Origin of the sequence: Campylobacter sp. RM12642 (assembly GCF_020137635.1) — a bacterium.
Taxonomy (GTDB): Bacteria; Campylobacterota; Campylobacteria; order Campylobacterales; family Campylobacteraceae; genus Campylobacter_E.
The window spans coordinates 1-57,671 of the sequence record NZ_JACGAT010000005.1 but is presented as its reverse complement, the minus strand read 5'-3'; the positions used below and the strand labels follow the sequence as shown (position 1 = coordinate 57,671).

The window sequence follows — 57,671 nt, the reverse complement described above, 5'->3', positions numbered from 1 at the left end:
CATTGTTAATTACTTCATTAAAACTAGCTTTATTATCTATAAAAATATATGAATTATTTTCTAAAATTGATTTAAATGATAAATTATTTCCAGATATAAGCCCATCAGTATCATTTAAAACATCTCCATTAAAAGTATTGTTATCTCCAAAAATCCAGCCTTCTTGAAAGTTAATAAAATCATAAAAAATATTATCATCTCCATAAATTAAGCCATAATTTTGCATATTAAAAAAATTATTATGATTAGCTTCTATCATTCCATCATATAGATTAAAAAACTCTTGATTTGTAGTAGTATTGGTGCTTAAGAAATATCCATTATTAACAAACATTTGAATATTATGAAATGAGCCTTCAAAAAATCCACCATTATACACCTCGTTAAAAGTAGAAAAATTACCACTTAAAGTAGCACCAAAATTATTATTAAAAACACCAGAAAATTGATTTTTATCACTATTTATGACGCCTTCATTATCTATATCTTCATTTGTAATTATCTGATTTGAAATCACTTCATTTTCATTGATAATTAAAGCATTTAAAAAAGTTAAACTAAATAAAAATAACAAATATTTTTTAAACAATATAAACCTTTATATAAAAATAATTTTTAATTATATTTAAAAATTAGCTAATATTAAAATATCAAAATAATATTTTAAATTCTAATTTAATTTTTTATATAATATTTATAATTATTTTCAATTATTCTTAAGAAATGATTTTTATAATTAATATTTTTTAAGGAGAATGTATGAAAAAATTATTATTTGTGTCAATTTTATCAAGTTTAGCTTTTGCTGATGTAAGTTATTTATTAAATGTAAAAAATATGGGTTGCAATGGTTGTGCTAAAAAAATAATAGAAGCGTCTAAAAGTATTGCTGAAGTTAAAGATTACAAGGCTGATTTTAATTCTAAAGATTTAGTTATTACTTTTGCTAAAGATGTAGATATTAAAGCAATAGTAGAAAAAATCAACGAAATCGGCTATAAAGCAGTGCAACAATGAAGGCATTTTTTATAATGCTTTTAGCACTTAATCTTAATGCAAATGTTTATTTTATAAAAGATATGGCTTGTGAAGTTTGTGTTGATTTTATTAGTTTTTGTGCTAGTAAAGTTAGCAAAAATTATAAAGTAGATTTAAATTCTAAAACTCTAAAAATAAGTGATAAAACTTATGATGAAAAATCACTTTTAAAATGTTTAGCAAAAGATGGCTATGAAGCAATTTTGCAAAAATAAAATTAAGCTAAGCATATTTTTAGCTACATATATTTATGCAAATACCTTAGATGAAATCAATATTAATGCAGTGCAAAATATTGATTATTTAGAATTTTCTAACACTATTTACAATAAAGCCTATCTTAATACTCAAATAAAACAAAATCACACTTTAGATGAACTTATCAAAAATCATACAAATATAAGAATTACTACTAAAGATAGCGATAATTCAAATTCTTTAAAGCCAGATGATTTTTCAATCAATGGTGCTAAAACCTATCAAAATCAAATGTTTATAGATGGAATAAACATAACAAGCACCATTCAACCAGCTATGTCAAAAACGCTATATAAAAATGTCTGGTATAACCCATCTCTTGGTTCATATTCGCTTAATATAGATAGCGAAATTATAGATAATTTAAGCATTTATGATAGTTTTGTAAGTGCTAGTTATGGTGGATTTTTAGGTGGAGTAATTGATGCAAAAATCAAAAGTCCATCAAAAAATCCAATCGGTGGATTTAGTCTTGGATATAGCTTTCAAGATAATATTTTTATAGATGATAAAATAAGGCAAAAATATTCTAGTGGATATGGTTATCAAGATTTTAGTAATTATTATAAAAGATATTTCAGTGCTAATTTTAGCTCATACTTAAATGATACTTTTGGAATTTTATTTTTTGTAAGTAGTAATTATTCAAATACAAAAATAAAGCAAAAAGATATATACACAATAAATAAAATCAGCGATACAAATAACTTAATTTTGCTAAAAACTCAAAAAGATTATGATAACCATATTCTTAGCTCAACTTTTATTTATAATCCTTATTTAATAAATCAATTTCAAGAAGGCGTAATTGATTCTAATATGAAAGTAAATTATGGTGGATTTAGCCTAGCTTTTAATCTTGAAAGTGAATTAAAAAATATAAATCTTAATCAGCATTTATCATTTTTAAAATCAAATTCTTCAAGAATTTATGATAAAAAAGTTCAGTATCAATTCATTTTACCTTCAGGTATAAAGCAAAGTTATGGTGGGCTAGGAGATACCTTACAAACTGAAAAATCATATCAATATAAATTAGATGCTAAAACTAATGAATTTAAAAATAATGATTTAGAATATAGCTTTAATTTTGGTTTTGAACTTAGTAAAAATCAAGGCAAAATAAATAGAATTAATCCTTATACAAGATATGAAAAACCAATTGATATTCTAGCTTGTAAAGAAAATGATATTAGTTGCATAAATAATCAATATTTTTCATATTATGAAACACATTTTGCAAAAGCTAAAAAATCAATAAATAACTACGCTCAATTTATACAAAGCGATATTAAATATCATAATTTTAGATTTAGATTAGGTCTTAGAAATGATTATGATAGCCTTAGCAAAAGATTTAATATAGCCCCTAGAACAGGACTTGAGTATTATTTAAATGATAATCAATTTTTAGGATTTGGATTTAATAAATATTATGATAAAGGGCTTTTAGCTTATATTTTATATGATGATTATTTTAGTGGATATGAAGAGTATTCAAGAATTGATTATAATAGCCCTTGGATACAAGATACAAAATGGCAAAAAGATAGAGTTTTTATGGGATTAAAAAGCCCTTATGCTAATGAGTTTAGCCTATATTACAACGCAGAATTTAAATATTTTAAAATGTTATTAAAATACATTAAACGCAAAACTTATAATGAAATTTATTCAGCAAATCAAGAAGAATTAGGCTTAGAAAATATAAAAGATACTGATAATAATTATAAAGTTTATTATAATGGCAAAAAAACAGCTAATGATATTATAAGTCTTAATTTATCTAGCAATGAAATTAGTATATTTAATACTAAAAATTATTTTGATTTCAATCTTAGCTATTTACATAAAAAAGGTAGTGCGACTAATTATTTAAGCATAATTGGTAAAAACATAATCTATAATGGTAAAACTATAAAATCAAGTGAATTGCCATTTGTTTATGAGCCTTTTATAGCTAATTTTACTCATAATTTATTTTATGATAATTTTAACTTGATTAATGAAATCACTTATCATTCAGCGAAAAATGATCACAATACGATAAGAATTTAAATATGCAAATATTTAGCGATACTAAACTTAAGTCATATTTGAATTGGAATTTAGGATTTGGTTATACTAAAAATATTAAAAATACTAAATTAAAAATAAGTTTTAATATCTTAAATATTTTAAATAGCAAAAATAAAATCAGCGTATTTAATTGTAATAACGAATTATGTTATAAATACGCTAATTCAAGGCTATATACTTTTAATCTAAATTATAATTTTTAAATTAGTGCAATTAAGCACTAATTTTTAATGTAAGCTAAACTTAAGCGGCACACTAATATCTAAAACTCTTTCATAACGCTTAAATTTCGCTATCTCAACGCTTTTAATCCCTGCTTTATTTAGATTTTCATATTTTGATGGCTTAAGTATTTTTATATTTTTTGCCTTACCATAATCATAGGTAAATCCTACAACCACTACTCCTTGCTCACGCCTTTTTCTTGAACTCATAGGATAATTGCTCTTAGCAGTTTTATTTAAAACTGATTGAATATGAGAGATTAATTCATCTTGATTATTCCCACCTGCAGGAGTATTATTACTAATTGTAGTAGTTGGTTTAGCTTCATTTATCTTGCTTGCTAAAGGTTCGTTTTTAGGTGTGATTGGCTCATCTTGAGTTTTTTTGATTTCTTTTACTTCTTGCTTTGGTTTTGGTTTTTTATGGTGCTTTTTTTTAGGTTTTAAAGCAAATTTTTCTTCTTTTATCTCTTCTTTGATTATTTCTTCTTTTATTTCTTTTACTTCTTCAATTATTTCTTCTTTAACAGCATTTTGAGGTATGCTAGGAGCATAAAAAAGCACTGCTAAAGCTTTGTCATTTTTAATCTCACTTGTCTTTACATCAATTCTAAAAAAACACGCCAACAAAACCGCATGAACTAAAAAGGAGATGAAAAATGCGATTTTATTTTTCTGTTGCAATAGCAAAATTTTCATGCTTTAACTCTTTTAAAATATCCACTATTTTTACAAAATGTTTATAACTAGCGTTCTCATCAGAGCGTAAAATTACAATTTCATCTTTACTAATACTTGATAATTTTGTCTTTAATTCATCTACGCTAAGCAAACTCTCATTATAAAATATCTCGCCAGTTTCATTAATACTTATAAATACTTTTTGCTTATCATCAATGCTTACGCTATTTTCTGATTTTGGTAAGTTTATAGCGATTTTTTCTTCTGCTATAAAGGTGCTAACACTTAAAACAATGCAAAGTAAAACTAGCATAATATCAATAAATGGAACTAGATTTAAGCCTTCTTTATTTACTCTCATTATTTTCCTTAAATCTTGATAATACAACATCAACTTTTCTAATAAATGCGTTATATATCATAAGAGTTGGGATTGCTACAACAAGTCCAAGTGCTGTTGCTTTTAGTGCCAGCGAAAGCCCTAGCATAATACTTTTTGCGTCCATAGTAGCTGCATTTGCCATATCATAAAATGTAATCATTATGCCTATTACCGTGCCAAGCAAACCTATATAAGGAGCGTTTTGATAAACGATGTAAAGACAGGTGAGATTTTTACTAAGTGCTATTTCTAATTCATCTTTACATTTATAATTTTTAATATCAATATTTTTAAAAAATATTAGCCTTTCAATACTAAATGCCAAAACTAAAAAGCTCATAAAAAATAATATCGCAAACACAAAATAATCTAAATATTCTTTTAAAAATTCCACATTTTCTCCTAATAATTGATATTCTAAAAAAGGCTAAAAAGCCTTTTTTAGTTTAGAATTTGTAACTAAAGCCTAGTTTTATATTTCTTCCTGCTTCATAGTCGTTTGCAGTCTCAACCCCAAATCTTCTTTGAGAATGTGAAACATAAGTTTTATCAAATAGATTGCCAACGCTTAAGTTTATTTCAAGATTTTGAGTAGGCATATAACTTGCATATATTTCGCTTACTCCATAACCTGCTTTTTTAGTTCCATCTTCTAAAGTCTTACCAGCAAAAGCTATTAGGTTATAACCAAATAATGTATCAATTGGACTAGCAAAATATTCAGCATTAAATGTATATTTATCCCCACTATCACTATATGCCATTACGCCACCAACTTTACTTTTATCTTTATGTTTTGTTGTTTGATGAGTATAACTTGCACTAAATTTTAAATTCTCATAAGCATAAGAAGCATATAATTCAACCCCACGAACATTAGATTTACCCATATTCATACGATTGTAATTATTTGTAACATTTTGTCCGTTTTGAGTAGTTGTTACGCTTACATTTTCTTTAATTAAATTCTTATAATCAGTATAAAAATACTTAGCTACAAAATTAACATTATGTTCATTAAAGTTATTTTTATACCCAAATCCAGCTTCATAAGCATCACCTGTTTCAGGCTCTAAATTCTCATCAATATAATTTGTATTAAATGTATTTTCACTAAGCCTTAAAGATTCAATCGGATCAGGTCCTCTAAATACTTTTGAATACCCAGCAAATAAATTAATGCCGTTTTCTGCCTTATAATCAAGTGCTAATGCAGGGCTAAAATTATTAAATCCTTGAGTTTTCTTACCAAAATTATCTATAGTAAATCTATCAAATCTCACTCCAGGAATTATGCTAAATCCACCAATTTGAATAGTATCTTGTAAAAATACTGATAGGTTGTTTGCTACTTCTTTAGGATGATTTTTAGTAGGAGTTACCGAAATTGCTCCATTTGTTGCATCTTTTAAACTTGAATGATTTTTTCTAAAGCTTGTAGTTTGATACCACTCAAGTCCATAAAATACTTCTTGATTAAAGCTAGTATTTTCAAATCTTGATTTATTGTTTAAATAAGCACCTGTGGTTTTTACCCCATCATTTGATAAAAATGCTTTACCACCTGATTTTTTAAACTCTGCATAATTTGGAACTTCATCTTTTATAAGCCTATGCTCTGTATGATAAACTCTAAATTCGCTATCAATTAATTCATTTGGATTGTAATTGTAATTAAATGTATAGGTATCTCTTTGCATTTTTTGAGGCAAAATAGGTTGAGCTCTTTCTCCTGCTTTTAGCGTGCCTGTATCAAATGCCACCGAGCCACCAAACTCACCTCTAAATGGAAAATCACCATCATATTCAGTATGCTCATAGCTAAGACCTGCTTTATGCTCATCTTTTTCATAATTTACTTTAAATAAATAGCTTAAATCATGACCCTTACCACCAATATCATTGCCATTTCCATCTTTTCCGAAGCCATAATTTTTATGATTGATATATGCTAAAAGACCAAAATTATTATCAGTTTTACCATAAGCCATTATGCTTTTTTGCCATTCTTTATTATTAGTTGAATAGCCTGTCTTAAACTTACCACCAAAACTCTCATCACCTTCTAATAAATCAAATGCACTTGCAGTCTTAAACGCAACCGAACCACCTAAAGCACCTGAGTTATTAGCAACACTTAAAACACCCACGCCAACATCAATAGCTTTTAATAAATCAACATCTAAAACTAAATCAGCCGAGTGATGAAAAATATTTCCACGTTGTCTTGCACCATCAATAGTAATATTAATACCCCTATCATTTACGCCACGCATATAAAGTTTTTGATTAAACTGATTTGTCCCTGCTACATAAACACCTGGAATATCACGCATAACATCTCTTATTGCACCTGCGTTTTTGTTTGAGATTTTTAGCGAATCAACATTAGAATATCCAATTGAACTAGCATTTACTTCAATAGTATCAAGATTAGCATTCTCATTAGCCAATAAGCCAACACCACCAAATAAGCATAAAGCCAAAGAAAGTTTTAAAGATTTTCTCAAAATATCTCCTTAATTGATAATAAAAATGATATTCTATAATATTTTTAGTTAATAACAAAAATAATTATCATAATATTTATAAGTTTTAAATAAATGATAGTTATATTGATAATAAATTTTATTTAAAATTCAAATTCATTGTAATATTGTTTAAGATTTTTAAAATAAAGAATTTAATTTAGCTTTTGTAGTTTTATAATTTTTTAGAAAATACTTCGTATAATAAATCTATTTCACTATCTTCAAATATAGCTGAATTTTTATTTTTTAGATAATCTTTCATCTTAATTTTATTGATACTTACACTCACTTTACAACCCCTACAATACATTAAAAATCCTTCTCCTAAAGAAAAAAAATCATTTAATTCTTTATTGCATTCCGTGCAAGTTTCACTAAAATAAAGCCTACCTTCATACTCAATCATCAAAGCATAAGCATCTAAAAATACTCTTTTATAATGCTGAGTTTTTAATCTATTAATTATTCTTAAACTTAAATCATAATAAAAACTTCCGCACTCTTGATTATCTTTTAAATGCTCATATAAAAGCACACAAAAACTCTGCCAAGCTTTAATAATCTCATAATCATTCCAAGGTAAGGCTAATTGCATTGTTGAATGTAATTTTGGCAAAAATAAAGGCTGAATACTTAGCTCATAATCAATAATATTTCCGACTATTAAATGTGAGTGTCTAACTCCGTAAAATCTATAGCATTTTACTAATTCTTCGCTACTTAGGATAAAGACTATTAAATCTTTATCCCTAACGCTAAAGGTATTTAAAATTATTCCTTGCAATAATTAGCACCTTCGTTTGCAAAAAAAGTATCGTAATGAATGTTAAAAAAGGCATTTTCAAGGCTTTTAAATAATTTTGGATTTTGTGCTTCAAGACTTGCTAAAAGCTCTTTTGTTTCTGCTCTTGCGTGTGGCATTTTTACATCAAATCTCATAGCAGGGCAAGCTTCATCGCCTATTGTTTTAAGACCATTTTTAATAGCATTTTCTCTTAACATTCTTTCACGAACAAATATCAAAGGACGAATTACGGTAATTCCTTGTGCTGAAGTGAATTTCGCAGCAAGTGTTCTTAAAGCTCCATTATAAGTAAAGTTCATAAAAAAGCTCTCAATAGCATCATCTAAATGGTGTCCTAAAGCTAATTTATTAAAACCATTTTCCTTAGCATAAGTGTATAAATATCCCCTTCTCATACGAGAGAAAAACGAGCAAAAGCTTGAATTTTGACGGATTTTTTCACTAGAAATCTCATAAATATTACTTTCAATTATTGTATGCTTTATGCCTAAAATCTTGCAATAATTACTTAGATATTTATAATCTTCGCCCATTCCATAGCTAAGCGTTACTGCTTCAAATTCAAACTTAAACGGGACTGCTCTTTGCATATGTTTAAGTAGCATTAGTAAGCTTAAGCTATCTTTTCCACCGCTAAGTCCTACTAAAACCTTATCACCTTCTTCAATTAAATTAAACTTATCACAAGCTCTTGCTACTTCTTTAATAAGTCTTTTGCTAAGCTCATTTTTAAATAAATGTTCGCACATTTTTAAGACAAATCTAGCACTATTTTTAGCAGCTAGTTCTAAAAACTCATCAAAACTAACATCAGCATTTCCACCTGCATCATCGCTAATTGCTCTTAATATAAAACAAGGCACATTAAGGCTTTCGCAAACTAAAGCAACGCTTGCTCCTTCCATCTCAACCGCATCAGCATTAAAAGTATCTTTAATCCAATTTTTCTTAGTTTCATCGCAAATAAATTGGTCTGATGTTGCAATAATGCCGCTAACTACATTTAAATCAAGCTCTTTTGCTACTTTTTTAGCAATATTATTTAATTTTTCACTTGTTTTTATAAAAACGCTAGTTTCAGGGACATAGCCAGGTTTGTGTCCGAATGCTGTTATATCTATATCGTGCTGCACTAATTCTTCTGCAATTAATAAATCACCTATTTTTAAATTAGGATTAAGCGACCCTGCAACGCCTGTAAAAAGCAAACAATCAGCCTTATATTTTTCTATCATTACACTAGCACTTAGAGCTGAATTTACTTTGCCTATTTTTGAATAAGCAATAATTAGTTCATGACCTGCGTAATCAATGAAATAATAAGTATTATTTGCATATTTACTCTCTTTATAAGAATACTCATTTAAAATTGGCTCAATTTCTTCACGCATAGCACCTAAAATTGCTATTTTCATAGGTTTTCCTTAAATGTTTTTATAAAATTTTCAATATCTTCTAGGCTTTTTATACTAATACTTGGTTTGTTTGTTATTTTTTTATTAAGTCCGCATAAAACACTGCTTCCAAATTCTATAAAACCATCAACACTATTTTCTATACTTTTTATGCTTTGTTTATATAAAACAGGCTTAATAAGTTGCTCTTTTATAGCTAAAATAGCTTCATTTTTAGTGCTATAAGGCTTTGTAAAAGCATTTGAGATTACTGGTATGAAATCATCATTAAACAACAATTCTTTTTCTAATTTATTAGCTGCACTTTGCATTAAAGGGCAATGACTTGCTACGCTCATATTAAGCAGCATTGCTCTTTTTGCTCCAGCATTTTTAAAATCATCTATGCTATTTTCTAAATCCTTTTTAAGCCCAGCTACAACTATTTGACCATCGCAATTGTAATTTGCAGCATAGATTTGCTTATTTTCCTTATTTGCTTTAGCACAAATTTCTTCTACTAAATTATCATCTAAACCTAAAATAACCATCATAGAAGCAGGATTTTCGCTACTTGCACATTCTTGCATATATTTTCCACGCATATTTACTAGCTTTAAAGCATTTTTTAATTCAAGTGCATTATTTGCACATAAAGCCGAAAATTCTCCTAAAGAATGTCCTAAAGATGGAGTGCTTTCATAACTAATAAAAGGCTTTATATCATCTTTTTTTCTTAAAGAAATTCCATTTTCTTCTAATAATTTTTCAAATACTTTATAATACATAATGCTATTTAGTAATATTGCAGGTTGGGTAAATTCACTTATATCTAATCTATCATTTTTACTAAAAATTAATTCTTTAAAATCAATACCGCAAAAACTACTAACTTCATCATAAGTTTTTCTTACAAACTCAAAATTATCAAATAATTCTTGACCCATAAAAGCACTTTGAGAACCTTGACCTGGGTATAAAAATGCGTAATTCATATTTTTCCTTTTTAATTTATTTTATTATCAAATCTTATAATACAAGTATTAAAATCTTTTAATTACAGCTATTATAAATCTTTTTTACATTTTATATAATATTATAAAAATATAAATTCCATTATTAAAATAATAAACGAAGTTTAACTTGTAATACTAATACAATCTATATTTTTAATATCATAATTTTAGCACTTTTTTATGATTGAATTAAAAATCAAGTTAAAAATAATAAGTTTTGTATATTTATAACTTACGATTATATATTAAAGATTACTTGTAATTTATGAATTATGTATTTTAAAGATTTGACATAAAAAATAAAATTATAAAAATGATTAATTTTAAAAAACTGAATACTTTGAGTATATAATAAATATTAGTATAAGGCGAAATAAATCGCCTTACATTTTAGCTAAACCTTAGCTCTTAACCTCTGCAACAACCGCCGCCGTGGTGATGATGGTGATGATCATCTTCATCATCGTGATGATGACCGCAACTTCCATCGCCTTTGCAACCACTATGTCCGTGATTTCCACATCCACATCCACCAGCTTGTGCTACTGCACCACTTTCTAATTCTTCAGGAGTAGCATCTCTTACTTCTTTAATATTTACGGTAAATAATAAATCTCTTCCTGCATAAGGATGATTATAATCAATTACTACGCTACTATCTTTGATTTCTTTAACAACAACTCTAACTGTTGAGCCATCTTCGTTTTCTCCGAATAATTCTAAGCCAACATTTAAATCAATGCCTGCGAATTGTTCTTTTGGTAATTCTTGAACCAAATTCTCATTATATTCTTGCCAAGCTTTATCTTTAGTGATTAAAATATCACTTTCATCACCCTCATTTAGTTTAGCAATTTCATCTTCTAAAGCCTCTAATACTTGATTTCTACCTAATAAAAATGAAATAGGATGAAAATCAGTATTATTTTCTAATACTTCATTAGTTTTTGCATCACGCAATATAAAATTAAGTGATACTACGCTGTCTTTTTTTATAGCCATTTTTAATCCTTTCTATTAATTTATACTTTTAGCTTCACTTGAATCTGGAAATTGTTTTTTAAGTGCTGCATAAAAATTATTTGCTTTTTCTGTTTCATTAATTGCCTTCAACGAATTTGCGGTATTTAATAAAATTAAAGGCATATTAGGAGCTTTTACCCCTTGAATATTATATAAATCTGAACTTGTTTTATAATAATATATAGCATTTTTATAGTCTTTTTGTGCGTATGCAATTTGTCCTAAATAAAAATTACATTGTGCAGGTTTATGTTTTGCATTTGCTAATTCTTCAAAAATTTTTGCGGAATTTTCATAATCTTTACTATTATATAAACTTATAGCATTTGCCATTTTTTGAGCTGGAGTTTCATTTTTAGCTGCAACCTCATTTGCTACTACTTGCTGAGTTGTAGATTTTACAGCTTTATTCTCGCCCAAGCTACTAACTAAATTTGTTAATTCACTTAAAGCCTTTTTTAACTGATTAATGCTGTTTTTTTGATTTTTTAATTCTTGTTTTATTTCAGAAATATCTTTATCATAAATATCAAGTTTTTCTTTTGAAAACTTTTCTACTTCTAATAATTTACCTTCAAAATTATAAGTTTTGTTATTCAAATCATCAACTACACTTTGAATACCTTCAATTCTTTCTAAAGCCTTATTTGTTTTAAAATCAACACCAGTATAATCTTTACTAAGAGTTTCAACCTTTTTTTTGTTCTCTAATAAAACTTTTTCATTTTCTGTTAGCCCATAAGGCTCTTTAATATTTATATTACCTGCATTAAAGGCTGAAGTTTCTGCGTAAATAATAGGGGCTAAAGCCCCTATAAAAAGTATTTGTTTTAGCATAAATTAAAACTGAACTTTTGTTTCTGCTCTACGATTTTGAGCATCGCATTCTTTTGTTTTATCATTACATACTGGGTTGTTTTCGCCATAGCTTTTAATTGTAATTCTTGAGCTGCTAACTCCTTGAGATTCTAAACCATCTTTAACAGCTTTAGCTCTTTTTAAACCTAAAGCTTGGTTATATTCTTCACTACCCCACTCGTCGCAGTTACCTTCAACAACAATATTTAAATCTTTACCATCTTGATTTAATAAACTTGCGTTATTTGATACTACGCCATACATATCTGAACGAATATCATATTTGTCAAAGTCAAAATATACTTTACCTAAAGAATTATTAATTCTTTCTAGTTTAGTATTAATATCTTCCTTAACATCTACATTCATATCTGGAGCAACCTCCACTTTTTTTGGAGCCTCAACTGTAGCCTTTTGACTACAACCAACAACTAAAGCTGCTAAAGCAACTGCATAAGCTAATTTTTTCATTTTTTTCCTTTCATAAAAAGTAATTGAAATTATAATTTCCAAAACTAAAAATTTATTTAATTACCAATCCAAAGTTGAAATTTTACCAACTTTTAGTGGGAAATGATACACTTTATTCTCATCAAGTCTTAAAATTCCTAAAGAACTTTGCATTCCTAATAATTTTATAAACATAATCGTCTTACCATCGCTACTAAAATTAGGGAAAATATTTCTACCATTTAATGTCAATTGTCTTACATATTGCGAATCAGTTGCCATAACATATAAGTTAAAATCTCCTGATTTTTCACGACTTGAATAAACTATATAATTATTATAAACACTAAAGGCAGAATTGTTTTTACCATGATAAACTAATTGAGTTGCATTAGTTTTATCAAGACCTTGTAAATATAAATTAGGATAAGAACTTCTATCGCTAACAAAAGCAAAACTATCACTACCTACAAATCTTGCACTAACATCTATTCCTTTATACATAGTAAGTCTTTTTGTATTTTTAGTATTTAAATCTAATAAAAATATTTCTGGTTGATCTTCTATAGTTTTTGTAATTAACGCTTTAGTTCCATCTTTGCTAATATCACTAAGTGCTAACATACCAGAACCTTGAGTAATTAAAGTTTTTTGATTATTCAATAAATTATATTTATATATACTCAAAATATCTTTATTATAATCTGTATAATAAAATTCATTTTGATTGCTATTTGCCCATTTTGCAAATAAATTTAACCCACCTTGCATAATAATTTTTTGATAATTTAAAGTGTAATCTGCAATAAGAATTTGACTTTGCTTAGCAGCTATTTTTCTAGTAATTAAAATCTTTTTATTCATCCAATCTAAATCTGCTAATTTTAAGTCCTTAAACATTTGTGAAATTGCTTTGTGAGATAAAAACACATAAGCACTTTTTGGATAAGTAAAAGTATTGTTATACTTAATTTCATTATTCATACCCTTAAGAGTTATGCTTAACTCATAATTATTTCCTACAGGATTTAAATTATAATTTAATTCATAATTTGCATTATTTTCATTAGTAATTTCAAATTTAGAACTTACTAAAACATCATTTTTAATTACCTTATCAAAATCAAAATTAACCAAACTACTTGTAGTTATTCTAATCTTAGGCAACACCTCTTGCTCGCTAACCACATCCATAATAATATCAGCAGTTAAGCATACTAAACTAAAACATAATAAAAATATCTTTTTCATTTTATCTCCTTGATACTTAATATAACCGAAAGCCTTAAACTACCACTATAATCTTGTTGATTTGGTGGAATTCCTAAATTTTTGTTTTGTTGATTAATAGTTTGTATAAAAATTCTTGCCTTTTGTCTTAAAGCAGAGCTTTCATTAAAACCATTATCTTTGATTTTTATTATACCATTTTTTGATATTGTAAAAGCTACTTCAAAAATTTCCTTATCATTAATATCTGAACTATTAGCAGTTACTAAACTCCAAACATTTTTCAAATACGCATTCACTCTACCAAAATATTCATCATAAATTCCAGAAACCTTAGCAGATGTTTGTGTAGTCTCTGAATTATTATTTGACTTAATTGTTGTATTAGCTAATTGTGATTGTATTTTTTTTAAAGCATCTAATTGTGATTGATTTAATTTATTTTCTTCTTGCTTAGTTTCCTTTTTTGGATTTTTTCTTTCACTTTTGCTAACTTTTAAATCCCCAAACAAACTACTTAAATCACTATCACTATCTTTACTATCAGTTTGTTGTTCTACTTTTTCATTTTGTTCAATTACTTTATTTTGATTATCTTTTGTAGCATTATCATTGCTTGTATTTTCTGTACTTTTATTTATTTTTTTTGCTACTTCTTTAGTATAGTCTTGTTTAACCTCGGCTGGAGTTTCAACATTATCTTCTACGAACAATATATCCACTTCACTATTGCCATATTTAATAACTTCTTCATTTTTAGCAAAAATATTTATTAGCAAAATAAATATTAATATAGTAAGCACATATATTAAACAAGATAATAAAAAAGCTTTTGATTTACTCATTTTGTTTGAAGTGAAATTTTTACAAATCCTGCTTTTGAAAAAGTTGATAATACTTGCATTAGCTTATCGTAACTTATATCTTTATCTCCAGATATATAAACTATTTTATCTTTATCAAATTGATTTTTAATTAAACTAAAATTATCAAAAAAAGCAATATAAGGATATTTTTTCTTATTTAAAACTACTTCATCTTTTGTAATGCTTACGAAAATATCATCTTTTTTTGCTTTGCTAACACTTGATTTTGAGCCATTTGGTAAATTAATATTTTCATCATATTTTAAATTAGGAATTACTAGCATTAAAATTACCAATAACACTAACATAACATCAACTAAAGGAGTTATGTTTAACTCTGGGTCTTCGTGTAAAAAATCATTTTTCATCGCTAATAATCTTTATTTGACTCTCTAAAATATTTAAACATTCAAATACTTTTCGTTTCACAATTAAATGAAATGTATAAGCTAAAATAGCAGAAATAATCCCACTAGCAGTAGCTATTAAAGCATGACCAATTGGAGAAGCGATTTGAGTAATATCACCATTTCCATTTAAAGATATTAAAGTAAAGTATATTGAAACAACGGTTCCAAACAATCCTATAAAAGGCGAAGTAGTAGCAATAATACTAAGCCAAGTAAGGCCTTCGCTAAGATTTTTAGAAGCTTCATTATAATAAATCTCTAATTTTTTCATAGAACCTTCACAAGGTTTAAAATAAGCCTCAAAAGATAAATCTTGATTTTTTAATAACCTATCTAAAGTTCTTAATTCTTCTTGATAAAATTTAGAAATATTGCTTAAGCGATATAAAAAAATCGCTAAAGCAATAATAGAATAAAAACCTAAAATCCCAACTGCTAATAAAGTAGCTAAGTCAAAATCCGAAATCAAATTCATTTAGAATCCAGTCTTCCTAAAGTTGCGGCAAGGGTTGCTGAATTTGCACCTGCTGATTTTAATAATTCTTTAGCTTCTTCTAACTTTTTTTTGCTTATTGAATTATCATTACCACCTAGATAAACAGCACCTTGAGCTAAAATAACAACACTATTTTCATCAACTTTTACATGGCCTGAATCAATAGCTATAAGCTCCTTTGAACCATCATAATTTTCCACACTAATTACACCAGCTTGAAGCAAAGAAATTACAGAAGCGTGGTTTGGCAAAACACCAAACTCACCTTCACTTCCTGGCACTAACACTGATTTAACTTCTGAATTAAAGATTTCTCCGTGTGGAGTAACTATTTCTAAAGTTAATTTATCCATATTAAGCCTTTAATTTTTCTGCTTTCTTAATAGCCTCTTCAATATTTCCTACCATATAAAATGCGTTTTCAGGTAAGTCATCATATTTACCTTCTAATATACCTTTAAATCCAGCTATAGTTTCTTCAAGGCTAATGTATTTTCCAGGACTACCTGTGAAAACTTCAGCTACGAAGAATGGTTGTGATAGGAATTTCTCAATTTTTCTAGCTCTTTCAACAACTAATTTATCTTCTTCGCTAAGTTCATCCATACCTAAAATAGCTATGATATCTTGTAAATCTTTATATTTTTGAAGCACACTTTGAACTCCACGAGCTACCTTATAATGCTCTTCACCAATAATTTGCGGGTCAAGCATTCTTGAAGTTGAATCAAGTGGATCAACCGCAGGATAAATTCCTTTTTCAGCAATACTTCTATTTAAAACCGTTGTAGCATCTAGGTGAGCAAAAACGGTTGCAGGCGCTGGGTCTGTTAAGTCATCAGCAGGAACATAAACAGCTTGAACTGAAGTAATTGAACCTTTTTTAGTTGATGTAATTCTTTCTTGGAATTTACCCATTTCACTTGCTAAAGTTGGCTGATAACCAACAGCTGAAGGAATACGACCAAGTAAAGCTGACATTTCTGAACCTGATTGAGAAAATCTAAAGATATTATCAATAAACATTAAAACATCAAGTCCCATTTCATCTCTAAAATATTCAGCCATTGTAAGACCTGTTAAAGCAATACGATTTCTTGCCCCTGGTGGTTCATTCATTTGACCATAGCATAAAGCAACTTTATCTAAAACATTGCTTTCTTTCATTTCATTATAAAGGTCATTTCCTTCACGAGTTCTCTCACCAACACCAGCAAATACTGAATAACCACTATGTTTAAACGCAACATTGTGAATTAATTCCATAATAATAACTGTTTTACCAACACCAGCACCACCAAATAATCCTACTTTACCACCTTTTGCATAAGGAGCAAGTAAATCAACTACTTTAATACCAGTTTCAAATATTTCACTTTTTGTGCTTTGGTCTTCAAATTTAGGTGGTTCTCTATGAATAGCCCATTTTGTTTCATAATTTTCTGGAGCACCTTCATCAATTAAATCTCCAACCACATTGAAAATTCTTCCTAAAACTTTTTCCCCAACAGGAACACTAATTGGAGCACCTAAGCTAACAGCTTTAGTTCCTCTTACTAAACCATCAGTCATATCCATAGCAATAGTTCTTACACGGCCATCACCTAAATGTGCTGCTACTTCTAATATTAAACGAATTTGCTTACCTTCAACCTCATAATTTACTTCAATAGCTTCATTGATTTGTGGTAAATAATCGCTAAATTCAACATCTACAACAGGTCCTAATACCTGAGATATAAATCCTTGCATATATTCTCCTATTCTTTCATTGATTCAACACCACTGATAATTTCAATTAATTCAGTAGTTATGCTTTCTTGTCTTGCTTTATTATAAGCTAAATTAAGTTCTTTAACCCTTGCTTTAGCATTATTAGTTGCGTTATCCATTGCTTGCATTCTAGCACTATGTTCAGCTGCTAAACTATCTATCAATGAATAAAACATACTATATTCTATATATCTTTTTAATAATTCTTCTAAAACTTCCTTTTCTTCAGGTTCAATTTCTAATAAAGAATTTGAATTAGTAATTTCAGAATTACTTGAATCTACAGGTAATAAATTACACACTGATAATTCTTGAGAAATCATATTTTTATAGCCATTATGAACTAATATTATCTTATCAGTTAATGCTTTTTCATAATCACTAATAGCTAAATTAATAATTTCTCTAGCTTTTTCATAATCAGGTGAAGAACTAACGCCTGTATATTTATCTAGTATTTCAATTTTTTGAAAATTAAAAAACTCAATACCAACTTTTCCTATAGCTCTTAATCTAGTTTTAATACCTTTTTCTTTATTTTCTTTAATAATTTTACTAACTTCTTTTAAAGTTTTTATATTAAAACCACCGCACAAACCTTTGTCCGAAGTAATAAATACAACATCCACAATCTTAATCTCATGCTTACCAAAAAATCTACTATCTTTAGCCATATCAAATTGATTTAGCTTAAACGAAATTTCTTGCATAACCTCTTGCAATTTACTTGCATATACTTTAGACTTCTTAGCAAGCTCTTCTGCTTTTTTTAATTTAGCAGTAGACACTAATTTCATAGCATTAGTAGTCTTTTGAGTATTATGAACGCTCTTTATTTTTCTTTTTATCTCTTTTAAATTCGCCATTACAAAACCTACGCTTGTGTTGCTTTAAACTCATTTAATAAATTTTTAATTTTATCTTCTAAATCACTATCTAAAGCTTTTTTAACTCTAATTTGCTCAAAAATCTCAGGAGACTTTGTTTCAATATAAGCATATAAATCATTTTCAAATTTAGTAATCTTATCTACAGCAATATCATCTAAAAATCCTCTAGTACCTGCATAAATTAGAACTATTTGCTTTTCAATAGCTAATGGGCTATATGGAGGTTGTTTTAATACTTCAACCATTCTTTGACCACGCTCTAATTGTTTTCTTGAACTCTCATCTAAATCACTTGCAAATTGTGCAAATGCTTGCAATTCACGATATTGCGCAAGGTCTAATCTTAATGTTCCTGATACTTGTTTTGTAGCTTTAATTTGAGCAGAACCACCTACCCTAGATACTGATAAACCTACGTTAATAGCAGGACGAATACCTGAGTTAAATAAATCTGTTTCTAAGAATATTTGTCCATCTGTAATTGAAATAACATTAGTTGGAATATATGCTGAAACATCTCCTGCTTGAGTTTCAATAATAGGTAAAGCTGTTAACGAACCTGCACCTAAAGCATCACTTAATTTTGAAGCTCTTTCTAATAATCTTGAGTGTAGATAGAATACATCGCCTGGATAAGCTTCACGACCTGGAGGACGGCGTAAAATCAAGCTCATTTCACGATAAGCTACTGCGTGCTTACTTAAATCATCATATACTATTAAGGCATGTTTGCTATTGTCTCTAAAGTACTCACCCATTGTAACGCCTGTATAAGGAGCAAGGTATTGAAGAGCCGCTGAATCACTCGCAGTTGCACTTACTACTATTGTATAATCCATAGCTCCGTGCTCTTCAAGTTTTTTAACAACTTGCGCAACAGTGCTTTGTTTTTGTCCAATAGCTACATAAATACATACAACATTTTGACCTTTTTGATTAATTATGGTATCTACTGCTACGGTTGTTTTACCTGTTTGTCTATCTCCAATGATTAATTCTCTTTGACCGCGACCAATTGGAACAAGGGCATCAATTGCTTTAATACCTGTTTGTAATGGCTCATGAACGCTTTTTCTAGCCATAATACCTTTAGCTTTTTCTTCAACAAATGCAGTTTTTGTAGTATTTATAACACCTTTTGCGTCGATTGGCTCTCCTAAAGCATTAACAACACGACCAATTAATTCTTCACCAACTGGAACTTTTAATAATTGTTTTAATCTTTTAACAGAGCTACCTTCTTTAATATTTGAAAAACTTCCTAAAACTACAACACCAACACTATTTTCTTCAAGGTTTAATGCCATACCTTTTTCGCCATTTTCAAATTCAACCATTTCTCCTGCCATAACATTTTTTAATCCAAAAACATTAGCAACACCATCAGCTATTGAAATAACTTTACCAGTTTCTTCAATTTCTAAATTTAAATTAAAATTCTCAATTCTTTCTTTAATAATTGAGCTAATTTCATTTGCGTTAAAACTCACTGTTACTCCTCTTAAATTGCTTTCATTATATGCTGTTTGATTTTATCTTTTAATGAAGTTTCTGATACTATTATTTCATATCCTAAGTCTTCAATATAAATCTTTATTTCATTTTTATCATGAATTATATTTTTTAGTTTTATTTCTTTTTTAAAATAATTTGATAATTCTTTTTCGTGCTTTAATATATCATTATCACTAATTTTTTCTTTAGAATAAATATCAGCATAATAAATATTATTTTCTAAAGCTAATTTTTTAACTAATCCATCATAAACAACTGGAACTTTATCAAGTTTATTATTTACTCCTAATACCTTTAAAAAATTAATAATTTCTTTTTTATTTGTATTAGATAAACTCACTAAAAACTCTATCTTTTTATCTAAGCTAATGCCAACTGCATTTATTATCACTAATGTTTTTTTATCTTTAAAGGCTTCTTTTAAAATCTCAAAACAAGATATAAATTCTTCCCTATCTTTTCTTTGCATTATTATATTTACATACTTTTCCATTAGCTAACTTTCCTTGAAACAATATCTAATAAATCAGATTGTTTTAAATTAACATTAGTATTTAAAAGCTCTTCTATAAGTTCTTTGACAACTTCTTCTTTAGCCTTTTTCTCTTCAAATATTTTTTGCTCTTCATAAGATTTTTTCATATTTTCTATCTCATTATTAGCATCTTTTAAAATATTTTCATTTAATTTTATAGCTTGTTCTTTAGCTAATTCTATTAGCTTATCAGCCTCGTTATTAGCTATCTCTATTTTTTTAATTGCTTCTTCTTTATTTTTTTTAGCCTCATCTAAGCTTTTTTCTATTGATACTAATCTATTTTTAATATTATCAATTCTATCACAATATATCTTTTTAATTGTTTTAGCAAGTAATAAATACATCATAACAGCAAAAATTACAAAATTTATAGTTCTATAGAAAATATCTGTATCACTAGCCAACAAATAAGTAGGTAATAAAATCCATATTAATCTGTTCATAAAGCAACCTTAAATTTTTTCTATACTTGCTCTTAAAGCATTTTCACACTGAAACAAATCAGCTTTCAACTCATTTTTAAACTGAATTTTTTTTGCTTCAAGTTCAGTTAAAAATTTCTGATAGTCTAAATCAAGACTAGCCTTTTTTTCTGCTATAGCTTTGCTTGCTTGCTCTTTTGCTACGGCAACTTGCTCGCTTTTGATGGCTTGAGCTTTAGCTCTTGCATCAGCATAAATCTTAGCAATTAATGTTTCATTATTACTAGCGTCTGTGTTATTTTGCTGAATTCTAGCTTCATCTTCTTTTATACCATCATCTCTATTTTTCATAAAGGTTAGTAATGGTTTGTATAAGATGTAATCTAAAATCCAAAGCAATATTAAAAACAACATAGCTGTTAATAACATCATTTTAAGATCTAAGTCATCAAACATACATTCTCCTTATTTTGATAAAACTTTATATTAACATAAAAAAATCAAATAATATTTAAATTATAAGTTTTTTATAGCATTTTCAACAAAATTTTTAGTATTTTCTTGATTTAAATTAAATATAAGTTTGCCATTTTGTATTTTAAAATCTATTTTAAATTCTTTTAATTTTTTTAACAAACTATCATCAATTATGTTATTTGTATTTTTACCCTTGAGTTTATTTGCTAGTTTTTCACAATCTCTAACATTTAATTTTTGACCAATAATTGTATTTACTAAAATCTTTTCATCTTCTTTTTGACCTGCTATTACTTTAGCATGACCTGCACTTAATTTGCCATCAATAATTAATTTTTGAGTATCTTCACTAAGAGTAAGTAATCTTAAAGTATTTGCTATATTTGCTCTACTTTTTTGAATACTATGCGCTAATTCTTCTTGAGTAATTTTTCTAACTCTCATTAACTCTTTATAAGCTAAAGCAAGTTCAATAGGATTTAAATCTTCTCTTTGAATATTTTCAAGTAAAGCTAATTCTCGTGTTTTACTTGAATCTATATTTGCAATAATTGCTTTAATTTTTGTTTCACCTAAAGCTTTAATAGCCCTTAATCTTCTCTCGCCAGCAATTAAAAAATATTTAGTTACTTTTTCTAAATTTTCTCCATTTTCCATTGCCTTTTCACAAAGCTCATCAGCATCTATTACAACAATTGGTTGTAATAATCCATGATTTTTAATGGAATTAGCAAGTTCATTTATACTATCTTCATTAAAACTTTTTCTTGGCTGATATGGATTTGGAGTTATATCATCTATACTAATATCTCTTATAGTATCTAAATCACTTCTAAAAACTCCACTTAACTCATCATCATAAGCTAAAGATATATCATCTAAAATACTACTAAAATCTGAACCTAAAGATTTTTTTGCCATTTTCTATCCTATTAAAGAATGTGCTAAGCTTTGATAAGCAACACAACCTGGAGATTTTATGTCATACAATATTATAGGTTTTCCAAAACTTGGACTTTCTGCTAGTTTTACATTTCTTGGAATTATTACTATCTCTCCATCTTTTCTAAATAACTTGCCACTTAAATGCTTTTTAAGTTCGGCAACCGTATCTTTTGAAAGATTATTCTGTGGGCTATACATAGTAGGTAAAATTCCCCTTATTCTTAACTTCGGATTTATTGCTTCTCTTATATTATGAATCGTCCTTAAAATATGTGCCAAACCTTCTAATGCTAAATATTCACATTGAATCGGGATTATTACATCAGTGCTTGCTGCAAGTGCATTAATTGTGATATTTCCTAATGCAGGTGGCGAATCTATTATTATATAATCATATCTATTTACAACATCTTTTAAAGCTTTTCTTAAAATTTGTTTATTATTTACACCTGTTCCTAATTCTTGCTCAAAATTAGTAAGAACAATATTTGATGGAGCAAGGTCTAGTTTATTCAAACTTGTCTTTAAAATAATCTCATCTAATGTTTTTTTACCACTTAATACATGATATATATTAAATTCAAAATCACTTCTTTTAAATCCGTATCCTGTGGTAGCATTACCTTGTGGATCCATATCTATTAGTAAAACACTTTTTTCAGCTACCGCAAGAGAAGCTGCTAAATTCACTGCCGTTGTTGTTTTACCTACCCCACCCTTTTGATTAGCTATTGTTATAATTTCACTCATCTTAAACTATATATCCTTTTGTTATCTACTAAAATAGAACCATCTTCATATAATTTTACATCATTTAATGAATAAGTATTATCATCATTTTTAAAATAAAACGATCTACTTAATTCAAAATCACTCTTATAATAATCAAAAATTTCTTTCCAAGAAATATTAAGATTTATTCTATCAAAAAAAGTTTTAAGTAATGTTGAATATGAAATATCTATATCTAAAATATTAGCATCTACTGGTGCTGTAGTTATATTTATACCAATACCACAAACTAATTTATCTTTTATTTTTGCAGTGATTAGCCCTCCAATTTTTTTATTATCTAAATAAAAATCATTAGGCCATTTTATAAAAACTTTTGAACCAAATTCTTTTAAGACTATTTTCATTATCATAGAATAATATATACTAGCTGATTGAATAGGTAAATCATCTGGTAAATTATCATTAAAAAAAGATAAATATAAATTATTTTTTATATCTAAATTAAATTTATTATATTCATCAAAAAATATAAAATCTATATCTTTAAAATACTGATTATGAATCTTAGAATTTATATTGCCAAATGAATCGGTATTATCGCTAATCCAATTTCTATTACAAGAGCCAATTCCGTTAGTTTGTTTAAGCGTAGCCAATGCAAATGCGTGTTCTTTAAAACCATTTCTAATAGCATTTATAAGCTCAACTTGAGTTGAACTTATACAATTACAAAAAGCTAGATTATACAATGCTATCTCCTTGTTTTAACCTTTTACCATTTACATATACATTAGCATCTAAAGACTTTTTACCTGCATCTTGCAATTTATAAACTTTTAAGCTGCCTTTTTTACAAGTTAAAATTAAATAATTTTTACCTATTTCTTTTATAAGCCCTTCTTTATTATCACTTTCACATTCATTCAATTCAAGTTCATTTAACTTTAAACCATTTTCTAAAAATATATTAGGCCAATCATAAAATGCTAAATATTTTTGATATATTTCTTTAGCATTATTTAGCTCAATTAAACCATCTTGTTTTTTGATAATTTTTGTATGAGTTGCCTTTGAATCATCTTGTTTAATAGGTTGAAAATAATTTGGATTTTCTAAAAATTCCAAAAGCATTTTTGCTGATAATTTAGACATTTTGTCAAATACTTGTGGAGAATTTAAATCCTTAATATTTAATTCTTGTTGATATAAAATATCTCCAGTATCAAGACCTATATCCATATTCATAAGTGTAACTCCACTTACAATATCACCATTTAAAATAGCACTTTGTATAGGTGAAGCTCCTCTATAATAAGGAAGTAAACTAGCGTGAGTATTAATACAAGGTGCTATGTCTAAAATCTCTTTTGGCAGTATTTTTCCATAAGCTGCAACTATTATAAAATCTGGTTTTTTATTGCTAATTAAATTTCTAATCTCTTCATTATTTCTTAAGCTTTTTGGTTGTGCTAATTCTAAGTTTAGTTTTAACGCAATCTCTTTTACCGGACTTGGAGTTAATATTTTTTTTCTTCCAACTTCTTTATCTGTTTGGGTTAAAACTAGACTTACATTATGAAATTTACTAAGCTCTTCTAAAATAAATGCCGAAAATTCGGGCGTGCCCATAAATACTATATTTTTTTTCATGATATACCTAAAAATTAAGATATGTTATTCAAATAACATTTTTGATAAAGATAATTTTAACTCTTTAATACCATCATTAGTAACTGAAGATATTTTTGTAACAAAAACTAAATTATCATATCTTTTTAAATACTCATTTAAAAGTTCTAATTCTTGAATTAAATTCTCTTTAGCCACATCACATCTTGTGATTGCAACTGCAAATTTAAAATCATTCAAGCCATAAGCTTCAAGTTCTTTGTATAAATTAATAAATTGTTCTTTAATGCTCATTTCTTTAAAACTATCTAGCATAAATAATAAGCATTTTGACCTTGATATGTGTTTTAAGAACTCATATCCTAAACCTTTTCCTTCACTAGCACCTTCTATAATTCCTGGTATATCAGCCATTACAAACGAGTAATCATTAATATCTACAACACCTAATTTTGGAGTAAGAGTTGTAAATTCATAATCAGCAATTTCTGGCTTAGCATTACTTACTATACTAATTAAAGTAGATTTTCCGACATTAGGATATCCAACTAATCCAACATCAGCAATTAATTTTAATTCAAGTCTTACTTCTAGACTTTCTCCTTTTTTACCAGGTTGAGCGTATGTAGGTCTTTGATTAACAGAACTTTTAAAATGTCTATTTCCAAGGCCACCTAAACCACCATTTAGTAAGACTATTTGCTCTCCTAAACTCGTAAAGTCATGTAAGATTTCATTGGTATTAATATCAATAATTTGAGTACCTATTGGAACTTTTATTTCTAAATTCTCGCCTTTTTTACCACTTTTATTTCTAGGTAATCCACAATCACCATTACTAGCCTTTAAATGTGTTTTGCCTTTAAAATGCGCTAAAGTATGAAGATTATTATCACAAATAACCACTACATCGCCACCACGACCGCCATCGCCGCCATCAGGACCACCTAGTGGTACATGTTTTTCACGGCGAAATGAGCTAGCACCCGCTCCGCCGTTACCAGAGCTCAGCCTAATTTTTATACTATCAACAAACATTACCTAAGCTCCTTTTAATTTAAATTATACTGCAGGATATACAGAAACTTTTTTGCGGTTTTTGTCTTTTCTTTCAAATTTAACAAAACCATCAACTAAAGCAAAAATAGTATGATCTCTTCCCATACCAACATTTGCTCCTGCGTGAGTTGCTGTTCCTCTTTGGCGAATAATAATATTTCCAGCTCTTACAAATTCTCCACCAAATTTTTTAACACCTAAACGTCTACCTATAGAATCTCTATTATTTTGAGTTGAACCTTGACCTTTCTTGTGTGCCATTGTATTTCTCCTTACGCTTTAATTTCTTTTACTACTACGCGAGTAAATTGTCTTCTAAAACCTCTTTTTAATTTAGAGTCTTTTCTTCTTCTTTTCTTAAAAATTACAACTTTTTTATCTTTTCCTTCGTTGATAACTTCAAGAACAACTTTCGCTCCACTAACAAAAGGGGTACCGATTTTTAATTCTTTATCGTTAACAGCTAAAACATCTGTAACTTCTACGATAGACTTTTTCTCTGCTTCAAAGCGATCTAACTTTAATTCGTCGCCAACACTTACTTTGTACTGCTTACCGCTATGTTTAAAAATAGCATACATGATTCATCCTTTGTAATTTAGTAAGTCCCATCAAGCACTTTAAATATTAGAAATTTAAAGATTTAAATAAGCTTAAATGAGTTGTAAAAAGCGAATACTATCAAAAAATCATTAATTTTTATTTAAAAATTTATTTTTTTTGCTACACTAATGCTATTTTTAGTTTAAAAGGAAACAAAAACATGAGTTTTGAAGGAAGAGACGAACTAGTTAATTCTAGTATTAATTATTTTGAAAAATATACACACAAATTTATTAATAACATACAAGCTTATTATAGAAGCGAAGGCAAAATTTTATCAAAAAATTGTGAAGATGCTTACGAAGAATTATTTTCTATGTTACTAACAAAAGATTTTAGTATAGAAAGAGGTAAGGAATTAGCCAAGACAAAAGACTTTGATAGAGCTTGCTTTTTTGAATTTTTATTAAAAACTTATATAGATTTTTCTAAGCATATTATGAATAATGGATTAAACAACAAATTAGTTGTTAATCTTGCCTTTGCATTGGAAAGATATGGTTCAATTTTTTGCACAATTTGTCACGATTCTACGACTGCACAAAGTTCAATTAATGTATTTTCGGCAAGTAGTTCTGGTGGATTTTTTATACACGAGAATTTTATAGATACATTTAAAAAAATGTATTCTGTAGGAGAAAAATTAGAATTTTTAAATCTTTATAATGGTGTTCCTGTTAGAACTTACGGAGAAATTTTACAAGTTGAAGATGCGAGTATAGTTGTAAAAGTTGATTTAATGCAAATTTTAGCTATGAAAGAAGAAGATTGTGCTTATATAGTTCAAAATCAATATTTACAAAAAAATATTAAAGCAAATATTTTATCTGTTAATATTGTAAATTGCACGGTAACTTTAAATAATTTTGAAAGCCAACCATATATGCACGCATTAAAAAGAGCATATCCTAGAGTGCATCCTAATGAATTTACTAAAATAGCACTAACTCATGAAGATGGAAGGGTTGCTAATGGAAAATTATTTGATATTTCAGAAGGTGGAATTGGTGTTGTTTCTAATGAAGATGTAGGATTTAAAAGAGGTGATATTTTATCATCTTATATTTGTTTACATATGCCTCATTCAAATGAAGCAGTTGAGTTTAATTTAAAATTTAAATTAGTTGTTTTAATTGTATATCAAAATGCTTACAGATATTGTTTAGAGATTTTACCAGACCAAGAAGATGCTAAAAAAATCCAAGAATTTGCAAGCAGAAGAGTAGAAGAAACTTTAGTAGAGCTTAAAAATCAATTAAGCCTATATAAAAGAGATTAAGATATGAATTTTATTACATTCATAATTGACTTATTTACAAATAATAATTTAATTTGTATGCTAATAGCCTATTTAATAGGCTCAATTCCTTTTGGATTAATATATGCTAAAAAATTTGCAAATGTTGATATTAAATCTCAAGGTTCAAAAAGCATAGGAGCTACAAATGTATTAAGAGTTGTAAAACAAGTTAATCCAAAATTGGCTAAAAAATTAGCAATAGCTACTATGTTAAGTGATTTTTTAAAAGCTATGCTTCCAATTTGTATTGCTATGTTTTTAGATATAAGTGAGGCAACAATTTGGGCTATGGCAGTTCTTAGTGTTATAGGACATTGCTATAGCATATTTTTAAGCTTTAATGGCGGTAAAGGCGTAGCTAGTGGGGCTGGAGCTTTAATACTATTAGTTCCTTATTCTGTAATTATAGGTCTTATTTTTTGGCTAATAATCGGAAAAGTATTTAAAATATCTAGCTTAGCATCATTAATAGGATTTAGTATTGGAGTAATTAGTGCAGAATTTTTATACCCTAATATTAGTATTAATTCTCACGCACCAATATATTTAATATTGTTTTTTGTGTTCTATAAACATATACCAAATATTATTAGATTGATTTTTAAAGACGAATGCAAAGTCATATAAAAATAAAAACAAAATTTAAATGCATAATAGGCTTATTGGAATTTGAAAGATTAGAAAAGCAAACAATAAGCCTAAAAATAAATGCAAAAGCTGATAGTTTTTTAGACTATGCTAAAGTAACTAAATTATCAAAAAAATATTTAAAATCAAAAAAATTCTTTACCTTAGAAAAAGCTAATAAAAAACTAGCAAAAAAAATAAAAATCAAATTTCCACAACTAAAAAAAATAAAAATTGAGATTATTAAATTAGAGATTATGAAAAACACAAAACTTAGTGCTAAATACAAAAAAAAATATTAAAATAACTTTAAAAAAACTTGAATATTTGCTTAAATTGTGTTAGCATAACCTTAATTTTACTTTAAGGAAAAAAAATGCGTATTTTAGTAGTGGAAGATGAAATATCTTTAAACAAGACACTAGCCGAAGGTTTAACTGAATATGGCTATCAAATAGATGCGTGCGAAAATTGTAAAGATGCTGAATATTATATCGGTATTAGAAACTACGATTTAGTATTGACAGATTGGATGCTTCCTGATGGTGATGGCACTGACTTAATACATGTTGTAAAACATAAATCTTCAAGAACTTCAATCATAATTTTATCTGCAAAAGATGATAAAGAAAGTGAAATAAGCGCTTTAAAAGCAGGTGCTGATGATTACATTAAAAAACCTTTTGATTTTAATGTATTATTAGCTAGAATTGAAGCAAGACTTAGATTTGGTGGGTCAAATACAATTAAAATTGATAATTTAGAAATAGACCCAGATGAAGAAAAAATTACTTATAAAGGTAAAGAAATTGAATTAAAAGGTAAACCTTTTGAAGTATTAACCCATCTTGCAAGACACTCTGATCAAATAGTATCAAAAGAACAATTATTAGATGCAATTTGGGAAGAACCTGAACTTGTAACTCCTAATGTAATTGAAGTTGCAATCAATCAAATTAGGCAAAAAATGGATAAGCCTTTAGGTATCTCAACTATTGAAACAATAAGAAGAAGAGGCTATAGATTTTGCTTTCCCAAAAAAGCATAAGAAATAAATTTTTCTTGCAACTAGCATCTACTATTACGGTGCTAGTTGTTATTTTTTCAGTTCTGTCGTATCAAATTCTAAAAATTAATATAATGCAAAATGAATTTGATAATTTAATCAAAAATGCTATTAGTATTATTGAAGTGAATAATAGTTCAAACTTTATTATTTTTAAAGACTATAAAATAATTCATTTAGATAAAAAAACTATGAAACCAAACTTTCAAATAATCAATGAAAACGATAAAAAAGTCTTGATTTTAACATATCCTTACAATGAATTTGGGGATTATATAATATTAAAAAAAGATATAAGTCAATCAAGTAAAATTCTTGATACTATTTTTATATCTTTATTTTTAATAATTATTATTGCTATTAGTTTGATTATTTTTTATTCATTATTCTTATCAAGAATATTATCAATGCACCTAAAAGAATTAAGCGTTAAAGTTAGTAGGTTTGATGATAACTTTACAAATAGATTAGATTATAAAAACTATCCATTAGAGTTTAAAGAAATCATAAGTAGTATTAATCACTTAATTACTAGAATTCAAAACTATAATATGTCTCAAAAAGAACTATTTATAGGAATTGCTCACGAATTAAAAACTCCTTTAGCAGTTATAAAAGCTAAAAACGATGTAACGCTAATTAAATCAAGAGATAGTGAATATTATATTCAAACCATTAAAAACTCTAACGATAGCATAGATAATATCAATAAAATCATAAATGAAATTCTTAAAATTGGTAGATTAGAAGGTGCGCAATTTGAAGAGCCAAATGAAATAGACTTAATTGATTTTATTAGACAAGAAAGCAAAAATTTTAGCCTATTAGGCTCAAAAACAGGACAAAAAATAGAACTTAATCTAAACCCAAATGAATTAAAAATAAAAATACAAAAAACCTTATTCTCACAAATTTTACAAAATTTTATTCAAAACGCATTTAAATTTTCTCAACCAAATACAACAATAACAATTACAACTTTCATCAATAATATGACTTTTTATCTACATGTAGATGATATGGGTTGTGGAATTAGTGAAGATAAAGATTATTTTGCACCATTTAAAAGATTTGGAGATAAAGAAGGCGTTGGATTAGGACTTTATTTATCAAAATCAGCTGCAACCGCACTAAAAGCTGAAGTATCATTAGAAAATAGAAAAGATATGCAAGGAACAAGGGCTATTTTTTCTATGAAAATCAAAAAAAATTAAGAGAAGAAATATGGCAAAAAAAACTGCAATTATTGATTTAGGTTCAAACGGAATTAGGATGGCAATATATGAAAAAACTTCAAGATATGGTTTTTATATATTAAACGAACAAAAAGTTAAATTTCGTTTAGCACAAGGTGCTTATGAACAAGATAATGTATTGGTAGAAAAACAAATCAAAAAAGCTTACGAAATAATAAAATATTTTAAAACTCAAGCGCTTAATTTTAAGTGTAATAAAATATTTTGCATAGGAACATCAGCTCTAAGAGATGCAAAAAATAAATCTGATTTAATTAACCTATTAAAAAAAGATTTAAAACTCAATATCAAAACTTTAAGTGGAATGGAAGAAGCATATTTAAGTGGTTTTGGAGCTATTAATTTACTACCTAAATTAGATGACAAATCAATTTGTTTAGATATTGGTGGTGGTAGTGCTGAATTGTGTTTGTGTGAAAATACAAAAGTAGTTAAAACTTTCTCGCTTGACCTTGGAACGGTGAGATTAAAAGACTTATTTAAAGACAAATTTAATAAATTAGAAAAATATATAGATAATTATTTAGAGCAAATCCCTGATGATTTTAAAGCTTCTATCTTAATTACAATAGGTGGCTCATTAAGAGCTATTAGCAATGCTATTATGGAAAAAAATAATTATCCTTTAAGTCAGGTTCATGCTTTTTCTTATCAAGTAGATGAAGAAAGTGAATTTATAGAAAAAATTATCAATTGCAAAAATTCAGAACTTAGCTCGCTAGGAATTAAAAAAGAAAGACACGATACCATTAAAATGGGTGCTTTAGTCTTTTATAAAATAATTAAAAAATTAAAAATCAAGCAAATAATTACAAGTGGTGCTGGAGTTAGAGAAGGAATATTTTTAAAAGACTTATTTAAACACCACAAAGGGTTTCCAGCCAATTTTAATCCGAGCTTAAAAAGTCTTGAAGATAGACTAATTAAATACAAATCAGGCTCACTGGTTAGTAATGTTACAAGATTATTTAATACTTTAAATGAAATTCATTATGTTGATAAAAAATATCTAAAACACTTAACATATGCAGCAAAATTAATTGAGACAGGTTTATTACTTAGCTATTATTCAAACCACAAACATAGTGCTTATTGTGTTTTAAGTGGTCTAAATTTTTGTATAAAACACGAAGATAAAGCACTAATAGCAACTATAATAGAACAACACGGCAAAAAAATAAATTATGAGAATTTAAAATTAAAAAAATTATTGCCAGATGAAAATACCATATCTTGGCTTAATTTTATTCTAGCATTTTGTAATGCTTTAAATAAGGCTAAAGAAAACGAAATTTGTGATTTTTCTTATAAAAATAAAACTTTATATATAACAAAAAATACAAATAATTTCATTATGCAAGAAGCTATTAAAAAGATTAGCAAGCCAAAAAGTTTTAATGTATATATAAACAATGAAGAGATTTAACTCTTCACTAATTATTTAATAGAATTAATAGTCTTTAAAATATAATTTTTTGAGATTTCAAGTTTTTCTTTTTCATCTTTATTTAAGTCTAATTCAAGAACTTTTTTAATACCACCCTTACCTACTACAACCAATCTTGAATAAGCTAAATTATCTTGAGTAAAACTAATAGGTATGATTAAATTCTCATCATCTTTAATAGCTTTAATAATTCTTGCAATTACACTTCCTATTCCAAATTCTGTTTTACCTTTTACTTTAAAAATCTCTCCGCCCTTAAAGCGAACTCTGTTTTCAATCTCATCTAAATTAAGGTTAAACTCATTAATATTTTTACCGCCCACAAAGGCATTGCTCTTATAAAAAAACTGCGTATCTCCGTGCTCTGCTAGCATAAAAGCATTTATATTTTTATAAGAAATTCCTAATTTATTAGCAATTTCAATCTTAAGCCTTGCACTATCAAGCGTTGTGCCTGTGCCAATTACTTTAAAAGTATCTAAGCCGCTTAATTTTTGAGCGTAATAAACAATGCTATCATTTGGATTTGTAGCTATTAAATATATACCATTAAAGCCCTTTAAGGCATTAATAATTTCTTTTAAAGGTTCATAATTAGCCTTAAGTTCAAGCGTTCTATCAGGCTCAATGCAAGTTGTATATGCTAAGACAATAAGATCACATTTTACTAATTCTTCTACCTTGCTAACAGCAAAAATTTTAGAATTTGAATTGGTATTTTCAAGACTATCTTCTAAATCAATCTTACTTGCGTTTGCTAAGCCATCTTTAATATCGTATAAATAAAGCTCGTTTGCTATATTTTGACTACTTAGCATAAAACTTGCAGCCGAACCAACGGCTCCAAGTCCAATAATTCCTATTTTCATTTTAATAAACTCTTAAATAATTCAACGCTATCAAGCTGCTCCCAAGGATAACTTGCAACTCCAACTTGCCCATAAGTTGCAACATCAGCATAAGAAAATCCAGCTTTACTAGGCTCATCTAATCTAAATTTTTCTTTAATCCATCTAGGAGTTAATGCGAAATTTCTTTCAACAAATGCACTTAAAATATTATCATCAACACTTGCATTTGTCCCCATACAATCAACATTTACGCTAATTGGTTTTGCAATTCCTATTGCATAGCTAATTTGCACTATACATTTTTTAGCTAAGCCACTTGCAACTATATTTTTTGCTACATATCTAGCTGCATAAAGCCCACTTCTATCAACTTTTGTGTAATCTTTTGAGCTTTGTGCCCCACCACCTATTGGGCTATATCCACCAAAACTATCCACTATTAATTTTCTTCCCGTTAAGCCACTATCGTGAAGGCTTGAGTGATTTACATATCTTCCTGTTGGATTAATATAAATAATGCAATCATCTTTATTAAATAGCTCTTTTGGTAAGCCCGAATTACAAATTAAATTCATAATTTTTGAGCGAACTTCATCAAGACTTAGACTACTTACACTAGGAGCTGAAACTACTATTGTATGGATTTTTTTAGGCTTACAATTTTCATAATTTTCCTTGCTCTCATAATCAATTGTAACTTGAGTTTTAATATCTACTCCAAATTCGTGTGGATTATTTAGAGCATATTCATATACTTTATTACAAATCATTCTCGCATAAAAAATCGCAGCAGGCATAAATTCAGGTGCTTCGCTACTTGCAAAGCCAAACATCATACCTTGATCACCTGCTCCTATTTCTCCACTTTCTTGATCTACGCCTTGATTAATATCATTACTTTGCTCGTTTAATAACACTTGCACTTTAACATCACTTGGGTGTAAGCATTCAGCCTTGCTAAAATGAGAATTTTCTTTATAACCTATTTTAATTAAAGCGTTTTTAACTACTTCTTCATATTCACTTTCACTAACCTTTAAATTAGATTTAATCTCTCCACCAATTATTACATTCTTTCCAGCGACAAAAACCTCACTAGCAACGCGAGCGTTTTTATCATAATTTATATGCAAATCAACAATGCTATCAGCAATGATATCAGCACATTTATCAGGGTGTCCTGCACTTACTACTTCACTTGTAAATAAATACATTTATTATCCTTTAATAATTAAATTTTGCCTAATTTTAGCCTTTATAGTTAATGTTTTGTAAGAGAGATTTGCTATATTTTTGCCTTTTTAAGGAGATATTATGAGCGTCTTAAGTTCAATGATTAAAAGATATAAAAGTACTAATTTAATTATAAAAATTATGATTGGTATTGTTGTAGGTGTTTTTGTTGGAATTTGTATTCCTAGTTTTACTGATTATACTTCTTTATTAGGAGATTTTTTTATAGGTGCTCTAAAAGCAATTGCTCCGATATTAGTATTTATTTTAGTTCTTAGTGCAATCTCTACTAGAGAATATGGAAATGGAACTAAAAAAATAAAACAAGTAATAATTTTGTATTTAATAGGAACTTTCTTAGCTTCTGTTTGTGGTGTTGTTGCTAGCTTTTTATTTCCTACAAAACTTATATTAGAAATACCAAATAATATTGATTTAACCCCGCCAAGTAGTGTTGCTATGGTATTTAAAGATTTATTATTTAAAATGATAGAAAATCCAGTAAGTGCATTAGCTAATGGAAATTATATTGGAATTTTAACTTGGGCTATAGCTGCTGGAATTGCACTTAAAACTTGCTCAAAAGAAGTAAAAAAAGTATTTATAGATATTAATGAAGGCACTATTAAAATTGTTGCTTTCATAGTTCGTCTAGCTCCTATTGGTATTTTTGGTCTAGTAAGCACAAGTGTTGCTAAAACTGGTGTAGAAACTTTAGCTGATTATGTTTTATTACTATTAGTATTAGTTGGAACTATGCTATTTGTAACATTTGTAATCAATCCATTAATAGTATTTGTAGTTACTAAGAAAAATCCTTATCCATTAGTTTGGGTTTGTATAAAACACTCTGCAATTTATGCGTTTTTTACAAGAAGTTCAGCTGCAAATATTCCTGTAAATATGGCACTATGTTCAAAAATTAATGTTGATAAAGAATTATATGGAGTATCAATTCCACTAGGTGCTACAATTAATATGGCTGGAGCTGCTGTTACTATTTCTGTTTTAGCACTTGCTGCAGTTCATACATTAGGACTTAATATTACTTTTACAAACGCTATACTACTTAGCTTTTTAGCTGCATTTGCTGCTTGTGGAGCTAGTGGGGTTGCTGGTGGCTCACTTTTACTTGTTCCTTTAGCGTGTTCATTATTTGGGATAAATGATGATATTGCTATGCAAGTAGTTGGGGTTGGCTTTATAATTGGAGTTATTCAAGATAGCGTTGAGACTGCTTTAAATAGCTCTACTGATGTGCTATTTTCTGCAATTTGTTCTGATACTAAAATAGATTTAAGTAGGGTATAAAATGGAATGGGATTTAAGCATAATTTATAAAAATAAAGAAGAATTATATAAAATTTTAAAAGATTTAGAAAATCAAGCAAACGATTTTGCTTTAAAATACGAAAATAATTTAAAAAATGAAAAAGAATTTGAAAATATAATTTCAAAATTAGAAAGCATTTATAATGAGTTAAGCCGTGCTGGAGCTTATGCGTATTTACATTTTGCAAAAGATAGTGCAAATGGAGCATTTTTACAAGAAATAAGCACAATTTGCACTAATATTGAAAGTAAATTAGTGTTTTTTGAAATTGAGTTTTGCGAATTAGAAAACGCACAAGAAATTGCAAATAATTGTAAAAAATATTCATATATGCTAAATAATTGGCTAAAAGCTAAAAAATATCAATTAAGCAAAAGCAACGAGCAAGTATTTATGAAAATGAATATAAATGGTAAAGAAGCATTTTCAAGATTATTTGATGAATACTTAAGTAATATTACCTTTAAACTTGATTTAAAAAAAATCAGCGAAGAAGAACTATTAAGCAAGCTTTATAGCCCTGATAGAGCTTTAAGAAAAAGAGCAGCCGATGCACTTACAAAAGGACTTAAGAAAAATATAAAAACTCTATGCTTTATTTTTAATATGATTAAGAATAATCACTTAAGTGAATGTGAGCTAAGGGGCTATGAAAATCCTATGCAAGCAAGGAATTTGAGTAATCAAATTGAAGATGAAAGTGTAAAAAGCCTAATAAAAGCAGCCGAAAATAATTATCATTTAGTAGAAAATTATTACAATAAAAAGCGTGAAATTCTAGGTCTTAAAGAATTAAAAGACTATGATAGATACGCTCCACTTTATGATGATATTAGCAATGATTGGGATTTTGAGAAATCTTGCAAAGTTGTAAAAGATACTTTTAATAAATTTAGCCCAAAATTTGCTGAACTTATGCAAAAAGCACTTGATAATAAAGCTCTTGATGTATATCCAGCTAAAAATAAGCGTAGTGGAGCATTTAGCTATGGCATCAATCCTCAACCATTTGTAATGCTAAATCATACAAATAATAGAAGAGATTTATTCACTTTAGCACACGAATTAGGGCATTTAATCCATCAAAGTCTAGCAGGAGAAAATCTAGGGTATTTTAATGCAAATACTCCGCTAACTACAGCTGAAACTGCTAGTGTTTTTGCTGAAATGCTAGTTTATGACGCTATTAAAGATACGCTTAGCCCTAAAGATAAAAAAGCACTTTTAGCAAGTAAAATTGAAGATATATTCGCAACATTTTTTAGACAAATTAATTTTACAAATTACGAAATCGCTCTACATAATCACGAAGGTGAATTAAGTGTTGATGAGTTTTGCGACTTATGGCTAGCTGAAGGACAAAAAATGTTTGGTAGTAGCGTAAAACTACGCAAAAAATACAAATATTGGTTTAGCTATATCCCACATTTTATCCATTCGCCGTTTTACTGCTACGCGTATTCTTACGCACAATTATTAGTTTTAGCATTATTTGGGCTTTATAAGAGTGGAAAATGTGCTAATTTCGTAGAGCTTTATACAGAATTTTTAGCAAGTGGTGGAAGTCGCTCTCCGGCTGAATTGGTAGGACTTTTTGGACTTGATTTAAATAGTGATGAGTTTTGGCAATTAGGAATTAATGAAATTGCTAAAATGGTTAAGGAATTTTGCGAATGAATTATTTAGATAGACTAAATCCTGCTCAAAAACAAGCCGCTACATTTGTAGATGGAAGTTTATTAATCTTAGCTGGTGCTGGAACTGGCAAAACTCAAACAATGATTAGCAGATTAGTCTATTTAATAAGTGAAGTTGGAATTAGCCCTGAATCAATTTTAAGCCTTACATTTACAAATAAAGCCGCAGCTTCAATGAAAGAAAGAGCTATAAAAATGCTAAATGAAATAGGCTATAGTAATAATTTACCAATTTTAAGCACATTTCATAGCTTTGGAATGGAGTTTTTAAGTGAATATATAGAATTATTAGATGGAAGAAGAAAGAAAAATTATAGACTAATTGATACTGATGATAAAAAGGCTATGATTAAAGAATTTGTTTTAGAAAAAATTAGAAAAACTGATATAAATTTTTTAAGTAAGGATAAAAAAGATAAAGAAATCTTAAAAGATGAAAAAGAGTTTTTAAGAAATAAAACCAACGAAGCTATGGCTTATATAGATAGGGTTAAAAATACCTTAGAATTTGAATTAGAAAATGAAAATCACGAAATATATTTAGATTATGAAAAAGCTTTAGAATACAATAATTTAATAGATTTTGATGATTTAATAATTCTGCCACACGATATTTTAAAAAACAATCCAACAACAGCTACAAAAATTAGCAATCAATATTCATACATAATGGTAGATGAGTATCAAGATACTAATTTAGCTCAATTAAAATTATTAAAATTATTATGTAAAGCTCATCAAAATATCGTTGTAGTTGGAGATGATGATCAAAGTATTTACTCATTTCGCCACGCAAGAATACAAAATATATTAGGATTTTCTGATGATTTTCAAGACGCAAAAATCATTAAATTAGAAGAAAATTATAGAAGCACAAAAACCATATTAAATCACGCAAATAGCTTAATAGCAAACAATAAAACAAGATATGGAAAAGAGCTATTTACAAATAATGAATTTGATATAGATATTACTAAATTAGAAAATTATTATGAAGTAATTTACGAGATTAAAAGTCTTATAGAAAAAGGCGTAAAACACAATGAAATCTGTGTTTTATATAGAATGAATATGAGCGGAAATTTCATTGAGCCTAGATTAATTAGTGAGAATATACCTTATAAAGTTATTGGTTCTGTTCCGTTTTTTGAAAGAGCGGAAATTAAATTACTCATAAATTATCTAAGACTTTATGTGGATTTTAACGATAACTTGGCCTTTAAAAAAATCATCAATATGCCTAAAAGAAAATTTGGTGAAAAAGCCTTAGAAAAATTAGAGAATTTATCTAAAAAACCATCTTTATTTGAAAGTTTAAAAGATAATTTAGATAGTTTTAAAAATATTGAAATTAAAGAATTTATAGAGCTTTATACTACAACTCAAGATAAATTCGCTTTATTTTTAAATAAATTAGCTTCTCTTGAAGTTCATAATTTATTTGATAATCCAAAATCAAGAGCTGAAAACTGCTCGGTATTTTTTGATATTATCAAAAGAGAATGCGGCTTTAATGCTGATATTGCCAAGCTTACTAATTTTTTAAATAAAATCATCTTACAAGAACAAATAATAAAAGAAAATAATAACGCAATTAATCTTATGACCATTCACGCTAGTAAAGGATTAGAATTTGAATATGTATTTTTAATTGATTGTGATGGTGGCAAAATGCCTTGCACTTTTATGGGTATTTTTGATATTGAAGAAGAGAGAAGATTAGCTTATGTAGCGATGACAAGGGCAAAACATAAATTCTATTTACAATATGATTATACAAATCCAAGTATTTTTGTAAATGAAATTATGTATAAAAATACTAGCAATACTACTATAAATAATTCTACTAATGAATTTAAAGTAGGAAATGCAGTAAATCATAAATTATTTGGTAGTGGAAAAATACTTGCCATTGAAGGCAATTTAATTAGCGTAAATTTTCAAGGAAAAATTAGAAAGCTTAATAAAGACTTTCTAAGTTTAGCTTAAATAATATTAGTATTTAAACTAATATTATTTATAAATCTCTTTAAAATTCTTATAAAAATTAGCAAAAGTTTTATTAGCTATATTTTCTCTAATCTCACTCATTAAATTTAAATAATAATGCAAATTATGAAGACTTGCTAAGCGAAAAAATGTAATCTCTCCAGCTTTAAACAAATGATGAACATAAGAACGGCTGTAGTTTCTGCAAGTATAACAAGAGCAGTTTTTATCAATTGGCTCATTATCATCTTTCATAAAACTAGCCTTTATATTTATTTTACCAAAACTTGTAAATAATGTGCCATTTCTAGCATTTCTAGTAGGCATAACGCAATCAAACATATCAACCCCACGAGCGACATTTTCTACCAAATCAAGCGGAGTTCCAACTCCCATTAAATATCTTGGGCGATTTTGTGGCATTTGTGGGGCTAGTTTTTCTACCGTTTCATACATTAATTCATTTGGCTCTCCAACGCTTAGCCCACCAATTGCAAGTCCATCAAAATAATATTCATTTTCAGCATCTAAAATACCTTTTAAACACTCACTTCTTAGCGTATGATTAGTCCCACCTTGAACGATAGCAAAGATATTTTGCTCTCTTTTTAATTCATTTGTATAAAGCTTTTTAAACTCGCTTTTATAAAGCTCTTTTGAATATTTTTGAAGCAAGGTAATTTCATCTGTATTTTGAAATTCTTTTTTCATCTCAAGCGAGAGTTTAGCCCAATAAATAGTGCGTTTAAGACTTGCTTTAATCCTTTCTTCACTAGCAGGTAAAGCACATAAATCATCTAAAACCATACAAATATCACTATTTAATAAATACTCCGTTTTTAAAACACTTGCAGGTGTAAAATGATGTAAGCTCCCATCAATGTGGCTTTTAAAGGTAATTCCATCATCACTATGTTTTGTATTTTTACTTAGTGAAAAGGCTTGAAATCCACCACTATCAGTTAGAAAGCTTCCATTAAATTTAGTAAAATTATGTAGCCCGCCGTGTCTAGCTATCAAATCAGCACCTGGTCTTAAATAAGTATGATAAGTATTTGCTAGAATTATTTTTGCTCCTAGACTTTGCATATCAGTTGCATCTAGGGCTTTTACGCAGCCTTGAGTTCCTACTGGCATAAAACAAGGAGTATTAAATTCCCCGTGAGCTGTGCTTACTTTACCAAGCCTAGCATTATTATCTGTTGAATATAAATCAAATTTCATTATAATTTTCCTTTATAAAATGGAGTTGTTATGAAAAAAATATTAGTTTTAGCTAAGGTTTGTGTTGCAAATCACTTCTTAAAAGAACTTGCAAAGTTTAAGGATAGCACAAAAGAATATATAATCGTTTGCCAAGATGATATTAATTTTAAGCATAGTTTTACTCATATTAAAATTGACCCTACAAATGCTGCAAGACTTAAAAATTATGTAAATAATAATCTTGAACTTGTATATTTATTATTTGATAATGATTTAGATACAAGGCTTGCTTATGATGCTATAAGATTTATTGATAAAAGAGTAAGAATTGTAGTGTTATCAAACAATAAAGAATACGAAAATGATAGCTTTTGCACTCTTATTAATCAAGAAGAAATGACTACAAATCATTTGATAGATATTTTGCCAAATATGCCAATGATAGCAAGAGATATTGGGCTTGGAATTGGCGAGATTATGCAAGTATTTGTTCCTGTTGGCTCAATTTATGCAAACAAACATATAAATGCAATTGCGCAAGAATTTTATAAAATTGCATTAATTTATAGAGATAATGAAATAATTTTACCAAAACCTGACACTCAAATTCTAGCAAATGATGAGCTAGTTTTAGTAGGTGATCCAAATATTTTAAATCTAATGTTTTCAAGGATTAAAGGTCAGGTAGGACAATTTCCTAGCCCTTATGGAGATAGCATTTGCGTTGTAATTGATATGAAAATTGATGAAAATATAGACAATTTAATCAATACAGCACTTTTATTACACGCTAAATCTAATAGTTCAAGACTAATTTTTTATGTAGTAAATCCTACAATAAATAAAGACCTAGAAAAATTAAAGAAATTAAAAAGAAAGACAATAATAGTCCATATTAAATATGAAGATATATCGGTAAATAATGTAGTTTTAGAGTTTTGTAATATGTATTCTGGACTATTTATTACAAGTAAAGAAATTTTTAAAAAAAATATAGCAACTTTTTATGATAGTTCTATGCCTGTTTTAAAAATAGGAACAATAGATTTTGCAAAGCTAAATACTATAGCTTGCATAGGTTCAGGCTCTCTTAGAGTGGAGAATTTAACATCTACTTTATTAGATATTTCTTTAATACTTAATTTAAATGCAAAAATGATGTATTTTGATAATGCAAATCCTGTAAGTGATGATTTAATAGAGCATATAAATATGCAATCACAATTTTTTAATAAGAATTTAGAATTAGTAGAATACAAAAGCAAAAACCCATTATTAGAGCTAAAATTTAATCCATACATAATACATTGTTTAGGATTTGAAAAGCATATAATCAAAACGAATACTTTAAAATATTTATCTAATGATTTTTCAAAACTTTACGAAATACTAGATGATAATTATCAATTATTCATACCAATAGTTTAAAACTTCTAGGAATTTAAATCATTTTAAATTCCTAAAAATTAATCACAAATTTTTATTAATTTTTTTCATATATTTTTCTTCAAAAATTTTTATCATAAATTTAATTTTTTTTGTATAATATTTTTTTATTTTTTTAAAGGAGAAAAAATGAGTGCAAAATCTTATGTAAATGAAACACTTGAATTAATCAAAACTTATTCATCTAGACAACCTATATTCTTACAATGTGCAACTGAAGTTTTAAAATCAGTTACACCATTACTAGAAAGCAACAAGCAATACGAACAACACGCAGTATTACAAAGACTAGTAATGCCAGAAAGAACAATTATTTTTAGAGTTGTATATATTGATGATAGCGGTAAAGCTCAAACACATTTTGGCTACAGAGTTCAATTTTCTAGTGCTCTTGGACCTTATAAAGGTGGTTTAAGATTTCACCCTACGGTAAATCTTGACATTTTAAAATTCTTAGCATTTGAGCAAATCTTTAAAAACTCTTTAACAGGACTTTATATAGGTGGCGGTAAAGGTGGGGCTAATTTTGACCCTAAAGGCAAAAGCGATGCTGAAATAATGAGATTTTGCCAAGCATTTATGAGCGAACTTAGCAAACACATAGGCTATTCAACCGATGTTCCTGCTGGAGATATTGGCGTTGGTGCTAGAGAGCTTGGATATATGTTTGGAGCTTATAAAAAAATTACTTCTAAATTTGATGGAACTTTAACAGGTAAAAAAATTAGCTGGGGTGGTTCATTAGTTAGAAAAGAAGCTACAGGATATGGAACGGTTTATTTCTCAAAAGAATTGCTAAAAGAAAAAGGCGAAGGCTTTGAAGGAAAAACTTGCGTAGTTTCAGGTAGTGGAAATGTGGCTATTTATACTATTGAAAAACTTTATGAATACGGAGCAAAAGTTGTTGCAGTAAGCGATAGCGATGGCTATGTTTATGATAAAGATGGAATTGACTTAGACCTTTTAAAAGAAATTAAAGAAAACTTAAGACTTCGTGTAAGTGATTATGCTAACCGCAAAAAAGGTGCAGTTTTTGTATCTAAAGTAAATTATGAAAAAGGAACAAATGGAATTTGGAGTATTCCTTGTGATTATGCTTTCCCTTGTGCAACACAAAACGAACTTAGCTTAATAGATGCAAAAAACTTATATAAAAATGGCTGTAAATTAATCGCTGAAGGTGCTAATATGCCTTGCACACTTGATGCACAAAAATTTATTTTAGAAAACAAAATATATTATGCACCAGCAAAAGCAGCAAATGCTGGTGGTGTAGCTACAAGTGCGCTTGAAATGCAACAAAATGCAAATATGACTTCTTGGACATTTAACGAAGTTGATGAAAAATTACATAAGATTATGAAAGATATTTACGCTAGAACTGCAAATACTGCTAAAGAATTTGGATTTGAACACAATTTATTAGCAGGAGCAAATATTGCAGGCTTTAAAAAAGTTGCAGATGCTATGATAGACCAAGGCTATATTTAAGCCGAAAAGCCCTATTTTTAGGGCTTTTTTTACAAACTTAATATTAACTTTCTTTTATTATTATTCTTTCTTCAAAATCAAAAAATCAGGTTAAATATGAAAAAAATTATATATGTAAGTGCTATTAGTTCTTTGATTTATGCAAATACAATAAGTGATATTGAATTTAAAGGCTTATATCACTTGTCAAAAGAACAAGCCTTAAAGGCTGTGGATTTAAAAATTAATGATGAAGTTAATATATATAAGATAAATGATGCGGTTAAAAACCTTTTTTCTTATGGATATTTTGATGATATTTATGTTGATGAAAATAATGGAAAGCTAATATTTAATGTTGTAGAAAAACAATTCATTGCAAAGGTAAATATCAAAGGAACTTCAAGTAATGATAAAAAGCAAATAGAATCGTTTTTAAGTATTAAAAAAGGCGAAGCTTATAATGATAGAAAAATAGAAGAAGCAAAAGAAAAAATAATTCTATACTACCAATCTCGTGGATTTTATGATAGTGTAGTTGAAGTTGATACTCAAGAGCTTGAGAATAATGCTGTTGTATTAAATTTCAACATAAATAGAGGCGAAATCATAACAATTAAAAAAGTTAATTTAATAGGTGCTAAAAAATTAGACTATAGTGATTTTGACCCTGTAATAGCAAATAAAGAAAAAGAACTATTGGGTTGGTTTTGGGGATTTAATGATGGTAAATTATACTCAACCGAACTACCAAACGACCCTGCTAGAATTAAAGATGAATATATGAAAAAAGGCTATCTTGATGCTAATGTATCAAATCCTTATTTAGAAGCTAATATGCAAACTTACAAAGCAGAATTAACCTATTATATAAGCGAAGGCAAACGCTATAAAATAGAAGAAATCACAATAGAAAACCCACTAGAAAATGAAGTGAAATTTAACTTAAGTGATTTAAGAAGTAAAAAAGGAAAATATATTAATTCAGAAAAAATTCGTTCTGATATAGAATTAATTAAAACCAAATTCCAAGATAAAGGATATGCTTTAGCAGAGGTTTATCCTGATATTGCTAAAAATGATGCTGATGGAGTTGTAAGAATTTATTTTAGAGTTAATCTAGGAAATAAATACAATATTGGTAAAGTAATAATTAAAGGCAATGATAAATCTTTAGATAAAGTAGTAAGAAGAGAATTATTCTTAACCGAAGGAATGCAATTTAACAAAACAGATTTAAATGATAGCATTATAGCACTTAGAAAGACTGGTTATTTTGAAGAAGTAAATATCACTCCAAAACCAAGCTTTACGGGAGATATTGATTTATTAGTAGATGTAAAAGAAAAATCAACGGGCTCAATTACTGGTGGTATTGGTTATAGCACATCTGATGGATTCTTAATTAACGCATCTGTTAGCGATAGGAATATCTTAGGTAGCGGAATGTATGGTGGGATTAATTTAGAAAAATCAGATAAAGATGTAACTGGCAAAATCTTTTTAAACAATCCTAGGATATTTGATTCTAAATACTCAACAGGCTTTGATATATATAGCTACAAAAGAGATTGGGATACTTACGAAGAATACAATAATGGTTTAGAACTTAGCATTGGTAGAGAATTAGCTAGATTTTGGGGAATTGGAGCTATTTATAATTACGAGCAAAGTGATTTAAGAAAAGCAACTATTGAAATGATTGCAAGTGGTGAAAAATTAGGCAAATCAAGAAAATCAGCTATAACTCCATATTTATATTTTGATAATACTGATGATTTTTACTTACCAAGAAGTGGTATTTATAGTAGAGCAGCATTTACTTATGCAGGGCTTGGTGGAGACCAAAAATATAAAAAATTTGCCTTTGATTTTAAATATTATAAAGGTTTAAAAGAAGATTTTGACACCGATTTAATTTTTAGATTTAGAACATCATTTAATAAATTATTTAATTATAAAGATACACCAATTAACTCAAGGTTATATCTTGGTGGTTTAAGAAGTGTTAGAGGATATGAAAGTGATAGCATAACTCCAAGGGGTATTGGATATTATGATACAAATACTCACACTAAAGTAGATAAATTAGGAAACGGAGTAATTGCTTATCCTTACGATAAAGGTGGAGCAATTTCACTTAATTCTAGTGTAGAAATCAATTTCCCATTAATTAATAAATTAAAACTTCGTGGTTCAATTTTTTATGATTATGGTATGATAGGTGAAAAAAAATTAAATGAGATTAAAAGACAAAGTGCAGGAATTAGTCTTGATTGGAGCACACCAATGGGACCATTAGTGTTTGTATTCTCAAAACCTATTGATAAAAAATCAGGGGATAAAACAAATACATTTGAATTTAGCATAGGAAGTCAATTTTAGGAGATAAGAATGAGTTTTGCAGATATTTTTAAAATTAGAAGAACACAATCAAAGCCAAATGAAGCACCAAATCACTGGGTAAAATGTGATAATTGTCATGCTTTAATGTATTATAAAGAAGTTGCAAGTTGCTTTAATGTATGCCCTAAGTGTGGCTTACATATGAAAATAAGCCCTAATGAAAGAATAGAAATGCTAGTTGATGAAGGAAGTTTTATTGAATATGATAAAACTTTAAGAGCTAATGACCCATTAAAATTCGTAGATTCAAAAAGCTATAAAAAACGCTTAAACGAAAGCGAAGAAAAAACAGGCAGAACAAGTGCGGTAATTTCAGGAGAATGCAAAATCGGTGGAATTGGCGTTCAATTATGTGTGTTTGACTTTTCTTTTATGGGTGGTTCGCTAGGAAGTGTTGAAGGCGAAAAAATCGTTCGTGCAGTTCAACGCGCTATGCAAAAAAAAGAAGGACTTATAATAATTAGCGCAAGTGGTGGTGCTAGAATGCAAGAGAGCACATATTCACTTATGCAAATGGCTAAAACATCAGCTGCATTAAAATTACTTGCTAGAGAAAGACTTCCTTACATATCAATTTTAACTAACCCTACTTTTGGTGGAGTATCAGCGTCTTTTGCTTGGCTTGGAGATATTGTAATTGCTGAACCTATGGCACAAATTGGCTTTGCTGGTGCTAGAGTTATTAAGCAAACTATAGGAGCTGATTTACCTGAAGGATTTCAAAGTGCTGAGTTTTTATTAGAGCATGGACTTATTGATTCTATTGTTCCAAGAGCTAATCAGCGTGAATTTTTAAGTGATTTTTTACGATATTTTAAATGAATATAAATATTTATTTTATTCAAAAAAAATTAGAAAAATTAAGCGAATTTGAAAATAGATTTATAAAATTAATAAATCAATTTTCAAAACTTAATCTAAATAATGTATTTTCAAAACAAATCGCAAAAGCACAAGATTTGGGCTCAAATGAAGCTAGAATAGAATATGCAAAAGCTTATATGCCCTATAAAAAAACTTTTAGCATAGCTTTAAGTGAAAGGGGCAAGAGCATTGATAGTATTGAGTTTGCTAAGTTATTGCAAGATAAAAATGAGATTAATTTTTTTGTAGGTGGAGCTTTTGGATTTAATGATGAGTTTTTAAATGAATGTGATTATGTATTGAGTTTTTCAAAACTTACATTTTCACACGAAATTGCAAGGATTGTATTGTTAGAACAAATTTATAGGGGTTTTTGTATAAATTCAAATCACCCTTATCATAAGTAAAGGATTGTTATGAAAATTAGAAATTTTTTAATTTATTCTATTTTATATTTAATGTTAATTGGACTTATTATTGTTGTATTTTTTAATGATTTATTTAACTCTACAAGAGTAATTAATTTAGGAATTTTCAATTTTCAAAAAACATTTGAATTTGATAGCTTTACTTGGGTTTGTATGCCACTTGTTATATATGTTATATTTGCATTACTTTATTTTTATTTTTCATTTATTTCTTTTCATTTTTCAACAAAAAGACTTATTAAAGATGGTAAAAAATTTGAAATGTTTTTAGAAGATTTAGTTCTAGATAGAAAAAATATTTACAAGTTTAAAACAAAAGAAATTCAAGACGCTAGTGAATTAGTAAAATCACTTTATTACAATCAAGCAGGAACAAGTGCTGATAAATTAAATAATGCAATAGCTATAAAAGCAATGGTTGAAAATGGAGAAATCTGTGATTTAAAACCATTTAAACTATCTAAAGACAATACAATTTATTTAAAAAACGAAGCAAATAAAGCTAAAAATGATTTAAATTACGCTTATAACTTACTAAAAAATCAAGAAGAAATTCAAGATGAAATCAGTCTAAGTGCTTACAATAATCTAATTTTAAACGGCATTTATGCAAATATTAAAACACTAAAAATTCAAAAAAGCAAAGAAGATATTAAAATCCTTTTAAATAGATTTGCTAATGATGATTTAAGTCTTAGCAATGCTGAATTAGAAGTTTTAATTTTTAATGATAATTTTGAAGAAGGAGAATATTTAGATTTTGCAAAAGAATTATTTGCAAAAATTGAGCCAAATAGCCTAAAAGCAATCTTTTTAAAACTAAAAAATGAAAAAGATAACGCATTTAGAGCGTATTTATATATACTTGCAAAACTTACGCTATTTGATGAATTAATAGAAGAAATTTATGGTAGCGAAGCTGATTTAGAAGATTTTAAATTAATTGTATTTTTAAAAGAACAAGGTAAAACTTACGATGTTGATAAACTTATTTGCTAATTCTAAGCCCTTATTTCTAGCACCAATGGCAGGTCTTAGCGATCTTGCCTTTAGAAGACTTGTTAAAAGATTTGATTGTGATGTAACAATTAGCGAAATGATTAGTTCAAACGCTCTTGTTTATGAGAGTGAAAAATCTTTAACTATGTTAGAAAAAGATAAAAGCGAAAGACCTTTCATAGCTCAAATTGCAGGCTCAAATAAAGAAATTATAAAAAAAGCAGTTGAGATTATAAATAAAGAAGAAAACATTCACGGGATTGATTTTAATTGTGGCTGTCCTGTAAATAAAGTTATTAAGCAAAATGCAGGTTCAGCACTACTTAAAGACTTAGATAATCTAAAATCACTCCTAGATATTATAAAAACCAATAATAAAGTAGGCACAACAAGTGTTAAAATAAGACTTGGTTTTAATGAGTGCGAAATAGAAAAAATAATAAATGCTTTAAACGAATTAGAACTAGATTTTATAAGTATTCACGGAAGAACTAGAGCAGGAATGTATAGTGCTAAGGTAGATTATAACGCTATAAAACTAGCAAAATCTTTAGCAAAAACCAAAATAATTGCAAACGGCGATATATCTTATGAAAATCATCAAATGGTATTAGAACAAACCAATGCTGATGGGCTTATGATAGGAAGAAATGCTGTTGGAAATCCTTGGATTTTCTCTCAAATTAAGGGTAAATTTAATGAAATTAATAAAAGCGAAATTATACTTACGCATTTTGAATTTATGTGTGATTTATACAAAGATTATGCTTGTTCGTTGTTTAGAAAACACTTGCACGAATATTCAAAAGGCTTAGCAAATGCGAGTGAATTTAGAAATGAAGTAAATAAAATTAATGAACCTAAAATTATGCTAAATACGATAAAAGAGTTTTTTGATGCTACAAATTATTAAAAACCTTGATTTAGTTGAATATTTAGATGAATTATTTGCTTTATTTGCTAGAAATAAACCTTTATTTATTGAAGGGGATACTAATTTACACCTAGCAAGAATTAATGAATTATGCGAATATGAATTAAAAGAATTAAAAAGCGTAAAAGATTTAAGCAAAGCACTAAATCATCTTAGCAAAAAAGGCATTTTACACCTTGATGAGATAGAAGAATTTGTAAAGATTTTAAATTATTTTAAATACTTATTTCAAATTCCGTTTTCAAATTCTTTTAAAAAATACCTTGAAAAAATCATAATTCCTAATGAAATTGAAAATATATTAAAATATTTTAAAGATGATGTATTTGATGAAGAAAAAGATGAGCTTTTACAAAGTATAAAAATCAAAATCAAAGAATTAAACCAAAGCATAAATCAAAATCTAAGAAGCCTATTAAACTCAAAATCACTTGAAAGCTATTTAATAGATACTCAAATACATTTTATATCAAATACTGAATGCTTATTAGTTAGGGGCGGATTTGCTAAAGTGCTTGATGCTAGTATTGTTGCAAGAAGTAGTGGTGGTGGATTTTATGTAGAACCTAGCAGTATTTTAAACTACAAACAAGGCATAAAAAGATTAGAAAATGAAGCCGATGCTAAAAGATTTGAATACGCAAAACAATTTAGTGAAATTTTATCTAAGCATTTATTATTTTTAAAGTTTATAAATAAAGAATTTGATTTAATAGATAGCTATATTGCAAGGGTTAATTTTGCTAAAAAGAAGGATTTAAACTTCATAACTCCAAGTAATGATGATAAAATTATCTTAAGTGAGTTTTGCCACCCCGCTTTAAATAATCCAAAACCTGTTAGCGTAGAGTTTAAAGAGCAAGTTTTATTAATAACAGGTGTAAATGCGGGTGGAAAATCAATGCTACTTAAAAGCATTTTAGCTGCTAGTTTTATGACAAAATATCTAGTTCCTATGAGAATTAATGCAAACAAATCTCACATAAGTACTTTTAAAGAATATATAAGCATTATTGAAGACCCGCAAATGGCTAAAAATGATATTTCTACTTTTGCAGGAAGAATGTTAGCATTTGCTAAAATGAATGGTAAGAAAAATTTCTTATTAGGGGTTGATGAGATTGAGCTAGGAACTGATTTTGAAGAAGCGAGTTCATTATTTTTTACCCTAATTTGTGAGCTGAAAAAACACGGAAAACTAATAATCACAACCCATCACAAACGCTTAGCAATGTTACTTGCTAAAGAAGATAAAGTAGAATTATTAGCAGCTTTATATGATATTAAAAATGAGCGTCCTAAATATGAGTTTTTAGCGGGAATTGTAGGCAAATCATACGCATACGAAACAGCTTTAAGATATGGAATAAGTGCTAGTTTGGTTGAACTTGCTAGAAAAAGCTCTAGCGAAGCTGAGCAAAATATAAATGAAATGCTAAATAAAAACCTAGAACTTGATGCAAAACTTAAGATGCTAATTGCAAACAACGAAAAAAAAGAAAATAAATTAAACAATCTCTTAGAAAGCCTAAAAGATAAAGAAAATAAATTAATTGAAGAATACAAAAAACGCAAAAATGAACTAGAAAATGAATATTTTAAAGCAATAAATGCGGCTAAAAAAACTCTTGATTTTTCTGATTTAAAAGATAAACAAAGACAAATTAATGCAGCAAATGTATTAAAGCAGCAAATAAAACCAGAAAGCGTTAAAAGAGAAGAATTTAAAATAGGAGATTTTGTAAAATACGAAAAAATTAAAGGCAAAATCATAGCTTTAAATAAAAATATAGCAACCGTGCAAACTGATATGCTACAATTAAAACTTGATATTTCAATGTTAAAAAGAAGTGGCGAAACTCCTAAATCAAATTCTAGCAAAGTAACTTATGAAAAAAGTGTAAGTAATGCTAGCACTAAATTAGATTTGCATGGATTAAGAAGCGAAGAAGCTATTGAATTATTAGATAAATTTATTTCAGACGCACTAATAATTGGATTTGATGAGATTATCGTATATCACGGCATTGGAACAGGTCGCTTAGCTTATGCTGTGAAAGAATATTTAAAAACTAATAGGAGTATAAAAAGCTTTTGTGATGCACCTGCAAACGCTGGTGGATTTGGGGCTAAAATTATAAGATTGTAGGTTGAAAAATGGAAAACAAGGATTTTAAAAAAATAAAAAATATTTTATATTTATTAATTGGTGTTTTTGTTCTACTTAATTTTTATCTTTTTATGGATTCTAGAAATTATGTTAGATTATTTACAGAAAGCTATTTTCATTCATTAATAAATAAAGAAGAATTTAAATCTTCTAAAATATTAAGCGAATTTATCATTCAAGACAATAAAATTATCTTAAAAAATGATAATAGCCCAAAATTAAGTGAATTAGAGATTAAAGAACTAGCAAAAAATGATAATTTTTACGAAGCTATAAAAGTAGATAAAAATCAATTTAATATAAGATATTACGAATTAATTAATGGAATTTATTATGGGTTTAATAACCAATTTTATCTTACAAATTCTAGATTTTACCAATTTTACATACCTGTGCTTTTAAATATTTGTTTTTTCATTTTAATCTATATTCTATATAAACAAAAAAATCATATCTCAGCACAATATCAAAGAAGTATTAGCACATACACTAAAAGAATAGAAAAACTTGAAATTGAAGCAAGTATAGACCCGCTAACTCAACTAAAAAATAAAAGAAGTTTAGAAAAATCAATCGTTCTTATGAAAAATCCAAAATTATTATTAGTTGATATTGATGAGTTTAAAAAAATTAATGATTATTTTGACGCTAATACGGCTGATGACTTATTAAAACATATTGCCTTAATTATGAGCGATTTTGCTGATGAAAACCACTTAGAAGTCTATAAGCTTGATGGGGATTTGTTTGCACTTTTAGAAGATAGTATTGAAGATGAACAACGATATGAAGAATTAGTAACAGAGCTTATGCAAGAGCTTAAAAATAAAGATTTAACAATAGAGTATAATCACCAAATAGCTAGCATAGTTTTAACGCTTACAATGGGACTTTGTTTAGAAAATGAAAACACCCTTAAAAAAGCATTTATTGCACTAAAAAGAGCAAAAAGAGATAATAAGAATTTCGTTTGTTATTCTAAATTTATAGATGAAGAAAAAGAATATTTCCATCAACTAAGCACAGCAAAATCAATTCAAAGTGCAATAGCAAAAGATGAAATATTACCTTTTTTCCAACCTATTTTTGATAAAGATAAAAATATTACTAAATTTGAATCTTTAGTAAGAATTGTCAAAAAAACTCCTGAAGGAACTGATGTAATAACTCCAGGTGCTTTTTTAGCAGTTTCAATTAAAATGAAACAATACGAAATTATTGAAAATTTTGTGATAGAAAAAGTTGTTCAAACTCTAGTTGAAAATCAAGACATTGTTTTATGTGTAAATCTTGGCGGAAGAGATATGATTGATAGTGCTAAAAATAATAAATTTATAAATCTTTTAAGAAGAACAGGGGTTGCTAATCGCTTAATTATTGAAGTATTAGAAGATGAAAATATTTCACAAAATGAAAAAATAAAAGACTTTTTAAAAAGAATAAAAGAATTAGGCTGCAAAATAGCAATAGATGATTTTGGTAGTGGATTTAGTAATTTTTCATATTTATTAGAATTAATGCCTGATTATATTAAAATAGATGGAAGTATTATAGAAAAAATTACAAAAGATGAAAAAAGCGAAAAAATAGTCAAAACTATAGTTTTATTCTCAAAATCTCTAGGCATTAAAACCGTTGCAGAATTTGTAAGCACAGAGGAGATATTTAAAAAATGTATTGAAATTGGTGTTGATGAATTTCAAGGATTTTATTTAGGAAAACCAAGTCCAACTTTTACACAAGAAGAAATTGATTTAGACTTTTATCATTTAAAGGAAAAAAATGCTTAAAAAATTATTTATAGACCTTTTAAAAGAAGCTAGTGTTACTCCTGATGCTAAGAATTGTTATAAAATTACAAGTGAGTTTTTATCTAATTTTGATAATGAAATCCTAGCTATAAATAATACTACAAATCAAATCTTAAGCAAAGAATTTAACAAAGTTGGTTTGCATATTTGTTTTTGCGGACATATTGATGTAGTTCCTAGTGGAAATGGCTGGGAAAGTGAGCCATTTTTACCAACTATAAAAGATGATTTAATAATAGCGCGTGGCACTCAAGATATGAAAAGTGGCGTTGCAGCATTTTTATATGCAATTAAAGAATTTAGCAAAAACAATATTAAAAATATAAGAAAAATCAGCATTGTTTTAACAAGCGATGAAGAAGGCGATGGTAAAGATGGAGTTATCAAGGTTTTAGAAGAATTAGACAAAAGAAATGATTTGCCTAATATGTGCATAGTTGCCGAGCCAACTTGCGAAAAAAACTTCGGTGATAGCATAAAAGTTGGTCGTAGGGGTAGCATTCACGCAAGCATAAAAATATTAGGAACTCAAGGTCATGCAGCCTATCCATCAAAATGTAAAAATCCCGTTCATTTAGGGGCTTCGTTTTTAGCTAAAATTTCAGGATTTGATTTAGATAATGGCAATGAGTTTTTTGAACCAAGTAAAATAGTAATTACTAATTTAAGTGCAGGAATTGGTGCATCAAATGTAACTCCTAGTGAGTTTAAAATTATGCTAAATGTTAGAAATTCTCCACTTACAAGCAAGCAAGATTTAGAAGATTTTTTAAGAGAAAATTTAAAGAATTTAGATTATGAATTAGAAATCAAACAAAGTTCAGAGCCATTTTATACAGACGCTAATTCAATACTTGTAAAAACTCTTAAAAAAGCCTTAGAAAATCAAGGTATTTTCAATACTAGCTTAAACGCAAAAGGCGGCACTAGCGATGCAAGATTATTCGCAAAATACGGCGTTTTAGTCTGTGAATTAGGCGTAGTAAATGATAAAATCCATGCAGCAAATGAAAGCGTGCCTTTTAGTGAAGTTGTAGCTTTAAGTAATACATTTTTAGAGTTTTTAAACTTAATGGAGGCAAATAATGTTAATTAATAGTGAAATTGAACTTATTAAAAAAGAATTAAATGATGATTTAGGTAGGGGAGATTTATTCTCACAACTTGAAAATAATGAAATAATAAAAGCAAATCTTAAGGCTAAAAGTGATGGAGTTTTTGCTGGAGAACCTTATTTTAAAGAGATTTGTAAAATGCAAAATATTGAATATGAATTATTTATAAAGGATGGACAGAGCTTTAAAAAAGGCGATATTTTAGCAAAATTTAAAACCTTAAAAACTACTTTATTAATGAGTGAGCGAACCATACTTAATTTTATTCAACACGCATCAGGGATTGCTACAAAAGTTGCTTCAATGAAAGCTTTAATAAAAGATTATAATGTAGCTTTGCTTGATACTAGAAAGACAAGACCTGGATTAAGAGTGTTTGAAAAATACGCAATTCGTTGTGGTGGTGGGCAAAATCATCGTTTAGGTTTAGATGATTGTATTATGCTAAAAGATACTCATTTGCTTGGAGTAAAGGATTTAAAATCTTTTATAAAAGAGCTAAAAAGCAAAATCCCATATTACACTCCAATTGAAATTGAGTGCGATACAATTGAACAAGTAAAGGCTGCTTTAGAAGCTAATGTAAATGCAATTTTACTTGATAATATGAGCCCTAGTGAGTGTGCTAATATAGTAAAATTAAGAGATAGTTTGGGCATTAAAGTTATCTTAGAAGCTAGTGGGGATATTAACGAAAACACCATAGTTGAATATGCTAAAAGCGGAGTTGATGTAGTAAGTTCAGGCTCAAATATTTATAAGGCTACTTGGGTTGATTTTTCTATAAGACTTGGTGAGTAATTATGGCTGATGATGCAGAAAAGACAGAAGAACCCACAGATAAAAAGATAGAAGATGCCAGAAAAGAAGGAAATGTCGCTAAAAGTCAAGACGTAGCAGCACTTATAACTCTTTGCGTTGGTTTTGGCTTTGCTTTATTTTGGGTTTATTTTTTGCACGAAAGAATTACGGCTTTATACATTTATTATCAGAGTTTAATAGGTAGTGAAATTGATAATAAATTGCTTTATAAAATAGGTATCAAAACTCTACTTGAACTTGCTTTAATGATCTTACCACTTGCTATTGCAATTGCTATTGCTGGAATTATTGCAAATGTTATGCAAATAGGCTTTAATTTCACACTCAAACCCATAATGCCTAATTTTGGCAAAATCAATCCAATCAAGGGCATTAAAAATATAATTTCAATGAAAAAGCTAATAGAATTAGTAAAAATCATTCTAAAAGTTAGCGTTATTTTTGGCATTGTTGGGTATTTTATATATAGCTTTTTGCCAGGACTTAGCCATTTAGCAATTTTGCCACTCATTAAGCAAATGGAGTGGTTAAGAGATAAAATCATAATCCTTTTTGCAGCTGTTATATGCTCATTTTTAGTATTTGGAATACTTGATATTTTTATAGTTCGTTTTCAGTATTTTAAAGGGCTTAGAATGAGTAAGCAAGAGATTAAAGATGAATACAAACAAATGGAAGGAGATCCGCAAGTAAAGGCAAAAATCAGGCAAATTCAAATGCAAGCAGCAAGAAATCGTATGATGCAAGATGTCCCTAATGCTGATGTGGTAATTACCAACCCAACTCATTACTCAATCGCAATTGCTTATGATAAGACAAAGCATAAAGCCCCTGTGGTATTAGCAAAAGGAGTTGATAATATCGCCTTTAAAATCCGTGAAATAGCACAAAAACACGATATTCCAATATATGAGCAAAGAGAATTAGCAAGATCACTTTATAAGATTTGTGAAGTAGGAGATGAAATCCCTGTAGAATTATATAAGGCAACGGCTGAAGTCTTAGGCGTAATTGCTAGAATGGGTAGAAGATAATTTAAATTCTTTTTAAGCACAATACAAAATATAAGCACCAAAAATCTTCATAAAATCAAAAAACAATATCGCCAAATATAATTTTGAAAAATACTTTTAAATAGTTTTAATAGCTATTTAATAGTCATTTCAACGCTCCAATAAAAATTATCTACTCCAATAGCTTCAACAATACCACTTCTTTTCATAATTTCTTTAATATCAGGTGAAACACCTGCAATAAATACGGGAATTTTTCGCTTTTTAATGGCTTCTATTACTTCAAGAAAGGCACTTGCTCCTGAAATATCCATATAAGTTGTCCCGCGCATAGAAAATATAATCGCTGTTTTATAATTTATTCTGCTAGTTAATTCTAAAATTTTATCCGTATTAGAAAATATAATAGCTCCCATTATATAAATTACTTCAGCTTGTTTTATATGTTGTGGTAAAGGAGAATTTAAATCAGTAAATTTCTCACTATCAAAATAATCAAATTTAATTTTTAAGTTTGAAATCTGAACCATTAAAAGCATTAAAGATAAAATCACGCCTATTAAAATTGCAATTGTTAAATCAAAAATAATAGTTGCTAACATAGTTGCAAAAAACTGAACTAAAGCACCTTTAAATCTATTTTTAAAAAAATATTTAATAGTATGCCACTCATTCATTCTAAATGCAGTTACAAATAAAATTCCAGCTAACGCACTAAGTGGAATTAAACTCATAATCGGTGCTAAAACAAGCATAGATACTAATAAAATTATAGAATGAAATATACCAGTAAGCCTAGTAACAGCACCAGACTTAATAGCCACGCTAGTTCTAGCAATAGCAGCAGTCGCAGGAACTCCACCGCAAAAAGGAACTAAAATATTGCCTAAGCCTTGAGCTATTAATTCTCTATCGCATTTAAGTCTAACACCAACCATTCTACCACCACTTGCACCACATAACAAGCTCTCTATCATACCCAATAAAGCAATACTTATTGCAGGAGTTATCAATTCTTTTAAGTGCAAAATATCAAAATCACTAAAAGCAAACCTATCATCTAAGATTATGTTAGTAGGAATTACCCCTATTCTTTGAATATCTAATGAAAAAATTATACTTATTAATGTAGCGACTATCAATGCAATTAATGAAGCAGGAGCGTATTTTTGGTATTTTTTAGGATAAGCTAACATAAAAACTACTACGAAAATACATATAAAAACTGAAATATAATTAATATCTAAATCCATTTTAAAATAATTTATTGTTTTTTCTAAAGTTGTAATTCCACTAGCTTTAACACCTAATAAATTATCAATTTGACCTAAGGCAATAATAACAGCAATTCCTGAAGTAAAACCTGTAATTACAGGCATAGGAATAAATGCAATCACTCTACCAAAATGAAATAATCCTGCAAAAATTAATAATAATCCAGCCATCAAAGTAGCCACAAAAACACCTGTTAGTCCATATTGAGTAGTTATGGCAATTAAAATAGCAGCCATTGCACCGGTTGGACCTGATATTTGATAATAAGCTCCACCAAATAACGATATTACAAACCCAGCTAAAATAGCAGTAATGAGTCCTGAAGCTGCACTTGCCCCACTACTAACACCAAATGCAAGCGCTAAAGGCAGAGCAACAGCAGCAACCGTAGCACCAGCCATTAAATCTTGTAATAATTTCATCTTGTTATATTCGGTAAATTCTAGTCTTAAATCTTGAAAATAGCTTTTCATCAAAACATTCCTTAGGTATATTTTGTTAATCATATCAATGATTGTTTTAAAACTAGCTTTTAATACTAAATCGTAATTTCTAATTATTCTATTAATACTATGTATAAATACTA

Annotated in this window: 58 protein-coding genes and 1 pseudogene (1 of these 59 running past the window's edge); 25 read left to right on the top strand and 34 right to left on the bottom strand. The window is 27.9% G+C overall.

The features are described from left to right. Positions 1 to 589, bottom strand: partial view of a hypothetical protein gene (locus AVBRAN12642_RS03275; RefSeq protein ID WP_336607941.1) — the 5' end (the start) only. 1,835 nt of this gene lie to the left of the window's left edge; only the first 589 of its 2,424 coding nucleotides appear in the window; it begins with the start codon at positions 587 to 589; its stop codon lies beyond the left edge, outside the window. Between the two features lie 170 nt (positions 590 to 759). Here AVBRAN12642_RS03275 and AVBRAN12642_RS03270 point away from each other — a divergent pair, with 170 nt between their 5' ends. From AVBRAN12642_RS03270 to AVBRAN12642_RS03255, 4 genes are read left to right on the top strand one after another with little or no spacing between them, the layout of a single operon-like run. Continuing rightward, a complete protein-coding gene (locus tag AVBRAN12642_RS03270) occupies positions 760 to 1,017 on the top strand; it encodes a heavy-metal-associated domain-containing protein (protein ID WP_214117354.1) in 258 nt (85 codons plus the stop codon). Continuing rightward, a complete protein-coding gene (locus AVBRAN12642_RS03265; protein WP_214117355.1) occupies positions 1,014 to 1,253 on the top strand; it encodes a hypothetical protein in 240 nt (79 codons plus the stop codon). The genes AVBRAN12642_RS03270 and AVBRAN12642_RS03265 overlap by 4 nt, the downstream gene beginning before the upstream one ends. Continuing rightward, the gene (locus AVBRAN12642_RS03260) at positions 1,231 to 3,354 is read left to right on the top strand and encodes a TonB-dependent receptor plug domain-containing protein (RefSeq protein ID WP_336607940.1); all 2,124 of its coding nucleotides are present in this window, start codon (positions 1,231 to 1,233) and stop codon (positions 3,352 to 3,354) included. Before AVBRAN12642_RS03265 ends, AVBRAN12642_RS03260 begins: the two co-directional genes overlap by 23 nt. A 2-nt stretch (positions 3,355 to 3,356) precedes the next feature. Further along, positions 3,357 to 3,578, top strand: a complete 222-nt coding sequence (locus tag AVBRAN12642_RS03255; protein WP_336607939.1) for a hypothetical protein — start codon at positions 3,357 to 3,359, stop codon at positions 3,576 to 3,578. 24 nt (positions 3,579 to 3,602) lie between these two features. On the opposite strand, the gene AVBRAN12642_RS03250 is transcribed toward AVBRAN12642_RS03255, so the two are convergent. From AVBRAN12642_RS03250 to rplU, 29 genes and pseudogenes are all read right to left on the bottom strand, one after another. After that, the gene (locus tag AVBRAN12642_RS03250) at positions 3,603 to 4,298 is read right to left on the bottom strand and encodes a TonB family protein (RefSeq protein ID WP_214120197.1); all 696 of its coding nucleotides are present in this window, start codon (positions 4,296 to 4,298) and stop codon (positions 3,603 to 3,605) included. Further along, positions 4,267 to 4,641, bottom strand: coding sequence for a TonB system transport protein ExbD (gene exbD / locus AVBRAN12642_RS03245; RefSeq protein ID WP_214117358.1), 375 nt, complete (start codon positions 4,639 to 4,641; stop codon positions 4,267 to 4,269). Before exbD ends, AVBRAN12642_RS03250 begins: the two co-directional genes overlap by 32 nt. Beyond that, entirely contained in the window at positions 4,628 to 5,056 is a 429-nt protein-coding gene (gene exbB / locus AVBRAN12642_RS03240; protein WP_239802994.1) for a TonB-system energizer ExbB, read from the bottom strand. The genes exbD and exbB overlap by 14 nt, the downstream gene beginning before the upstream one ends. A 52-nt stretch (positions 5,057 to 5,108) precedes the next feature. Beyond that, positions 5,109 to 7,172, bottom strand: coding sequence for a TonB-dependent receptor domain-containing protein (locus tag AVBRAN12642_RS03235; RefSeq protein ID WP_336607938.1), 2,064 nt, complete (start codon positions 7,170 to 7,172; stop codon positions 5,109 to 5,111). Between the two features lie 193 nt (positions 7,173 to 7,365). Beyond that, positions 7,366 to 7,977 (bottom strand): recombination protein RecO, encoded by a 612-nt coding sequence (gene recO, locus AVBRAN12642_RS03230; protein ID WP_214117361.1) that lies wholly within the window; start codon positions 7,975 to 7,977, stop codon positions 7,366 to 7,368. Then, positions 7,965 to 8,747: an ATP-binding protein gene (locus tag AVBRAN12642_RS03225; protein WP_214117410.1), complete on the bottom strand. Its 783-nt coding sequence runs from the start codon at positions 8,745 to 8,747 to the stop codon at positions 7,965 to 7,967. The genes recO and AVBRAN12642_RS03225 overlap by 13 nt, the downstream gene beginning before the upstream one ends. Next, a pseudogene (locus tag AVBRAN12642_RS03220) lies at positions 8,733 to 9,413 on the bottom strand (5'-methylthioadenosine/adenosylhomocysteine nucleosidase); the annotation flags it as partial. The gene AVBRAN12642_RS03225 and the pseudogene AVBRAN12642_RS03220, both read right to left, overlap by 15 nt. Beyond that, positions 9,410 to 10,387 carry an ACP S-malonyltransferase gene (locus AVBRAN12642_RS03215; protein ID WP_336607937.1) on the bottom strand — a complete coding sequence of 326 codons (978 nt, stop codon included), beginning with the start codon at positions 10,385 to 10,387 and terminating at the stop codon, positions 9,410 to 9,412. The pseudogene AVBRAN12642_RS03220 and the gene AVBRAN12642_RS03215, both read right to left, overlap by 4 nt. A gap of 429 nt (positions 10,388 to 10,816) precedes the next feature. Further along, entirely contained in the window at positions 10,817 to 11,410 is a 594-nt protein-coding gene (locus tag AVBRAN12642_RS03210; RefSeq protein WP_336607936.1) for an FKBP-type peptidyl-prolyl cis-trans isomerase, read from the bottom strand. Between the two features lie 15 nt (positions 11,411 to 11,425). After that, complete coding sequence (locus tag AVBRAN12642_RS03205; RefSeq protein WP_336607935.1) at positions 11,426 to 12,268, bottom strand: tetratricopeptide repeat protein; 843 nt, start codon at positions 12,266 to 12,268, stop codon at positions 11,426 to 11,428. Positions 12,269 to 12,271: 3 nt separating this feature from the next. Next, positions 12,272 to 12,760, bottom strand: coding sequence for an OmpA family protein (locus AVBRAN12642_RS03200; protein WP_214117365.1), 489 nt, complete (start codon positions 12,758 to 12,760; stop codon positions 12,272 to 12,274). Positions 12,761 to 12,820: 60 nt separating this feature from the next. Then, on the bottom strand, positions 12,821 to 13,990 hold the full coding sequence (gene tolB, locus AVBRAN12642_RS03195; RefSeq protein WP_336607934.1) for a Tol-Pal system protein TolB: 1,170 nt from the start codon (positions 13,988 to 13,990) through the stop codon (positions 12,821 to 12,823). Continuing rightward, positions 13,987 to 14,814: a hypothetical protein gene (locus AVBRAN12642_RS03190; protein WP_336607933.1), complete on the bottom strand. Its 828-nt coding sequence runs from the start codon at positions 14,812 to 14,814 to the stop codon at positions 13,987 to 13,989. The genes tolB and AVBRAN12642_RS03190 overlap by 4 nt, the downstream gene beginning before the upstream one ends. Beyond that, on the bottom strand, positions 14,811 to 15,203 hold the full coding sequence (locus tag AVBRAN12642_RS03185; RefSeq protein ID WP_214117368.1) for a biopolymer transporter ExbD: 393 nt from the start codon (positions 15,201 to 15,203) through the stop codon (positions 14,811 to 14,813). Before AVBRAN12642_RS03185 ends, AVBRAN12642_RS03190 begins: the two co-directional genes overlap by 4 nt. Then, a complete protein-coding gene (locus AVBRAN12642_RS03180) occupies positions 15,193 to 15,720 on the bottom strand; it encodes a MotA/TolQ/ExbB proton channel family protein (RefSeq protein ID WP_214117369.1) in 528 nt (175 codons plus the stop codon). The genes AVBRAN12642_RS03185 and AVBRAN12642_RS03180 overlap by 11 nt, the downstream gene beginning before the upstream one ends. Further along, positions 15,717 to 16,094, bottom strand: coding sequence for an ATP synthase F1 subunit epsilon (atpC, locus tag AVBRAN12642_RS03175; protein WP_214117370.1), 378 nt, complete (start codon positions 16,092 to 16,094; stop codon positions 15,717 to 15,719). The genes AVBRAN12642_RS03180 and atpC overlap by 4 nt, the downstream gene beginning before the upstream one ends. A 1-nt stretch (position 16,095) precedes the next feature. Beyond that, positions 16,096 to 17,493, bottom strand: a complete 1,398-nt coding sequence (gene atpD / locus AVBRAN12642_RS03170) for a F0F1 ATP synthase subunit beta (protein ID WP_214117371.1) — start codon at positions 17,491 to 17,493, stop codon at positions 16,096 to 16,098. Between the two features lie 8 nt (positions 17,494 to 17,501). Continuing rightward, on the bottom strand, positions 17,502 to 18,380 hold the full coding sequence (gene atpG / locus AVBRAN12642_RS03165; protein ID WP_214117372.1) for an ATP synthase F1 subunit gamma: 879 nt from the start codon (positions 18,378 to 18,380) through the stop codon (positions 17,502 to 17,504). An 8-nt stretch (positions 18,381 to 18,388) separates the two neighbouring features. Continuing rightward, positions 18,389 to 19,894: a F0F1 ATP synthase subunit alpha gene (gene atpA, locus AVBRAN12642_RS03160; RefSeq protein WP_214117373.1), complete on the bottom strand. Its 1,506-nt coding sequence runs from the start codon at positions 19,892 to 19,894 to the stop codon at positions 18,389 to 18,391. Between the two features lie 11 nt (positions 19,895 to 19,905). Beyond that, positions 19,906 to 20,412, bottom strand: coding sequence for a F0F1 ATP synthase subunit delta (locus AVBRAN12642_RS03155; RefSeq protein WP_214117374.1), 507 nt, complete (start codon positions 20,410 to 20,412; stop codon positions 19,906 to 19,908). Next, on the bottom strand, positions 20,412 to 20,900 hold the full coding sequence (locus tag AVBRAN12642_RS03150) for a F0F1 ATP synthase subunit B family protein (protein ID WP_336607104.1): 489 nt from the start codon (positions 20,898 to 20,900) through the stop codon (positions 20,412 to 20,414). The genes AVBRAN12642_RS03155 and AVBRAN12642_RS03150 overlap by 1 nt, the downstream gene beginning before the upstream one ends. Before the next feature lie 9 nt (positions 20,901 to 20,909). Continuing rightward, positions 20,910 to 21,335: a F0F1 ATP synthase subunit B family protein gene (locus tag AVBRAN12642_RS03145; protein ID WP_214117376.1), complete on the bottom strand. Its 426-nt coding sequence runs from the start codon at positions 21,333 to 21,335 to the stop codon at positions 20,910 to 20,912. Between the two features lie 60 nt (positions 21,336 to 21,395). After that, positions 21,396 to 22,277 (bottom strand): ParB/RepB/Spo0J family partition protein, encoded by an 882-nt coding sequence (locus tag AVBRAN12642_RS03140; RefSeq protein WP_214117377.1) that lies wholly within the window; start codon positions 22,275 to 22,277, stop codon positions 21,396 to 21,398. A 3-nt stretch (positions 22,278 to 22,280) separates the two neighbouring features. Further along, positions 22,281 to 23,051: a ParA family protein gene (locus tag AVBRAN12642_RS03135; protein WP_214117378.1), complete on the bottom strand. Its 771-nt coding sequence runs from the start codon at positions 23,049 to 23,051 to the stop codon at positions 22,281 to 22,283. Further along, on the bottom strand, positions 23,048 to 23,785 hold the full coding sequence (locus AVBRAN12642_RS03130) for a biotin--[acetyl-CoA-carboxylase] ligase (protein WP_336607105.1): 738 nt from the start codon (positions 23,783 to 23,785) through the stop codon (positions 23,048 to 23,050). Before AVBRAN12642_RS03130 ends, AVBRAN12642_RS03135 begins: the two co-directional genes overlap by 4 nt. Further along, entirely contained in the window at positions 23,778 to 24,686 is a 909-nt protein-coding gene (fmt, locus tag AVBRAN12642_RS03125; RefSeq protein WP_214117380.1) for a methionyl-tRNA formyltransferase, read from the bottom strand. The genes AVBRAN12642_RS03130 and fmt overlap by 8 nt, the downstream gene beginning before the upstream one ends. A gap of 24 nt (positions 24,687 to 24,710) precedes the next feature. After that, positions 24,711 to 25,703, bottom strand: a complete 993-nt coding sequence (gene obgE / locus AVBRAN12642_RS03120; RefSeq protein ID WP_214149696.1) for a GTPase ObgE — start codon at positions 25,701 to 25,703, stop codon at positions 24,711 to 24,713. Positions 25,704 to 25,727: 24 nt separating this feature from the next. Beyond that, a complete protein-coding gene (rpmA, locus tag AVBRAN12642_RS03115) occupies positions 25,728 to 25,985 on the bottom strand; it encodes a 50S ribosomal protein L27 (RefSeq protein WP_214117382.1) in 258 nt (85 codons plus the stop codon). Positions 25,986 to 25,996: 11 nt separating this feature from the next. Further along, positions 25,997 to 26,305: a 50S ribosomal protein L21 gene (gene rplU, locus AVBRAN12642_RS03110; RefSeq protein WP_214117383.1), complete on the bottom strand. Its 309-nt coding sequence runs from the start codon at positions 26,303 to 26,305 to the stop codon at positions 25,997 to 25,999. A gap of 182 nt (positions 26,306 to 26,487) precedes the next feature. Between rplU and AVBRAN12642_RS03105 the strand changes: the two genes are divergently transcribed. The 6 genes from AVBRAN12642_RS03105 to AVBRAN12642_RS03080 all read left to right on the top strand — a co-directional run bounded on the left by AVBRAN12642_RS03105 (position 26,488) and on the right by AVBRAN12642_RS03080 (position 32,002). After that, positions 26,488 to 27,606, top strand: a complete 1,119-nt coding sequence (locus AVBRAN12642_RS03105; protein WP_214120243.1) for a PilZ domain-containing protein — start codon at positions 26,488 to 26,490, stop codon at positions 27,604 to 27,606. Positions 27,607 to 27,609: 3 nt separating this feature from the next. Next, a complete protein-coding gene (plsY, locus tag AVBRAN12642_RS03100) occupies positions 27,610 to 28,254 on the top strand; it encodes a glycerol-3-phosphate 1-O-acyltransferase PlsY (RefSeq protein WP_214120244.1) in 645 nt (214 codons plus the stop codon). Then, positions 28,239 to 28,556: a dihydroneopterin aldolase gene (locus AVBRAN12642_RS03095; protein WP_214117386.1), complete on the top strand. Its 318-nt coding sequence runs from the start codon at positions 28,239 to 28,241 to the stop codon at positions 28,554 to 28,556. The genes plsY and AVBRAN12642_RS03095 overlap by 16 nt, the downstream gene beginning before the upstream one ends. Positions 28,557 to 28,630: 74 nt before the next feature. Beyond that, positions 28,631 to 29,302, top strand: a complete 672-nt coding sequence (gene hsrA, locus AVBRAN12642_RS03090) for a response regulator transcription factor (protein ID WP_214117387.1) — start codon at positions 28,631 to 28,633, stop codon at positions 29,300 to 29,302. Positions 29,303 to 29,340: 38 nt separating this feature from the next. After that, positions 29,341 to 30,534 carry a sensor histidine kinase gene (locus AVBRAN12642_RS03085; protein WP_336607932.1) on the top strand — a complete coding sequence of 398 codons (1,194 nt, stop codon included), beginning with the start codon at positions 29,341 to 29,343 and terminating at the stop codon, positions 30,532 to 30,534. Positions 30,535 to 30,544: 10 nt separating this feature from the next. Then, positions 30,545 to 32,002: a Ppx/GppA phosphatase family protein gene (locus tag AVBRAN12642_RS03080; protein ID WP_336607931.1), complete on the top strand. Its 1,458-nt coding sequence runs from the start codon at positions 30,545 to 30,547 to the stop codon at positions 32,000 to 32,002. 11 nt (positions 32,003 to 32,013) lie between these two features. On the opposite strand, the gene AVBRAN12642_RS03075 is transcribed toward AVBRAN12642_RS03080, so the two are convergent. Both AVBRAN12642_RS03075 and metK read right to left on the bottom strand, forming a co-directional pair. Continuing rightward, a complete protein-coding gene (locus AVBRAN12642_RS03075; RefSeq protein ID WP_336607930.1) occupies positions 32,014 to 32,892 on the bottom strand; it encodes a lactate/malate family dehydrogenase in 879 nt (292 codons plus the stop codon). After that, entirely contained in the window at positions 32,889 to 34,088 is a 1,200-nt protein-coding gene (metK, locus tag AVBRAN12642_RS03070) for a methionine adenosyltransferase (RefSeq protein ID WP_336607929.1), read from the bottom strand. The genes AVBRAN12642_RS03075 and metK overlap by 4 nt, the downstream gene beginning before the upstream one ends. Positions 34,089 to 34,188: 100 nt before the next feature. On the opposite strand from metK, the gene sstT reads away from it, so the two are divergent. From sstT to AVBRAN12642_RS03055, 3 genes are read left to right on the top strand one after another with little or no spacing between them, the layout of a single operon-like run. After that, positions 34,189 to 35,418, top strand: a complete 1,230-nt coding sequence (gene sstT, locus AVBRAN12642_RS03065) for a serine/threonine transporter SstT (RefSeq protein ID WP_214117392.1) — start codon at positions 34,189 to 34,191, stop codon at positions 35,416 to 35,418. A gap of 1 nt (position 35,419) precedes the next feature. Then, entirely contained in the window at positions 35,420 to 37,117 is a 1,698-nt protein-coding gene (locus AVBRAN12642_RS03060) for a M3 family oligoendopeptidase (protein WP_267523930.1), read from the top strand. Beyond that, complete coding sequence (locus tag AVBRAN12642_RS03055; RefSeq protein WP_336607928.1) at positions 37,114 to 39,126, top strand: ATP-dependent helicase; 2,013 nt, start codon at positions 37,114 to 37,116, stop codon at positions 39,124 to 39,126. The genes AVBRAN12642_RS03060 and AVBRAN12642_RS03055 overlap by 4 nt, the downstream gene beginning before the upstream one ends. A gap of 24 nt (positions 39,127 to 39,150) precedes the next feature. Here the strand turns inward: AVBRAN12642_RS03055 and AVBRAN12642_RS03050 are convergent, their stop codons facing one another. Beyond that, positions 39,151 to 40,350, bottom strand: coding sequence for a tRNA guanosine(34) transglycosylase Tgt (locus tag AVBRAN12642_RS03050; RefSeq protein WP_336607112.1), 1,200 nt, complete (start codon positions 40,348 to 40,350; stop codon positions 39,151 to 39,153). A gap of 30 nt (positions 40,351 to 40,380) precedes the next feature. Here AVBRAN12642_RS03050 and AVBRAN12642_RS03045 point away from each other — a divergent pair, with 30 nt between their 5' ends. The 12 genes from AVBRAN12642_RS03045 to flhB all read left to right on the top strand — a co-directional run bounded on the left by AVBRAN12642_RS03045 (position 40,381) and on the right by flhB (position 55,831). Then, on the top strand, positions 40,381 to 41,760 hold the full coding sequence (locus AVBRAN12642_RS03045) for a TrkA C-terminal domain-containing protein (protein WP_214117396.1): 1,380 nt from the start codon (positions 40,381 to 40,383) through the stop codon (positions 41,758 to 41,760). A 147-nt stretch (positions 41,761 to 41,907) separates the two neighbouring features. After that, entirely contained in the window at positions 41,908 to 43,269 is a 1,362-nt protein-coding gene (gdhA, locus tag AVBRAN12642_RS03040) for an NADP-specific glutamate dehydrogenase (RefSeq protein ID WP_214117397.1), read from the top strand. Positions 43,270 to 43,365: 96 nt separating this feature from the next. Continuing rightward, a complete protein-coding gene (gene bamA, locus AVBRAN12642_RS03035) occupies positions 43,366 to 45,633 on the top strand; it encodes an outer membrane protein assembly factor BamA (RefSeq protein WP_336607113.1) in 2,268 nt (755 codons plus the stop codon). Positions 45,634 to 45,642: 9 nt separating this feature from the next. Further along, positions 45,643 to 46,476: an acetyl-CoA carboxylase, carboxyltransferase subunit beta gene (gene accD, locus AVBRAN12642_RS03030; RefSeq protein WP_214117399.1), complete on the top strand. Its 834-nt coding sequence runs from the start codon at positions 45,643 to 45,645 to the stop codon at positions 46,474 to 46,476. After that, a complete protein-coding gene (locus AVBRAN12642_RS03025) occupies positions 46,473 to 46,925 on the top strand; it encodes a 23S rRNA (pseudouridine(1915)-N(3))-methyltransferase RlmH (protein ID WP_214117400.1) in 453 nt (150 codons plus the stop codon). The genes accD and AVBRAN12642_RS03025 overlap by 4 nt, the downstream gene beginning before the upstream one ends. 9 nt (positions 46,926 to 46,934) lie before the next feature. After that, on the top strand, positions 46,935 to 47,945 hold the full coding sequence (locus tag AVBRAN12642_RS03020; RefSeq protein WP_336607927.1) for a hypothetical protein: 1,011 nt from the start codon (positions 46,935 to 46,937) through the stop codon (positions 47,943 to 47,945). After that, positions 47,923 to 48,858, top strand: a complete 936-nt coding sequence (locus tag AVBRAN12642_RS03015; protein ID WP_214117402.1) for a tRNA dihydrouridine synthase — start codon at positions 47,923 to 47,925, stop codon at positions 48,856 to 48,858. The genes AVBRAN12642_RS03020 and AVBRAN12642_RS03015 overlap by 23 nt, the downstream gene beginning before the upstream one ends. Continuing rightward, positions 48,842 to 51,028, top strand: a complete 2,187-nt coding sequence (locus tag AVBRAN12642_RS03010) for an endonuclease MutS2 (RefSeq protein WP_239803005.1) — start codon at positions 48,842 to 48,844, stop codon at positions 51,026 to 51,028. Before AVBRAN12642_RS03015 ends, AVBRAN12642_RS03010 begins: the two co-directional genes overlap by 17 nt. 8 nt (positions 51,029 to 51,036) lie before the next feature. Further along, positions 51,037 to 52,839, top strand: coding sequence for an EAL domain-containing protein (locus AVBRAN12642_RS03005; RefSeq protein WP_336607926.1), 1,803 nt, complete (start codon positions 51,037 to 51,039; stop codon positions 52,837 to 52,839). Next, positions 52,832 to 53,956: a succinyl-diaminopimelate desuccinylase gene (gene dapE, locus AVBRAN12642_RS03000; protein ID WP_336607925.1), complete on the top strand. Its 1,125-nt coding sequence runs from the start codon at positions 52,832 to 52,834 to the stop codon at positions 53,954 to 53,956. Before AVBRAN12642_RS03005 ends, dapE begins: the two co-directional genes overlap by 8 nt. Beyond that, complete coding sequence (gene nadC, locus AVBRAN12642_RS02995; protein ID WP_239803008.1) at positions 53,946 to 54,776, top strand: carboxylating nicotinate-nucleotide diphosphorylase; 831 nt, start codon at positions 53,946 to 53,948, stop codon at positions 54,774 to 54,776. The genes dapE and nadC overlap by 11 nt, the downstream gene beginning before the upstream one ends. After that, positions 54,776 to 55,831: a flagellar biosynthesis protein FlhB gene (gene flhB, locus AVBRAN12642_RS02990; RefSeq protein WP_336607117.1), complete on the top strand. Its 1,056-nt coding sequence runs from the start codon at positions 54,776 to 54,778 to the stop codon at positions 55,829 to 55,831. Before nadC ends, flhB begins: the two co-directional genes overlap by 1 nt. 113 nt (positions 55,832 to 55,944) lie before the next feature. Here flhB and AVBRAN12642_RS02985 read toward each other — a convergent pair. Further along, on the bottom strand, positions 55,945 to 57,671 hold a 1,727-nt coding region (locus AVBRAN12642_RS02985; RefSeq protein WP_336607924.1), incomplete at its 5' end, for a SulP family inorganic anion transporter.

Bases quoted from the DNA above. Each gene is read 5' to 3' on its own strand.
- AVBRAN12642_RS03190 (WP_336607933.1), bottom strand. From the start codon at position 14,814: ATGAGTAAATCAAAAGCTTTTTTATTATCTTGTTTAATATATGTGCTT.
- AVBRAN12642_RS03205 (WP_336607935.1), bottom strand. From the start codon at position 12,268: ATGCTAAAACAAATACTTTTTATAGGGGCTTTAGCCCCTATTATTTAC.
- obgE (WP_214149696.1), bottom strand. From the start codon at position 25,703: ATGTTTGTTGATAGTATAAAAATTAGGCTGAGCTCTGGTAACGGCGGA.
- AVBRAN12642_RS03055 (WP_336607928.1), top strand. From the start codon at position 37,114: ATGAATTATTTAGATAGACTAAATCCTGCTCAAAAACAAGCCGCTACA.
- AVBRAN12642_RS03025 (WP_214117400.1), top strand. From the start codon at position 46,473: ATGAATATAAATATTTATTTTATTCAAAAAAAATTAGAAAAATTAAGC.
- AVBRAN12642_RS03145 (WP_214117376.1), bottom strand. From the start codon at position 21,335: ATGTTTGATGACTTAGATCTTAAAATGATGTTATTAACAGCTATGTTG.
- hsrA (WP_214117387.1), top strand. From the start codon at position 28,631: ATGCGTATTTTAGTAGTGGAAGATGAAATATCTTTAAACAAGACACTA.
- AVBRAN12642_RS03200 (WP_214117365.1), bottom strand. From the start codon at position 12,760: ATGAAAAAATTAGCTTATGCAGTTGCTTTAGCAGCTTTAGTTGTTGGT.
- AVBRAN12642_RS03150 (WP_336607104.1), bottom strand. From the start codon at position 20,900: ATGAACAGATTAATATGGATTTTATTACCTACTTATTTGTTGGCTAGT.
- AVBRAN12642_RS03155 (WP_214117374.1), bottom strand. From the start codon at position 20,412: ATGGAAAAGTATGTAAATATAATAATGCAAAGAAAAGATAGGGAAGAA.
- AVBRAN12642_RS03080 (WP_336607931.1), top strand. From the start codon at position 30,545: ATGGCAAAAAAAACTGCAATTATTGATTTAGGTTCAAACGGAATTAGG.
- atpC (WP_214117370.1), bottom strand. From the start codon at position 16,094: ATGGATAAATTAACTTTAGAAATAGTTACTCCACACGGAGAAATCTTT.
- AVBRAN12642_RS03140 (WP_214117377.1), bottom strand. From the start codon at position 22,277: ATGGCAAAAAAATCTTTAGGTTCAGATTTTAGTAGTATTTTAGATGAT.
- accD (WP_214117399.1), top strand. From the start codon at position 45,643: ATGAGTTTTGCAGATATTTTTAAAATTAGAAGAACACAATCAAAGCCA.
- AVBRAN12642_RS03210 (WP_336607936.1), bottom strand. From the start codon at position 11,410: ATGGCTATAAAAAAAGACAGCGTAGTATCACTTAATTTTATATTGCGT.
- AVBRAN12642_RS03095 (WP_214117386.1), top strand. From the start codon at position 28,239: ATGCAAAGTCATATAAAAATAAAAACAAAATTTAAATGCATAATAGGC.
- sstT (WP_214117392.1), top strand. From the start codon at position 34,189: ATGAGCGTCTTAAGTTCAATGATTAAAAGATATAAAAGTACTAATTTA.
- gdhA (WP_214117397.1), top strand. From the start codon at position 41,908: ATGAGTGCAAAATCTTATGTAAATGAAACACTTGAATTAATCAAAACT.
- AVBRAN12642_RS03050 (WP_336607112.1), bottom strand. From the start codon at position 40,350: ATGAAATTTGATTTATATTCAACAGATAATAATGCTAGGCTTGGTAAA.
- AVBRAN12642_RS03225 (WP_214117410.1), bottom strand. From the start codon at position 8,747: ATGTGCGAACATTTATTTAAAAATGAGCTTAGCAAAAGACTTATTAAA.
- AVBRAN12642_RS03045 (WP_214117396.1), top strand. From the start codon at position 40,381: ATGAAAAAAATATTAGTTTTAGCTAAGGTTTGTGTTGCAAATCACTTC.
- AVBRAN12642_RS03135 (WP_214117378.1), bottom strand. From the start codon at position 23,051: ATGAGTGAAATTATAACAATAGCTAATCAAAAGGGTGGGGTAGGTAAA.
- AVBRAN12642_RS03215 (WP_336607937.1), bottom strand. From the start codon at position 10,387: ATGAATTACGCATTTTTATACCCAGGTCAAGGTTCTCAAAGTGCTTTT.
- rplU (WP_214117383.1), bottom strand. From the start codon at position 26,305: ATGTATGCTATTTTTAAACATAGCGGTAAGCAGTACAAAGTAAGTGTT.
- tolB (WP_336607934.1), bottom strand. From the start codon at position 13,990: ATGAAAAAGATATTTTTATTATGTTTTAGTTTAGTATGCTTAACTGCT.
- atpG (WP_214117372.1), bottom strand. From the start codon at position 18,380: ATGGCGAATTTAAAAGAGATAAAAAGAAAAATAAAGAGCGTTCATAAT.
- fmt (WP_214117380.1), bottom strand. From the start codon at position 24,686: ATGAAAAAAAATATAGTATTTATGGGCACGCCCGAATTTTCGGCATTT.
- nadC (WP_239803008.1), top strand. From the start codon at position 53,946: ATGTTAATTAATAGTGAAATTGAACTTATTAAAAAAGAATTAAATGAT.
- bamA (WP_336607113.1), top strand. From the start codon at position 43,366: ATGAAAAAAATTATATATGTAAGTGCTATTAGTTCTTTGATTTATGCA.
- dapE (WP_336607925.1), top strand. From the start codon at position 52,832: ATGCTTAAAAAATTATTTATAGACCTTTTAAAAGAAGCTAGTGTTACT.
- plsY (WP_214120244.1), top strand. From the start codon at position 27,610: ATGAATTTTATTACATTCATAATTGACTTATTTACAAATAATAATTTA.
- AVBRAN12642_RS03185 (WP_214117368.1), bottom strand. From the start codon at position 15,203: ATGAAAAATGATTTTTTACACGAAGACCCAGAGTTAAACATAACTCCT.
- rpmA (WP_214117382.1), bottom strand. From the start codon at position 25,985: ATGGCACACAAGAAAGGTCAAGGTTCAACTCAAAATAATAGAGATTCT.
- AVBRAN12642_RS03105 (WP_214120243.1), top strand. From the start codon at position 26,488: ATGAGTTTTGAAGGAAGAGACGAACTAGTTAATTCTAGTATTAATTAT.
- AVBRAN12642_RS03270 (WP_214117354.1), top strand. From the start codon at position 760: ATGAAAAAATTATTATTTGTGTCAATTTTATCAAGTTTAGCTTTTGCT.
- AVBRAN12642_RS03075 (WP_336607930.1), bottom strand. From the start codon at position 32,892: ATGAAAATAGGAATTATTGGACTTGGAGCCGTTGGTTCGGCTGCAAGT.
- AVBRAN12642_RS03180 (WP_214117369.1), bottom strand. From the start codon at position 15,720: ATGAATTTGATTTCGGATTTTGACTTAGCTACTTTATTAGCAGTTGGG.
- metK (WP_336607929.1), bottom strand. From the start codon at position 34,088: ATGTATTTATTTACAAGTGAAGTAGTAAGTGCAGGACACCCTGATAAA.
- AVBRAN12642_RS03265 (WP_214117355.1), top strand. From the start codon at position 1,014: ATGAAGGCATTTTTTATAATGCTTTTAGCACTTAATCTTAATGCAAAT.
- AVBRAN12642_RS03020 (WP_336607927.1), top strand. From the start codon at position 46,935: ATGAAAATTAGAAATTTTTTAATTTATTCTATTTTATATTTAATGTTA.
- AVBRAN12642_RS03060 (WP_267523930.1), top strand. From the start codon at position 35,420: ATGGAATGGGATTTAAGCATAATTTATAAAAATAAAGAAGAATTATAT.
- exbD (WP_214117358.1), bottom strand. From the start codon at position 4,641: ATGAGAGTAAATAAAGAAGGCTTAAATCTAGTTCCATTTATTGATATT.
- AVBRAN12642_RS03005 (WP_336607926.1), top strand. From the start codon at position 51,037: ATGGAAAACAAGGATTTTAAAAAAATAAAAAATATTTTATATTTATTA.
- AVBRAN12642_RS03260 (WP_336607940.1), top strand. From the start codon at position 1,231: ATGAAGCAATTTTGCAAAAATAAAATTAAGCTAAGCATATTTTTAGCT.
- AVBRAN12642_RS03010 (WP_239803005.1), top strand. From the start codon at position 48,842: ATGCTACAAATTATTAAAAACCTTGATTTAGTTGAATATTTAGATGAA.
- AVBRAN12642_RS03015 (WP_214117402.1), top strand. From the start codon at position 47,923: ATGTTGATAAACTTATTTGCTAATTCTAAGCCCTTATTTCTAGCACCA.
- atpD (WP_214117371.1), bottom strand. From the start codon at position 17,493: ATGCAAGGATTTATATCTCAGGTATTAGGACCTGTTGTAGATGTTGAA.
- AVBRAN12642_RS03255 (WP_336607939.1), top strand. From the start codon at position 3,357: ATGCAAATATTTAGCGATACTAAACTTAAGTCATATTTGAATTGGAAT.
- AVBRAN12642_RS03250 (WP_214120197.1), bottom strand. From the start codon at position 4,298: ATGAAAATTTTGCTATTGCAACAGAAAAATAAAATCGCATTTTTCATC.